At 60.9% G+C, this 56,352-nt stretch carries 49 protein-coding genes and 2 pseudogenes; 30 read left to right on the top strand and 21 right to left on the bottom strand.

Going from position 1 to position 56,352, the window contains the following annotated elements:
- Positions 1 to 513 (bottom strand): annotated as a pseudogene (locus PG881_RS20510) (IS630-like element ISAhy2 family transposase); the annotation flags it as partial.
- 138 nt (positions 514 to 651) lie between these two features.
- On the opposite strand from PG881_RS20510, the gene PG881_RS20505 reads away from it, so the two are divergent.
- The gene (locus PG881_RS20505; RefSeq protein ID WP_113994365.1) at positions 652 to 1,215 is read left to right on the top strand and encodes a hypothetical protein; all 564 of its coding nucleotides are present in this window, start codon (positions 652 to 654) and stop codon (positions 1,213 to 1,215) included.
- Positions 1,216 to 1,271: 56 nt separating this feature from the next.
- On the opposite strand, the gene PG881_RS20500 is transcribed toward PG881_RS20505, so the two are convergent.
- From PG881_RS20500 to dapB, 5 genes are all read right to left on the bottom strand, one after another.
- A complete protein-coding gene (locus PG881_RS20500) occupies positions 1,272 to 2,525 on the bottom strand; it encodes a DUF1615 domain-containing protein (protein WP_411608135.1) in 1,254 nt (417 codons plus the stop codon).
- A gap of 92 nt (positions 2,526 to 2,617) precedes the next feature.
- Positions 2,618 to 4,276 (bottom strand): 2-isopropylmalate synthase, encoded by a 1,659-nt coding sequence (gene leuA, locus PG881_RS20495; RefSeq protein ID WP_270802550.1) that lies wholly within the window; start codon positions 4,274 to 4,276, stop codon positions 2,618 to 2,620.
- 486 nt (positions 4,277 to 4,762) lie between these two features.
- Positions 4,763 to 7,999 carry a carbamoyl-phosphate synthase large subunit gene (gene carB, locus PG881_RS20490; RefSeq protein WP_270802548.1) on the bottom strand — a complete coding sequence of 1,079 codons (3,237 nt, stop codon included), beginning with the start codon at positions 7,997 to 7,999 and terminating at the stop codon, positions 4,763 to 4,765.
- 16 nt (positions 8,000 to 8,015) lie between these two features.
- Positions 8,016 to 9,152: a glutamine-hydrolyzing carbamoyl-phosphate synthase small subunit gene (carA, locus tag PG881_RS20485; RefSeq protein ID WP_158197019.1), complete on the bottom strand. Its 1,137-nt coding sequence runs from the start codon at positions 9,150 to 9,152 to the stop codon at positions 8,016 to 8,018.
- 686 nt (positions 9,153 to 9,838) lie between these two features.
- Entirely contained in the window at positions 9,839 to 10,651 is an 813-nt protein-coding gene (dapB, locus tag PG881_RS20480) for a 4-hydroxy-tetrahydrodipicolinate reductase (RefSeq protein WP_270802541.1), read from the bottom strand.
- Positions 10,652 to 10,895: 244 nt separating this feature from the next.
- On the opposite strand from dapB, the gene PG881_RS20475 reads away from it, so the two are divergent.
- The 5 genes from PG881_RS20475 (at position 10,896) to serA (ending at position 16,689) form a co-directional block, all read left to right on the top strand.
- Positions 10,896 to 11,864, top strand: a complete 969-nt coding sequence (locus tag PG881_RS20475) for an alpha/beta hydrolase (RefSeq protein WP_270802540.1) — start codon at positions 10,896 to 10,898, stop codon at positions 11,862 to 11,864.
- Positions 11,865 to 12,298: 434 nt separating this feature from the next.
- Positions 12,299 to 13,633: a Na+/H+ antiporter NhaC family protein gene (locus PG881_RS20470; RefSeq protein WP_011706538.1), complete on the top strand. Its 1,335-nt coding sequence runs from the start codon at positions 12,299 to 12,301 to the stop codon at positions 13,631 to 13,633.
- A 133-nt stretch (positions 13,634 to 13,766) separates the two neighbouring features.
- The gene (locus PG881_RS20465; protein WP_270802535.1) at positions 13,767 to 14,366 is read left to right on the top strand and encodes a 5-formyltetrahydrofolate cyclo-ligase; all 600 of its coding nucleotides are present in this window, start codon (positions 13,767 to 13,769) and stop codon (positions 14,364 to 14,366) included.
- Positions 14,367 to 14,551: 185 nt separating this feature from the next.
- On the top strand, positions 14,552 to 15,205 hold the full coding sequence (gene rpiA / locus PG881_RS20460; RefSeq protein ID WP_270802533.1) for a ribose-5-phosphate isomerase RpiA: 654 nt from the start codon (positions 14,552 to 14,554) through the stop codon (positions 15,203 to 15,205).
- 251 nt (positions 15,206 to 15,456) lie between these two features.
- Positions 15,457 to 16,689: a phosphoglycerate dehydrogenase gene (gene serA / locus PG881_RS20455; protein ID WP_024946386.1), complete on the top strand. Its 1,233-nt coding sequence runs from the start codon at positions 15,457 to 15,459 to the stop codon at positions 16,687 to 16,689.
- A 207-nt stretch (positions 16,690 to 16,896) separates the two neighbouring features.
- Here serA and PG881_RS20450 read toward each other — a convergent pair whose 3' ends face one another.
- Entirely contained in the window at positions 16,897 to 17,277 is a 381-nt protein-coding gene (locus PG881_RS20450; RefSeq protein WP_076361400.1) for a diacylglycerol kinase, read from the bottom strand.
- A 155-nt stretch (positions 17,278 to 17,432) separates the two neighbouring features.
- Here PG881_RS20450 and PG881_RS20445 point away from each other — a divergent pair, with 155 nt between their 5' ends.
- A complete protein-coding gene (locus tag PG881_RS20445; RefSeq protein ID WP_011706545.1) occupies positions 17,433 to 18,497 on the top strand; it encodes a 3-deoxy-7-phosphoheptulonate synthase in 1,065 nt (354 codons plus the stop codon).
- A gap of 6 nt (positions 18,498 to 18,503) precedes the next feature.
- A complete protein-coding gene (gene aac(6') / locus PG881_RS20440; RefSeq protein ID WP_270802529.1) occupies positions 18,504 to 18,962 on the top strand; it encodes an aminoglycoside 6'-N-acetyltransferase in 459 nt (152 codons plus the stop codon).
- Positions 18,963 to 18,983: 21 nt separating this feature from the next.
- Here the strand turns inward: aac(6') and PG881_RS20435 are convergent, their stop codons facing one another.
- The 3 genes from PG881_RS20435 to PG881_RS20425 form a co-directional block, all read right to left on the bottom strand.
- The gene (locus tag PG881_RS20435) at positions 18,984 to 19,769 is read right to left on the bottom strand and encodes an ATP-binding cassette domain-containing protein (protein ID WP_270802525.1); all 786 of its coding nucleotides are present in this window, start codon (positions 19,767 to 19,769) and stop codon (positions 18,984 to 18,986) included.
- Positions 19,756 to 20,763, bottom strand: a complete 1,008-nt coding sequence (gene btuC, locus PG881_RS20430) for a vitamin B12 ABC transporter permease BtuC (protein ID WP_257685385.1) — start codon at positions 20,761 to 20,763, stop codon at positions 19,756 to 19,758. Before btuC ends, PG881_RS20435 begins: the two co-directional genes overlap by 14 nt.
- A gap of 100 nt (positions 20,764 to 20,863) precedes the next feature.
- The gene (locus PG881_RS20425; RefSeq protein ID WP_045527346.1) at positions 20,864 to 21,595 is read right to left on the bottom strand and encodes a substrate-binding periplasmic protein; all 732 of its coding nucleotides are present in this window, start codon (positions 21,593 to 21,595) and stop codon (positions 20,864 to 20,866) included.
- Positions 21,596 to 21,708: 113 nt separating this feature from the next.
- Between PG881_RS20425 and PG881_RS20420 the strand changes: the two genes are divergently transcribed.
- From PG881_RS20420 to PG881_RS20405, 4 genes are all read left to right on the top strand, one after another.
- Entirely contained in the window at positions 21,709 to 22,065 is a 357-nt protein-coding gene (locus PG881_RS20420) for a DMT family protein (RefSeq protein WP_005302630.1), read from the top strand.
- Between the two features lie 60 nt (positions 22,066 to 22,125).
- Positions 22,126 to 23,265, top strand: coding sequence for a type IVa pilus ATPase TapW (tapW, locus tag PG881_RS20415; protein ID WP_270802520.1), 1,140 nt, complete (start codon positions 22,126 to 22,128; stop codon positions 23,263 to 23,265).
- A gap of 282 nt (positions 23,266 to 23,547) precedes the next feature.
- Complete coding sequence (glgC, locus tag PG881_RS20410) at positions 23,548 to 24,819, top strand: glucose-1-phosphate adenylyltransferase (protein WP_011706551.1); 1,272 nt, start codon at positions 23,548 to 23,550, stop codon at positions 24,817 to 24,819.
- A gap of 135 nt (positions 24,820 to 24,954) precedes the next feature.
- Entirely contained in the window at positions 24,955 to 25,434 is a 480-nt protein-coding gene (locus PG881_RS20405) for a WbuC family cupin fold metalloprotein (RefSeq protein WP_223951740.1), read from the top strand.
- Positions 25,435 to 25,545: 111 nt separating this feature from the next.
- Here the strand turns inward: PG881_RS20405 and PG881_RS20400 are convergent, their stop codons facing one another.
- The 3 genes from PG881_RS20400 to PG881_RS20390 are packed head-to-tail and all read right to left on the bottom strand — an operon-like array spanning position 25,546 to position 28,282.
- Positions 25,546 to 25,788: a FeoC-like transcriptional regulator gene (locus PG881_RS20400; protein WP_244090243.1), complete on the bottom strand. Its 243-nt coding sequence runs from the start codon at positions 25,786 to 25,788 to the stop codon at positions 25,546 to 25,548.
- Entirely contained in the window at positions 25,785 to 28,058 is a 2,274-nt protein-coding gene (gene feoB, locus PG881_RS20395; protein ID WP_270802515.1) for a Fe(2+) transporter permease subunit FeoB, read from the bottom strand. The genes PG881_RS20400 and feoB overlap by 4 nt, the downstream gene beginning before the upstream one ends.
- The gene (locus tag PG881_RS20390) at positions 28,055 to 28,282 is read right to left on the bottom strand and encodes a FeoA family protein (protein ID WP_005302641.1); all 228 of its coding nucleotides are present in this window, start codon (positions 28,280 to 28,282) and stop codon (positions 28,055 to 28,057) included. The genes feoB and PG881_RS20390 overlap by 4 nt, the downstream gene beginning before the upstream one ends.
- Before the next feature lie 119 nt (positions 28,283 to 28,401).
- On the opposite strand from PG881_RS20390, the gene PG881_RS20385 reads away from it, so the two are divergent.
- The 7 genes from PG881_RS20385 to PG881_RS20355 all read left to right on the top strand — a co-directional run bounded on the left by PG881_RS20385 (position 28,402) and on the right by PG881_RS20355 (position 33,843).
- Positions 28,402 to 28,731 (top strand): translation initiation factor, encoded by a 330-nt coding sequence (locus PG881_RS20385; protein WP_043123987.1) that lies wholly within the window; start codon positions 28,402 to 28,404, stop codon positions 28,729 to 28,731.
- Between the two features lie 256 nt (positions 28,732 to 28,987).
- A complete protein-coding gene (locus tag PG881_RS20380) occupies positions 28,988 to 29,545 on the top strand; it encodes a TMEM165/GDT1 family protein (RefSeq protein WP_010633534.1) in 558 nt (185 codons plus the stop codon).
- A 198-nt stretch (positions 29,546 to 29,743) separates the two neighbouring features.
- Positions 29,744 to 30,682 carry a DUF2157 domain-containing protein gene (locus tag PG881_RS20375; protein WP_118880898.1) on the top strand — a complete coding sequence of 313 codons (939 nt, stop codon included), beginning with the start codon at positions 29,744 to 29,746 and terminating at the stop codon, positions 30,680 to 30,682.
- Positions 30,675 to 31,682 (top strand): DUF4401 domain-containing protein, encoded by a 1,008-nt coding sequence (locus tag PG881_RS20370; RefSeq protein ID WP_118880897.1) that lies wholly within the window; start codon positions 30,675 to 30,677, stop codon positions 31,680 to 31,682. The genes PG881_RS20375 and PG881_RS20370 overlap by 8 nt, the downstream gene beginning before the upstream one ends.
- Positions 31,679 to 32,176, top strand: a complete 498-nt coding sequence (locus PG881_RS20365; RefSeq protein WP_118880896.1) for a GDYXXLXY domain-containing protein — start codon at positions 31,679 to 31,681, stop codon at positions 32,174 to 32,176. The genes PG881_RS20370 and PG881_RS20365 overlap by 4 nt, the downstream gene beginning before the upstream one ends.
- Before the next feature lie 73 nt (positions 32,177 to 32,249).
- A complete protein-coding gene (locus PG881_RS20360; protein WP_118880895.1) occupies positions 32,250 to 32,996 on the top strand; it encodes a substrate-binding periplasmic protein in 747 nt (248 codons plus the stop codon).
- Between the two features lie 100 nt (positions 32,997 to 33,096).
- Positions 33,097 to 33,843 carry a substrate-binding periplasmic protein gene (locus tag PG881_RS20355; protein WP_011706560.1) on the top strand — a complete coding sequence of 249 codons (747 nt, stop codon included), beginning with the start codon at positions 33,097 to 33,099 and terminating at the stop codon, positions 33,841 to 33,843.
- 61 nt (positions 33,844 to 33,904) lie between these two features.
- On the opposite strand, the gene PG881_RS20350 is transcribed toward PG881_RS20355, so the two are convergent.
- On the bottom strand, positions 33,905 to 34,918 hold the full coding sequence (locus PG881_RS20350) for a GGDEF domain-containing protein (RefSeq protein WP_029300013.1): 1,014 nt from the start codon (positions 34,916 to 34,918) through the stop codon (positions 33,905 to 33,907).
- 603 nt (positions 34,919 to 35,521) lie between these two features.
- Positions 35,522 to 35,704, bottom strand: a complete 183-nt coding sequence (locus tag PG881_RS20345) for a hypothetical protein (protein ID WP_240332694.1) — start codon at positions 35,702 to 35,704, stop codon at positions 35,522 to 35,524.
- Positions 35,705 to 36,740: 1,036 nt separating this feature from the next.
- Here PG881_RS20345 and PG881_RS20340 point away from each other — a divergent pair.
- From PG881_RS20340 to PG881_RS20330, 3 genes are all read left to right on the top strand, one after another.
- Entirely contained in the window at positions 36,741 to 37,271 is a 531-nt protein-coding gene (locus PG881_RS20340) for a hypothetical protein (protein ID WP_162901875.1), read from the top strand.
- Between the two features lie 463 nt (positions 37,272 to 37,734).
- Positions 37,735 to 38,610 carry an RNA-directed DNA polymerase gene (locus PG881_RS20335; protein WP_270802508.1) on the top strand — a complete coding sequence of 292 codons (876 nt, stop codon included), beginning with the start codon at positions 37,735 to 37,737 and terminating at the stop codon, positions 38,608 to 38,610.
- Positions 38,611 to 38,636: 26 nt separating this feature from the next.
- Positions 38,637 to 39,362 carry a hypothetical protein gene (locus tag PG881_RS20330; protein ID WP_270802505.1) on the top strand — a complete coding sequence of 242 codons (726 nt, stop codon included), beginning with the start codon at positions 38,637 to 38,639 and terminating at the stop codon, positions 39,360 to 39,362.
- Positions 39,363 to 40,145: 783 nt separating this feature from the next.
- Here the strand turns inward: PG881_RS20330 and cysS are convergent.
- The gene (gene cysS, locus PG881_RS20325) at positions 40,146 to 41,522 is read right to left on the bottom strand and encodes a cysteine--tRNA ligase (RefSeq protein WP_017782367.1); all 1,377 of its coding nucleotides are present in this window, start codon (positions 41,520 to 41,522) and stop codon (positions 40,146 to 40,148) included.
- A 190-nt stretch (positions 41,523 to 41,712) separates the two neighbouring features.
- Here cysS and PG881_RS20320 point away from each other — a divergent pair, with 190 nt between their 5' ends.
- From PG881_RS20320 to lpxH, 3 genes are read left to right on the top strand one after another with little or no spacing between them, the layout of a single operon-like run.
- Positions 41,713 to 42,210: a peptidylprolyl isomerase gene (locus PG881_RS20320; RefSeq protein WP_005302674.1), complete on the top strand. Its 498-nt coding sequence runs from the start codon at positions 41,713 to 41,715 to the stop codon at positions 42,208 to 42,210.
- Positions 42,200 to 42,919, top strand: coding sequence for a DUF4269 domain-containing protein (locus PG881_RS20315; RefSeq protein ID WP_118880892.1), 720 nt, complete (start codon positions 42,200 to 42,202; stop codon positions 42,917 to 42,919). The genes PG881_RS20320 and PG881_RS20315 overlap by 11 nt, the downstream gene beginning before the upstream one ends.
- Positions 42,916 to 43,641 carry a UDP-2,3-diacylglucosamine diphosphatase gene (gene lpxH / locus PG881_RS20310; protein ID WP_118880891.1) on the top strand — a complete coding sequence of 242 codons (726 nt, stop codon included), beginning with the start codon at positions 42,916 to 42,918 and terminating at the stop codon, positions 43,639 to 43,641. The genes PG881_RS20315 and lpxH overlap by 4 nt, the downstream gene beginning before the upstream one ends.
- An 87-nt stretch (positions 43,642 to 43,728) precedes the next feature.
- Here lpxH and netD read toward each other — a convergent pair whose 3' ends face one another.
- From netD to pdsA, 4 genes are all read right to left on the bottom strand, one after another.
- Positions 43,729 to 44,682 carry an Nrf-like electron transfer protein NetD gene (gene netD / locus PG881_RS20305; RefSeq protein ID WP_270802500.1) on the bottom strand — a complete coding sequence of 318 codons (954 nt, stop codon included), beginning with the start codon at positions 44,680 to 44,682 and terminating at the stop codon, positions 43,729 to 43,731.
- A gap of 48 nt (positions 44,683 to 44,730) precedes the next feature.
- Positions 44,731 to 45,399 (bottom strand): Nrf-like electron transfer protein NetC, encoded by a 669-nt coding sequence (gene netC / locus PG881_RS20300; protein WP_041216769.1) that lies wholly within the window; start codon positions 45,397 to 45,399, stop codon positions 44,731 to 44,733.
- A complete protein-coding gene (gene netB, locus PG881_RS20295) occupies positions 45,396 to 46,025 on the bottom strand; it encodes an Nrf-like electron transfer protein NetB (protein WP_043164749.1) in 630 nt (209 codons plus the stop codon). Before netB ends, netC begins: the two co-directional genes overlap by 4 nt.
- Positions 46,026 to 46,174: 149 nt before the next feature.
- Complete coding sequence (pdsA, locus tag PG881_RS20290) at positions 46,175 to 46,786, bottom strand: periplasmic diheme shuttle PdsA (RefSeq protein ID WP_021469996.1); 612 nt, start codon at positions 46,784 to 46,786, stop codon at positions 46,175 to 46,177.
- A 247-nt stretch (positions 46,787 to 47,033) separates the two neighbouring features.
- On the opposite strand from pdsA, the gene PG881_RS20285 reads away from it, so the two are divergent.
- The 3 genes from PG881_RS20285 to PG881_RS20275 are packed head-to-tail and all read left to right on the top strand — an operon-like array spanning position 47,034 to position 52,179.
- Entirely contained in the window at positions 47,034 to 49,148 is a 2,115-nt protein-coding gene (locus PG881_RS20285; protein ID WP_041216768.1) for an OmcA/MtrC family decaheme c-type cytochrome, read from the top strand.
- Positions 49,149 to 49,204: 56 nt separating this feature from the next.
- Positions 49,205 to 50,176 carry a DmsE family decaheme c-type cytochrome gene (locus PG881_RS20280; RefSeq protein ID WP_270802494.1) on the top strand — a complete coding sequence of 324 codons (972 nt, stop codon included), beginning with the start codon at positions 49,205 to 49,207 and terminating at the stop codon, positions 50,174 to 50,176.
- 11 nt (positions 50,177 to 50,187) lie between these two features.
- Complete coding sequence (locus tag PG881_RS20275; RefSeq protein WP_270802492.1) at positions 50,188 to 52,179, top strand: MtrB/PioB family decaheme-associated outer membrane protein; 1,992 nt, start codon at positions 50,188 to 50,190, stop codon at positions 52,177 to 52,179.
- A 176-nt stretch (positions 52,180 to 52,355) separates the two neighbouring features.
- Here the strand turns inward: PG881_RS20275 and PG881_RS20270 are convergent, their stop codons facing one another.
- On the bottom strand, positions 52,356 to 54,437 hold the full coding sequence (locus tag PG881_RS20270) for a methyl-accepting chemotaxis protein (RefSeq protein WP_270802490.1): 2,082 nt from the start codon (positions 54,435 to 54,437) through the stop codon (positions 52,356 to 52,358).
- A gap of 553 nt (positions 54,438 to 54,990) precedes the next feature.
- Between PG881_RS20270 and PG881_RS24055 the strand changes: the two are divergent.
- Positions 54,991 to 55,755, top strand: a pseudogene (locus PG881_RS24055) (PAS domain-containing protein); the annotation flags it as partial.
- 87 nt (positions 55,756 to 55,842) lie between these two features.
- Positions 55,843 to 56,280 (top strand): methyl-accepting chemotaxis protein, encoded by a 438-nt coding sequence (locus PG881_RS24050; RefSeq protein WP_260094749.1) that lies wholly within the window; start codon positions 55,843 to 55,845, stop codon positions 56,278 to 56,280.
- The last annotated feature ends 72 nt before the right edge of the window (positions 56,281 to 56,352 follow it).

Genomic DNA, 56,352 nt, shown 5'->3' with positions numbered 1-56,352 from the left:
ACAGCGGGCCAGCGCGGCGTCGATATTCGCCATTTTTTCCTGATAGGCTGGGTCTTTTATCCGCAAGGTCGGCACGGGCCTGCGCCAGACAATGCCCATACGAGGTAACCATCGGCGGAGCGTGGAGGCTGCCACATTGAGCCCTGTTAACCGATTGATTTTTATAGCCAATAGTTCAGTACACCAACGGCTGCGCTGATAACCAAAATCTTGCGGAGAAAACTGCATGAGCAGCACCAGTAAGGTGACAATCTTGGCGATAGGTAAGACTGGGGCACGGCCAGCCGGTAAGGCTTCTAGCGCATCTATGCCTTCATCTCGATACCACCGAAGCCAACGACCGATGGTCGAGCGCGCAGCGCCGGTAAGGTGATGAACATCGGTGATCGTGCGTCCTTCATGTAACAGCAAGATGGCCATCAAGCGACGAGCATGTCCTTTATCACGGGTGGCATGGATGATTTTGTGAATGCGGCGCCGTTGTGGTCGTGGCAGAGGTGGTAGGATAGGCATCAACTCAGTCCTTTGGGTGTGGCTTGTTTTGTTTAGCGACTAATCAGATCGCACAAACTGGACTGAGTTCCCTTCCTCCGGTGATCTACTATTCGGAACAGCTATTTAGATACATCAGCACATTTATGGAGCAATAACATGCAAGTATTTCTAGATAAATTAATGGCTCGTTTGCACAGCCGATATACAACTATTTTTTCTCACTACTACCCTGCACATGGATCTACCGGCTTCACCGAACGAAATCTCACCAACAACTTTGTTTCTGCGCTTGAAAGCCTCTATCCCGGCTCATGCTTCTCATGGTTTGAGGCCCCAATAAGCCTCACGGAAAAGAAACATATGGACGCCGTAGTTTTCACGGAAACGGAGCTATTTCTTATTGAGGCTAAGCGCTTTACGGCACCTCAATCAAAAACTAATAGTGTCAGGAATGATATTGAACGAATGCAGTCCAATGAAGCACTCCTGTTGCTTGAAAAGGGGCTGATTAACCCAATACAGCGCCAGCGTTATGCCGTAGTGCTGGCTGATGTCTGGACAGAAACTAAAGGCAAGCAGGATATCTTTGATACTTGGCCAGCCTGCCTAAATAGCGGTCCATTTCTATATAGTAAAACACTGGAGTTTTCTGATCTTCCTGTCGAAGGAGAGTGGAAAAACAATTACAAGATACTGGTTGCGGTTAAACAGTTAACTTGACGCCATGATATCTACATAAAACAAAGGCGGCCCATTGGCCGCCTTTGTTATTGCAGTCACAGCGACCCCAGCCGCTTGAGGCAGGTTTGCTGGCGCCACTGCACCCGCTTGGCAAACCAGGCGGTAGTGAGGTTGCGGGTGATCTTGGGGCTCTTGAGAGAGATGCCTGGCAGCACGGCGCGGGGCAACCGGCTGCCCGCCTTGCGATCGGCCAGCACGAAGACCCTGTGGTAGAGATCGCTTTGGGCAAACTCGCTGGTGTCGCCGAGCTTCAGGCTCTGGTGGATGGCCTGCGTGCTCATGTTGAGCTGGCCAGCGATGGTATGAACCGCGAGCTCGGTCTTGCCCGGCAGCTCGGAGTCGTAGCGAATGAGATCCCCATCCAGCGCCAGCGGCTTGCCGCTCAACCGGCTCACCGCCGCCTGGAAGGCGGCGTTGCGGCTCGCATACCAGCCGGCATTGAAGTCAGCATAGCGGTAGAGGTGATCCGGATACTGGGCCGGGTAGTTGAGCAGGTGGCGGGTGCCGAACCAGATGCCGCCACGGCGACTGAATACCTCGTGGCGAATGGACTCCTTGATCGGATAGGGATAGCCGTCGCTGTTGGCCTCGGCAAAGGCGATGCTCACCTGCATGGGGCCGCCGGTGCGCACCGGGTTCATGTTGCCGAACAGGGTCTTGCCCATGGGCACCTCCCCTATCATGTCCTCGAAGATCTCGCTCATCTCCCGCTCGGTGCGCAACTTGTCGATGCGTTCGGCGTAAGTTTTACCGGTGGGCGAGTTGATGGAGAGCGCGGTGCGCACCACGAACTCCGGGATCAGCAGCTTGCCGGCGCGGGCGTTGATCTCCTTCCAGGCGATCTTGCCAAGGCCCGGCACCACGGGGTCAGCCTGAAAGGTGGACTCCTGCTCCGCCACCGCCAGCACGGAGCAGACGTTCTCGTCGGTCACCGCCAGATCCTGTTTGGCGAGGGCGGTGACGATATCCTGGGCCCAGCCGTTGCGATCCACGGTGCGGGCCGGCAGCAGCCGCACAATGCGCGACTGCATGCTGGCGGGCGCCCGGGGGACCTGGGCCTTGGGCAGCGGGGCGGGCTTGGCGATGGCCGGCCCGGTGACGGCGGCGCTGCCAGGCTTGCTGGCATCGCCCTGACTGACGGGTTCGCTGGCACAGGCGGCCAGCAGCAAGGTGGCCAGCAGCGGGGCCAGATAATGACGACAGACGATGAGATGAGACATGAATGCTTCCCGGTGGATGAGGCGTCCCGGCACCCGCAAAGGGTATCCGGACGCAGACAGGCAGGGCATTGTAGAGGATTGGGACGGGGAGCAGAAGCCATCAATGACAAGGGCCCCCGCCTGCGTGGCGAGGGCCCCCAAGGGTCGATACGACGCCGGGATCAGGCGCTCTGGCGCAGCGCCTCTATCTGGGCGGCGCCATTGATCACCGCCTGCAGGGAGGCGCTGACCACGTCGCGGCCGATGGCCACCCCGCAGGTGCGGGTCCCGTCGACGCTCAGCAGCACGTAGGCGGCGGCGCGGGACTCGGTGCCGGCGCTTAAGGCATGCTCCGAGTAATCCAGCACGTCAATGTGCATCCCGGTCTGGCGCTGCCAGCCGTTGACCAGCGCCGTGATGGCCCCCTCCCCTTCACCACTCAATTGCAGCGAGCCGCTCGGGGTCTGCAGCTCGAGGCGCAGGCTCTCCTGGCTGTCGCGACCGAGCTGGAAGCGACCGATGCGATAGCCGTGGGCGGGTTCGAGATAGTGGCGCTCGAACAGGGTGCGGATCTGCTCCGGGCTTATCTCGCTGCTGCAAGCCTCAGCCTGCGCCTGTACCCGGCGACTGAAGTCAATTTGCAGCCAGCGCGGCAGTTGCAGACCAAGGTCGCGCTCCAGCAGGTAGGTGACCCCGCCCTTGCCGGACTGGCTGTTGATGCGGATCACCGCCTCGTAGCTGCGGCCGAGATCGGCAGGGTCGATGGGCAGGTAAGCCACGTCCCAGTAGTGATCCAGCTTCTCCGCCGCCAGAGACTTGCGGATGGCATCCTGGTGGCTGCCGGAAAACGCCGTGTAGACCAGCTCCCCGGCATAGGGGTGACGCGGGTGCAGGGCAATCTGGGTGCAGGCTCCTACAGTGGCGACGATGGCATCCATGTCCGCCAGGTTGAGCTCGGGATCGATCCCCTGGCTGTAGAGGTTCATGGCCATGGTGACGATGTCCATGTTGCCGGTGCGCTCACCGTTGCCGAGCAGGGTGCCCTCGATGCGATCCGCCCCCGCCAACACCGCCAGCTCGGCGGCGGCCACCCCACAGCCCCGATCGTTGTGAGTGTGGATGGAGATGCTCACCTCGGGGCGCGCCTTGAGGTGACGACAGAACCACTCCACCTGATCGGCAAACACGTTGGGGGTGCTTACCTCCACGGTGGCGGGCAGGTTCAGGATCATCGGGCGGGCAGCCGGGCGCCACTCATCGATGACGGCGTCACACACCTCGACGGCGAACTCCACCTCGGTGCTGCTGAAACTCTCCGGCGAGTACTGAAAACTCCACTCGGTACCCGGATTGCGGGCCGCATACTCTCCCACCCAGCGCGCCCCCTGCACGGCGATGGCCTTGACCCCTTCACGCCCTGAGTTGAACACATAGTTGCGCTGGGTCGGGTTGACCGAGTTGTAGACGTGGACGATGGCCCGCTTGGCCCCCTTGAGGGCCTCGAAGGTGCGGGCAATCAGATCTTCGCGCGCCTGCACCAGCACCTGGATGGTGACGTCGTCCGGAATCAGGTTGCGGTCGATAAGCTCGCGCACGAAGTCGAAATCGGGCTGGGAGGCGGCCGGAAAGCCCACCTCGATGTGCTTGAAGCCGATGTGCACCATCAGCGCCCACATCTGCAGCTTCTGCGCCACCGTCATCGGCTCGACCAGCGCCTGGTTGCCGTCGCGCAGATCCACGGCGCACCAGAGCGGCGCCCGCTCCAGCACCCGGCTGGGCCACTGGCGATCCGCCAGATTGATGACGGGGGCACGGCGGTATTTGCGATGATCGAAGCTCATATTCTGATTCCCTTGGCAGATGTCCTGGCGGTACGGCTGGGCTGATTGACGGGGACAAGGAGGGGAAGCGGGCTGGCGCGGTAACGCTGGCCCTGGCCGGTCGTGCGGCGGTAGCCCCACGTCCGGTTTCCTGTGGCCCCTTCCGGTAAGTGGGGGCCGGCCGCACAACCCGATAAGGCCGCGGGCCCGATCTGCTCGCCCCTGCGTTGGCAGGCGCAGACGACCTGGGTCGATAAATCCTGTGACGAGAAACCAGTATAGAGAGGCGACGCGGGCGAGAGATTGCAAAGAACGCTGTCAAATGCATCTATTACACAATCATTGTCACCTTTTCCTACTCATAAGGGGTGAATTTCACCCATAGCCTGTTGCTTGGTGATGTCCGTTGCCATCACAGCCCAATCTCTTTGCCAATAAAAAACCCCGCCATCGCTGGCGGGGTTTTATCGAGCCACGAAGGAGGCGTCCCTCCTTCATCACGCGGTCTTAGCGGCTTTTCAGCTGGCTCTCGACCTTCTGGTGCAGCTCCTGCACCGAGTTGACGTTGGCGGTGGCATCCACGCTGATGGCCATGCAGGTGGCAAAGGCGGCGTGCAGCGTGGTGGTGTAGGCCACCTTGTGCTGCAAAGCACCGCGACGCAGCTGCTTGGAATCCTGGATGGCCTGACGACCCTCGGCGGTGTTGACGATGTAGGTGTACTCGCCATTCTTGATGCGATCCAGAATGTGCGGACGGCCCTCGTGCACCTTGTTGACCAGGCGCGGGTTGATGCTCGCCTCCCCCAGGGTCACGGCGGTGCCGTGGGTGGCGTCGAGGTCATAGCCCAGCTCCAGCAGCTTGGCGGCCAGGTTCACCACCCGCTCCTTGTCGCTGTGGCGAACGGAGAGCAGGGCACGCCCTTCGCGCGGCACCTGGTGACCGGCCCCCAGCTGCGCCTTGGCATAGGCCTCGGCAAAGCTGCTGCCCACGCCCATCACTTCGCCGGTGGAGCGCATCTCCGGCCCCAGCAGCGGATCCACGCCCGGGAACTTGGCGAACGGCAGTACCACTTCCTTCACCGAGTAGTAGGGCGGGATGATTTCAGTGGTAAAGCCCTGTTCCTTCAGGCTCTGACCGGCCATCACGCGGGCGGCAATCTTGGCCAGCGGGGCACCGGTGGCCTTGGAGACGAACGGTACGGTACGGGCGGCGCGCGGGTTCACCTCGATGAGGTAAATTTCGTTGTCTTTCACCGCGAACTGCACGTTCATCAGACCGACCACGCCAAGCTCCAGCGCCAGTTTGCGCACCTGCTCGCGCATCTCGTCCTGAATGGCCTTGGACAAGGTGTAGGGCGGCAGGGAGCAGGCGGAGTCACCGGAGTGAATGCCGGCCTGTTCGATGTGCTCCATGATGCCGCCGATGACCACATCGGTGCCGTCGCAGATGGCGTCCACGTCCACCTCGGTGGCGTCGTCCAGGAAGCGGTCCAGCAGTACCGGCGACTCGTTGGAGACGCTCACCGCTTCGGCGAAGTAGCGGCGCAGGTCCTGCTCGTCATAGACGATCTCCATGGCGCGGCCACCCAGCACGTAGGAGGGGCGAACCACCAGCGGGTAGGTGATGCGCTCGGCGGTCAACACCGCCTGCTCGAGCGCGGTGACGGTGCCGTTTTCCGGCTGCTTGAGGCCGAGGCGCTCGACGGCAGACTGGAAGCGCTCGCGGTCTTCGGCGCGGTCGATGGCATCCGGGCTGGTGCCGATGACCGGCACGCCGTTCGCTTCCAGGGCGCGAGCCAGCTTGAGCGGAGTCTGACCGCCGTACTGGACGATGACGCCCTTGGGCTGCTCGACCCGCACGATTTCCAGCACGTCTTCCAGAGTCACCGGTTCGAAGTAGAGACGGTCGGAGGTGTCGTAGTCGGTGGAGACGGTTTCCGGGTTGCAGTTGACCATGATGGTCTCGTAACCGTCTTCGCGCAGGGCCAGCGCCGCGTGTACGCAGCAGTAGTCGAACTCGATACCCTGACCGATACGGTTCGGGCCTCCGCCGATGATCATGATCTTGTCGCGGTTGCTCGGGGCCGCTTCGCACTCCTCGTCATAGCTGGAGTACATGTAGGCGGTGTTGGTGGCGAACTCGGCGGCGCAGGTATCTACCCGCTTGTAGACCGGGAAGATGGCGTGGCGGGCACGCAGTTTGCGCACTTCCCCTTCAGCCACACCTAGGATCTTGGCCAGACGGGCATCGGCAAAGCCTTTGCGCTTGAGGGCGCGCAGGAAGTCGGCATCCAGACCGGCCATGCCGCGCTCTTTCACCTCTTCTTCCAGCTTCACCAGGTCTTCAATCTGCACCAGGAACCAGGGGTCGATCTTGGTCAGCTTGAAGATGCCATCCATGGAGAGACCGGCGCGGAACGCATCGGCGATGTAGAAGATACGGTCGCTACCGGCATCCTGCAGTTCGTGACGGATGCGGGTCAGGGAGTCCGGGGCGTTCAGATCCACCATGGGGTCGAAGCCGGTCTTGCCGGTCTCGAGGCTGCGCAGCGCCTTGTGCAGGGACTCCTGGAAGTTACGGCCGATAGCCATCACTTCGCCGACCGATTTCATCTGGGTGGTCAGACGGTCGTTGGCACCGGCGAACTTCTCGAAGTTGAAGCGTGGCACCTTGGTGACCACGTAGTCGATGGCCGGCTCGAAGGAGGCCGGAGTGCGACCGCCTGTGATGTCGTTCATCAGCTCGTCGAGGGTGTAACCGATGGCGAGCTTGGCAGCGATCTTGGCGATGGGGAAACCGGTCGCCTTGGAGGCCAGCGCAGAGGAGCGCGACACCCGCGGGTTCATCTCGATGATGACCATCCGGCCATCTTTCGGGTTGATGCCGAACTGGACGTTGGAGCCGCCGGTCTCGACGCCGATCTCGCGCAGCACCGCCATGGAGGCGTTGCGCATCAGCTGGTACTCCTTGTCGGTCAGCGTCTGGGCTGGCGCGACCGTGATGGAGTCACCGGTGTGGATACCCATGGGGTCGAAGTTTTCGATGGCGCAGACGATGATGCAGTTGTCGTTGCGATCCCGTACTACCTCCATCTCGTACTCTTTCCAGCCGATGAGCGACTCGTCGATGAGCAGCTCTTTGGTCGGCGACAAGTCCAGACCACGCTCGCAAATTTCGACGAACTCTTCCGGGTTGTAGGCGATGCCGCCACCGGAGCCGCCCATGGTAAAGGAGGGACGGATGATGCAGGGGAAGCCGACCATCTGCTGCACGCCCCACGCCTCTTCCATATTGTGGGCGATGCCGGCACGCGGGCACTCCAGGCCAATGCTGCGCATCGCCTTGTCAAAGCGGGAGCGGTCTTCAGCCTTGTCGATCGCATCGGCGGTGGCGCCGATCATCTCCACGCCGAACTCGGCCAGCACGCCATGCTTTTCCAGATCCAGCGCGCAGTTGAGCGCGGTCTGGCCACCCATGGTGGGCAGGATGGCGTCCGGGCGCTCTTTCTTGATGATCTCGCGCACCACTTCCCAGGTGATGGGCTCGATGTAGGTGGCGTCCGCCATCTCCGGGTCGGTCATGATGGTGGCCGGGTTGGAGTTGACCAGAATGACGCGGTAGCCCTCCTCGCGCAGGGCCTTGCAGGCCTGGGCGCCGGAGTAGTCGAATTCGCAGGCCTGGCCGATGACGATGGGGCCGGCACCGAGGATCAGGATGCTCTGTAGGTCGTTACGTTTTGGCATGGCTTCTCTTTTCCTCTTAAGCGCGATACTGCTTGATCAATTCAATAAAGTGGTCGAACAGACCGGCACAGTCGTGCGGGCCCGGGCTCGCTTCGGGGTGACCCTGGAAGCTGAAGGCCGGCCGGTCGGTGCGATGGATGCCCTGCAGTGACCCGTCGAACAGGGAGACATGGGTCGCGCGCAGGCAAGCCGGCAGGGTCTGCTCGTCCACCGCAAAGCCGTGGTTCTGGGCGGTGATCATGACGGTGTTGTCATCCAAACTCTTCACCGGGTGGTTGGCACCGTGGTGGCCGAACTTCATCTTGATGGTCTTGGCGCCGGAGGCCAGACCCAGCAGCTGGTGACCCAGGCAGATGCCGAACACCGGGATATTGGTCTTGAGGAAGGCCTCGATGGCCTCGATGGCGTAGTTACACGGCTCGGGGTCGCCAGGGCCGTTGGAGAGGAAGATGCCATCGGGGTTCAGCGCCAGTACCTCGGCAGCCGGGGTCTTGGCCGGCACCACGGTCAGGCGGCAGCCGCGGTCCACCAGCATGCGCAGGATGTTGCGCTTGACGCCAAAGTCGTAGGCCACCACGTGGTATTTGAGCTGGTCGGCAGCCGGGGTGACGTGCCCCTTGCCAAGCTGCCAGCTGCCCTCGGTCCAGTTGTACGCCTCACCAACCGTGACCTCTTTGGCCAGGTCCATCCCCTTCAGACCGGGGAAGGCACGGGCCTGTTCGAGGGCAAACCCTTCATCTATCTGTTTACCCGCCAGGATGCAGCCGGCCTGGGCGCCTTTCTCGCGCAGAATGCGGGTCAGTTTGCGGGTGTCGATGTCGGCGATGCCAACGATGTTGTGAGACTTGAGGTATTCGGAGAGGGATTGCTGATTGCGGAAATTGGAGGCAAGTATCGGAAGGTCCCGGATGATCAATCCCTGCGCGTGGATTTGACTGGACTCTTCATCTTCGCTGTTGGTGCCGGTGTTGCCTATATGGGGGTAAGTGAGGGTGACTATCTGACGGGAATAAGAGGGATCGGTGAGAATTTCCTGATAGCCCGTCATCGACGTATTGAAAACCACTTCACCAACGGAACATCCCTCGGCGCCTATCGACACGCCTTTGAACACAGTTCCATCTTCCAGCACTAGCAATGCAGTGTGATTCAAGACAACCTCCAGTTATTTAGCTTTAAATTCAGCAATTTACCTGGGTGTTGCGGGCTCGGTTCCGGCCTTGGACAGGACTCGAACCCGGCAGATTTCTGGCAAATTGGGCGCATTCTACTTAAAAACGATCGCATTTCAACGTCTTTTCTCATCTGAAATGCATCTAAATTCAATAAACAAGCAACATTACCCATTATCTATGCACTCAATTGCTTTGCAACCCCCACCCTGAAAAGAAAAGGTAAAAGTTGCTATCAATCCAGACCAAGAGGCCAGCATTGATACAAAAAACAATTTTTAATCCTTAAAAAACAATGAAATGAAGTTTCATATAAAAAATATCAACGCCTTCAAAAAGCTTTTTTAGGGAGGATAAGTGGCCTTGGAAAATGGAAAACGTTTTTCTGTGTTTGAATTTTTAGTCTATTTTAATGGATGTAAAAAAATGCCCTAGCAGGGGCTATTGAGGCCCAATTTCGTTACCAGCCGATGACATTTGTGCAATGGCAGATCCGGCGCAGCAGCAGAGAGGAAGGGTTTATGCCACTTCGCATGAAAATCGCTGCGTAAGCGCCATTTATACAAAATCACCAATAAAAAACCCCGCATGAGCGGGGTTTTAGCAGACGAACGGCCGGGCAGCCCCTTCGTGCGCACCACGGGGCCCCTGGTGCCAGCTGATGTGATTACTTGAGGCCGAGCACGTCCTGCATGTCATAGAGGCCGGCGCCCTGCCCCTTGAGCCACTTGCCGGCGCGCACCGCACCGTTAGCGAAGGTGAGGCGGCTGGAGGCCTTGTGGCTGATCTCCACCCGCTCGCCGATGTCGGCGAACATGACGGTGTGCTCCCCCACCAGATCGCCGGCGCGAATGGTGGCAAAACCGATGGTGTTGCGATCCCGCTCGCCGGTGATCCCCTCGCGGCCGTAGACGGCGCACTCTTTCAAATCACGTCCGAGCGTCTTGGCCACCACCTCGCCCATGGAGAGCGCGGTGCCGGACGGTGCATCCACCTTGTGTCTGTGGTGCCCCTCGATGATCTCGATGTCGGTGTAATCCCCCATCACCTTGGCGGCCTGCTCCAGCAGCTTGAACACCAGGTTGACGCCGACCGAGTAGTTGGAGGCGAAGACGATGCCGATCTCGCCGGCGGCAGCCTTGAGCGCCGCTTTGCCCGCGTCGTCAAAGCCGGTGGTGCCGATCACCATCTGCTTGTGGTGGGTCCGGGCGAAGGCCAGGTTGGCCAGGGTCACCTCGGGGCGGGTGAAATCGATGATGAGATCAAACTCGTCCCGCACCTTGTCCAGGTTGTCGTTGATGATGACGCCGAGCCGACCCAGCCCGTTGAGTTCGCCGGCATCCAGCCCGATCACGGCGGAGCCCGGTCGCTCCAGCGCCGCCCCGACCACCACGCCCTCGGCATGGCTGATCGCCTCCAGCAGCACCTTGCCCATACGACCATTACAGCCCATCACGGCCACACGGATCGGATTGTCCATCTCCACCCTCTCATCTCTATTAAGGAAAGAGACCGTTTTACCAGCCTGCGCCGGCTTTGAAAAGCCGCGAGACACGCTCTTTGGTTCGGGCTAGAGAGTGAACCTCTCAACATAGCTGATGCACAGGCTTGCCACTCCCCCCGCAGACTGGCGGTTTGAGGTTTGCTAGATATGGCACCATATGATAGGTTTCCGCCGATGAATTAAAGAGCCAAAAGACACCACCTCACTAGGAGATAAACATATGAATGCGGGATTGCTGCTTGTACTGTGCCTGATGTCGCTCGGTCTTATCACGCTTATTGCTGCGCTGCGCTTTGGCGGACCAGGTCCGGCGCCGGAGATGGCCAGTATCAGCGACCCCTTCAAACATATTGATTGGCGTAACATCCCCTCATCTTCCAGATACAAGGCCCGTGACGGCACCGAGCTCGCCTACCGACACTATGCCTCCGCAGGCAACCATATCAGGGGTAGTGTGGTGCTTGTTCATGGCTCCTCGGCCAATAGCCAGAGCATGCACATCCTGGCAAACGCCTTCTCGCAAGCGGGATACGACGCATACACCCTCGATATCCGCGGCCATGGAGCATCAGGCCAAAGAGGCATGATAGACTACATAGGCCAACTGGAAGACGATCTGGAGGATTTCTCAACAGCTGTGGCCCCGAGTAAACCCGCCACCCTTGCAGGTTTCTCGTCCGGCGGTGGCTTCGTGCTGCGCTTTGCTGGCAGCTCGCGACAAACCCTGTTCGACAACTATCTGCTCCTCTCCCCTTATCTCGGCCCCACGGCCGCCAACTACCGACCAAACAGCGGCGGCTGGGTGCGTGTCGGCATTCCTCGCCTCATTGCCCTGAGCATCCTCAACGGTTTTCATATTTCCGCACTCAACCATCTGACCGTGCTGAACTTTGCCCTCAATGATGAGGCGAAATCCTTGCTGACCCCTTCCTACTCCTTCAACCTTGCCTCGAACTTTCAGCCAGAGCGCGACTATCAGCAGAACATACGCAATGTGCAACGCCCCTGCACCGTGATCGCGGGTGCAAATGACGAGGCCTTCCAAACAGATCAACTTGAACCTGAGTTAAGACGTCTCGGCATCTCCTGGCCTGTCACGATACTGCCCGGTATTGGCCACATTCCGCTGACGCTGGAACAGGATGCCATCGCAACAGCCGTTCACGCTGTGGGGAAAATGGCGCAGTAACAGCGCCACCCTGACCGAATATCAGCGCCGCCTTGTGGTCTGTAGATGCCAGAGCAATGCTCGCTATGCTCTGCAGGCGGCGTTGAGGCCCAATCCTAAACGCACAGAGCATCCGGATATCCAGTACCACCACATGCCCCGCCAGCCACATCCCATGTCAGTGAAAAATGCGCAGATAACCCTCCCCATGAAACCGAATAATTAACAGGATTAATTAATCCCTCCGAACATACTTTTGATATTTTAATGAATGCAGAACTGAACAATAAAAACACCTATCCATCTGGACGTCTATCTTGACCGGGCGGGGTTGACTCACTACTGTAGGCCCCCCGATGCGGCAGGATGCCCGCGCTGTTTTCCCCCTATCCCGACCCGATAAAGGCACAAAGCAGTTCACGACAGGAGGTCATTGTTCAATTTCAGAGGAACACATGATCCAGACCCAACCCAGTGCCAGGGCCTTGCTGCCACTACTGGTCTTTCTTGCTCTCTTTATCGGTACCGGCACCTGGCTGACCCTGCAGGGGGTCGAGTTCGCCTTCTATCAGCTGCCCGCCCCCGTCGCCGCCCTCCCCGCCGTCATGCTGGCGCTGGTGCTGGGCAAGGAGGGGTTCAACAAGAACCTAGAGACCTTCTTCAAAGGGGTCGGTGACAGCAACATCATGGCGATGTGCCTCATCTATCTGCTGGCGGGTGCCTTCGCCACCGTGGCCAAGGCCACAGGCGGGGTGGATGCCACGGTCGCGCTCGGCCTCTCCCTCATCCCCGGCTGGTTCCTGCTGCCGGGGCTGTTCCTCATCTCCGCCTTCATCGCCACCGCCATGGGTACCTCCATGGGGACCATTGGCGCCGTGGCACCGGTGGCGCTCGGCGTGGCTCAGGCTGCCGGCATCGATCCGGTGCTGATGGCGGGTACCATCCTCTCTGGCGCCATGTTTGGTGACAACCTCTCCATCATCTCCGACACCACCATTGCGGCCACCCGCAGCCAGGGCTGCGAGATGAAGGACAAGTTTCGCGAGAACTTCAAGATTGCCGCCCCGGCCGCCATCGGGGTGATCCTGCTCTATCTGACCCTGGGGTCGGTCGGGGATGCCCCTGCCACCGAGGCCCATGTCGAGCTGCTCAAGGTGATGCCCTACCTGCTGATCCTGGTGCTGGCCCTCTCTGGCATGAACGTCTTCATGGTGCTGGGGCTCGGCATTCTGGCGGCCGGTGGAGTCGGCCTGCTGGGGGATTACCCCCTCGGCCAGTTCAGCAAGGATATCTATCAGGGCTTCACCGGCATGCAGGAGATCTTCCTGCTCTCCATGCTGATCGGCGGCCTCGGCGCCCTGATGGAGCGCCAGGGGGGGCTGGCCTGGATAAGCTGCCGCATCAGCGCCCTCATCGCCCGATTCACCCGTCAGCATGACGGCGAGCAGAACGAGAAGGCGGCCGAGCTCGGCATCGCCGGGGTGGTGAGCCTCACCAACCTCTGCACCGCCAACAACACGGTGGCCATCATAGTCGCCAGCAAGGTGGCCAAGGAGCTGGCGGATCACCACGGGGTCACCCCGCGCCGCGCCGCTTCCATGCTCGACATCTTCTCCTGCGTGGTACAGGGGCTCATCCCCTGGGGTGCCCAGGCACTGCTGCTGGGCTCCATCTTCGCCCTCTCGCCGCTGGCGGTGGTGAGCATGAGCTTCTACCCCATGGCGCTGGCGCTGGCCGCCCTGGTGGCGGTGTTCGTCAAGCACCAGATGCGCAAAGCCGCCCACGCCTGATAGTGCGGCCGCCGGGTCCCCGAGGATCCGGCGGCCGAGCCGCGCTGTTCAACCCGGCGCGGCCTTGTTAAGGTGATCGCCTGTCAGCGCGATCCGCTCGTCGCCCCCCCGCCCGTACATCAGAGGAGCCCCCATGCCGGATACCCAGCCTGAAAGACAATCCCTGCGCCAGCTCATCCGCCAGCGCAGAAAGAGCCTGACCCAGGCCGAGCAGCAGCAGGCGGCCCAGCAGCTGGTTGCCCAGTTCAAGCAGCATCCCGAGATCCTGGCGGCCAGACGCATCGCTCTCTATCTGGCCAACGACGGCGAGCTCAATCCCCTGCCCGCCATCCACTGGCTGTGGGCCCAGCACAAAGAGGTCTACCTGCCGGTGCTGCACCCCTTCACCCCGGGCCACCTGCTCTTCTTGCACTACACCGCCACCAGCCCCATGACCCGCAACCGTTACGGCATCGCCGAGCCGGAGCTCGACATGCAGCAGGTGGTGCCCCACAGCACCCTCGATCTGATTTGCACCCCGCTGGTGGCGTTCGATGCGGCAGGCAACCGGCTCGGCATGGGCGGTGGCTACTACGATCGCACCCTCGCCTGCTGGCATGAACATCGGCTCGGCCCCAAGCCACTGGGGCTCGCCCACGACTGCCAGCAGGTGGACGCGGTGCCGCAGGAGGAGTGGGACGTGCCGCTGCCCCAGATCATCACCCCCAGCCGCTGCTGGCACTTTCCCGGCTAGGACCGTCTGCCCCCTCTGCCGCGATCGTCACGCCCTGCTGCCACAGCCATGGTGCAATGACATGGCGCAATAAACAGGCAAACGATTTACATCTTGCGAGTTTTTGGCCCGGAACGTGAGCTGGGTGGTCGCTCTGGGGGGGCGGCTTGGATATAATGCGGCCGCTTTTTTCCAAAGGATCGATCATGACTCAAGATGAAATGAAGAAGGCGGCCGGTTGGGCTGCGCTCAAGTATGTGGTTCCCGGCACCATCGTCGGGGTAGGCACCGGCTCTACCGTCAACCACTTCATCGATGCACTGGCGACCATGAAGGACGAGATCAAGGGGGCGGTATCCAGCTCCGTGGCCTCCACCGAACGCCTCAAGGGCTTCGGCATCACAGTGTATGACCTCAACGAGATCGACGCCCTCTCCGTCTACGTGGACGGTGCCGACGAGATCAACGGCACCCGCGACATGATCAAGGGCGGCGGCGCAGCCCTCACCCGCGAGAAGATCGTCGCCGCCGTGGCCGACAAGTTCATCTGCATCATCGACAACACCAAGACGGTCGACGTGCTCGGTACCTTCCCGCTGCCGGTGGAAGTGATCCCCATGGCCCGCGAATACGTGGCCCGCGAGATCAGAAAGCTCGGCGGCAACCCGGTCTGGCGTGAAGGGGTGGTCACCGACAACGGCAACCACATCCTGGACGTGAAAGGCATGTCCATCACCGATGCCAAGGGGCTGGAAGTGCAGCTCAATGCCATCGTCGGCACCGTCACCAACGGCCTGTTCGCCCACCGTGGTGCAGACGTGGTGCTGATTGGTACTCCCGACGGGGTCGTCACCCAATAAGGTTGTCTGCCAAGAGGCAGCTCAACGGACGTGGTCCCCGACCATCGCCCCCCAATGAAAGACGGCGCCCCATGGCGCCGTTTTTATTGGTTGCTCAATGAGTTGCAAACCCTCGTTTACAACTATCGTTGAAAACTTCAAAGAATTTGACTTTCGTCACAAATATTCCCTCTCCCAAACGTTTTTGCTACTTTACGGTTTTCTTCACACACCATATCTGCACTCACTTTTGCAAACATAGAGGGATCGTCATGACTGCCAAGTTTTCACTGGACAAGGATAAAATCAAGGTACTGCTGCTGGAGGGGGTTCACCCCAACACGGTGGAAACCTTTCGTGCCGCAGGTTACACCAGTGTGGAGTATCTGAAGACCTCTCTCTCCGAAGAAGATCTGATCGAGCGCATTCGTGACGTGCATTTCGTGGGGCTGCGCTCGCGCACCCAGATCACCGAGAAGGTGCTGGATGCCGCCAACAAGCTGGTGGCCATCGGCTGCTTCTGCATCGGCACCAATCAGGTCGAGCTCGACGCTGCCCATCTGCGCGGCATCCCGGTGTTCAACGCCCCCTTCTCCAATACCCGCTCGGTGGCCGAACTGGTGCTGGGCGAGATCCTGCTGCTGCTGCGCGGCATCCCGGAGAAGAACGCCAAGTGCCATCGCGGTGTGTGGGAAAAGCTGGCCAACCGTTCGGTGGAAGCCCGTGGCAAGAAGCTCGGCATCATCGGCTACGGCCACATCGGCACCCAGCTCGGCATCATCGCCGAGAGCATCGGCATGAAGGTCTACTACTACGACATCGAGAACAAGCTCTCGCTCGGCAACGCCATCCAGGTGCCGAGCATGGTCGAGCTGCTCAACATGTCCGACGTCATCAGCCTGCACGTGCCTGAGACCGCCTCCACCAAGGATCTGATCGGTGCCGAACAGCTGCGCATGATGAAACCGGGCGCCATCTTCATCAACGCCTCCCGCGGTACCGTGGTGGACATCGATGCCCTGGCAGACGTCATCAAGAGCGGCCACATCTCCGGCGCCGCCATCGACGTCTTCCCAAGCGAGCCCAAGTCCAATGACGAGGAGTTCCTCACCCCGCTGCGCGGGCTGGACAACGTGATCCTGACCCCCCACATCGGCGGCTCCACCCAGGAAGCCCAGGAGAACATCGGGCTGGAAGTGGCCAACAAGCTGGTCAAATACTCGGACAACGGCTCCACCCTCTCCGCCGTCAACTTCCCCGAGGTCTCCCTGCCCGGCCACAAGGGCTCCAGCCGCCTGCTGCACATTCACCGCAACCAGCCCGGCGTGATGAACCAGATCAACCAGATCTTCGCCGACGAGGGGATCAACATCGCCGGTCAATACCTGCAGACCAGCAGCCACATCGGCTACGTGGTGATCGACGTGGAGACAGAGCACAGCGAGAAGGCGCTGGCCAAGCTCAAGGAGATCGGCGGTACCATCCGTGCCCGTATCCTGCACTGATAAGCCCGCTTATCCGCCCAGCAAAAAGCCCGTCATCTGACGGGCTTTTTTATGCTGCGATCCTCAACGCACATCCGCGTCCTTGCTCCTTTGTCCCCTTCTCCCCTCGCGGGAGAAGGGGTGGGGATGAGGGGGAGAAGAGATCTCCCTCACCCAGTCATCTCCCAAAGGGAGAGTGCAATGACACGATAGAAAGTGCGGCCTGACTTACCACCAACCCAGCAGGTTGCGGCCAACCAAAGCGCCCCACACCAGGGCATTGAGGGCCAGCGCGATAAAGACGGCGGCGGAGCCCAGATCCTTGGCGCGACCGGAGAGCTCGTGATGTTCGGAGCCAATGCGATCCACCACCGCCTCGACCGCGGAGTTGAGCACCTCGACGATCACCACCAGCCAGCTGATGCAGACCAGCAGCAGGATTTGATCGAGGGTATCGCCGATCCAGAACGCCAGCGGCATCAGCAGCAGGATCAGCATCAGCTCCTGCCGGAAGGCCGCCTCGTTGATCCAGGCTGACTTGAGCCCCTTCATGCTGTAACCGGTTGCATTGATGATGCGGGTGACCCCGGTTGCCCCTGGCTTTGCCACGCTATCTACCTCATTTGGAATCGTTTTGGGGCTCACATCCTATCAGAGCCCCTCGAGGTTTCCATCAGGGGTTTTTTGCTTTATTTTATCCCTTTGCCTCTTCGGCACTCAGTCATTGCTACTGCCCACGCCACCCATTTCGAGAATCGAGTCGTATGTCCATTCACACCGATGAATTGCGCACCCGTCGCCTGGAGTCCCTGATCACTCCCAGCGAACTGGCGCACGCCTTCCCGTTAAGCGACACCGTTGCCCAGAATCTGCTGGACGCCCGCCGCGAAGTGGAAGCGATCCTGGCCGGTGAGGATCAGCGCCTGCTGGTCATCGTCGGTCCCTGCTCCATTCACGATCCGGCCGCCGCCCACGAGTACGCCCTGCGCCTCAATGCCCTGCGCGAGCAGTATAAAGAGAGCCTGTGCATCGTGATGCGCACCTATTTCGAGAAGCCGCGCACCATCGTCGGCTGGAAAGGCCTCATCAATGATCCGCGCCTCGATGGCAGCTTCGACGTCAACGAAGGGCTGAAACTGGCCCGCAAGCTGCTGGTGGACATCAACGCCCTCGGCATGCCCACCGCCACCGAGTTCCTCGACATGGTGACCGGCCAGTACATCAGCGATCTCATCACCTGGGGTGCCATCGGCGCGCGCACCACCGAATCCCAGGTACACCGCGAGATGGCCTCCGCCCTCTCCTGCCCGGTCGGCTTCAAGAACGGCACCGACGGCAACACCCGCATCGCCATCGATGCGGTGCGCGCCGCCCGTCACAGCCACATCTTCTATTCCCCGGACAAGGACGGCAAGATGACCATCTACCGTACCGCCGGCAACCCCTATGGTCACGTGATCCTGCGCGGCGGCCACCGCCCCAACTACGACACCGCCAGCATCGATGAAGCGTGCGAAGCGCTGGCCGATGTCGGCCTGCCCGAGCGGCTGGTGGTGGATTTCAGCCACGGCAACAGCATGAAGGATCACCGTCGCCAGCTGCTGGTGGCGCAGGACATCTGCGATCAGCTGCGCCGCGGCCGCACCGGCATCGCCGGCATCATGGCCGAGAGCTTCCTGGTGGAAGGGAGGCAGGATGTGGAGAACGGCTGCGCCGTCACCTTCGGCCAGAGCATCACCGATGCCTGCCTCTCCTGGAGCGACACCGAAACCCTGCTGGCCATGCTGGCCGAGGCCGCCCAGGTGCGCCTTGCCAAGCAGCAGGGTTGAGTGCGGATGACGAACGCCGACTGGCGGATAGTGCCCCTCGACGAGACGCGGCTGGCGCAGTGGGCAACCCTGCGCCAGCAGTTGTGGCCGCACCACGCACTCTCGGCACATCTGCAGGAAGGGGCCGAACTGCTGACCGCTGCCCATCTCAATGCCTTTCTGGTGCTGGATGCGCAGAGCCAGGCAGTGGCCTTTGCCGATGCCGCCCTGCGCCACGATTACGTGAACGGCTGCGAGAGCAGCCCGGTGGTCTATCTGGAAGGGGTCTATGTGCAGCCGGCTTCACGCCGGCGCGGGTTGGCCCAGGCCTTGATTGCCCGGGTGGCCCAGTGGGGCCGCGAGCTCGGTTGTCGCGAGCTGGCCTCCGATGCCGCCATCGACAACCTCGCCTCCCAGCAACTGCACCAGCGACTCGGCTTTGCCGAAACGGAGCGGGTCGTCTTCTTCAAAAAGGCCCTCGGCTGACGCCAGGGCCTTGCTTGTCTCTCACAGGCTCGGCATAAACCAGACCCGGCCGCCCGCCTCGATGCGATCGGTCTTTATCTGGAACACCTGCGCCAGCAGCGCCTCGTCCACCAGCTCGACGCCCCCCTCCCGCACCACCCGCCCCTGTTGCAGACAGAGCAGGCGATCGGCCCAGTCGATGGCTAGGTTGATGTCGTGGATGGCGAGCACCACCAGCAACCCCTGCCCGGCCAGCTGCTTGAGCAGCCGCAGCAGCGCCAGCTGATGGTGCAGATCCAGCCCCGCCAGCGGTTCGTCCAGCAGCAATACTCGCCCGTCCGGATTGAGACTCGGCCACACCTGCAGCAGGGTGCGGGCAATCAGCACCCGCTGCTGCTCCCCGCCAGACAGCCGGCTGAAGTCCCGCGCCAGCAGGGCCTCCAGCTCCAGCGCCTGGCACAGCGCCTGAATGGCCTCGTTCTGCCTGCCCGCAGGTTGAGCCTCATCGAGCCCCAGACTCAGCACCTGAAACACCGGGATATGGAACAGCTGGGGCTGGCGCTGGGGCAGCATTGCGCGCCGCTGTGCCAGCGCCGGCCAGCTCAAGTCCGCCAGCGACGCCCCGCCGATGCGCACCTCCCCTTGCCCCGGCAAGAGGCCGGCCAGGGCGCCGAGCAGGGTCGACTTGCCGCTGCCGTTGGGGCCGAGCAGAGCCACCAGCTGGCCCCCCTGCCAGGCAAGGTCGAGAGGGGCGAGCCGGTTGGCGACGGCCAGGGCGCGGGCCGCCAGCAAGGGGGGCTGACCCCCGGGGTGATCAGGTGCTGGCATGGGCATCTTGCCTCAACAACAGATAGATGAAGAGCGGGGCGCCTACCGAGGCAGTGATGACCCCGATGGGCAGCTCCCCCGCCCGCAAGGCGGAGCGGGCGATGAGATCGGCCGCCAGCAGCAGGGCGCCGCCTCCCAGCGCCGAGGCGGGCAGCAGGAAGCGTTGATCGCTGCCGCCACAGAGCCGCAGCAGATGGGGCACCACCAGCCCGACGAAGCCGATGACCCCGCACAGCGCCACCGCCATGCCGGTGAGCAGGCACACCGCCAGCACCAGTCGCACCCGCATCTTGTCCACATCGAGCCCCATCAGGCGGGCCTGGGTCTCTCCCAGCAGCAGTTGCTGCAGCGCCTTGCCCTGCCAGCCGAGCCAGCCGAGGGCGAGCGGGAACAGCAGCCACCACCAGGCCAGTTGCTGGCTGCCGTAGGCCAGGCTGCCCATCATCCAGAACATGAATTCACGCAAGGAGCCATCATCGGCAAAGTACATCAGCCAGGTCATGGCGGCGTTGGTGAGGATGCCGATGGCGACCCCGAACAGCAGTAGCCGGGCGTGACCGAGCCGGGCCCGGCGCGCCAGCCGAATGAGCAGCATGGTCACCAGCAGGGCGCCGCCGAAGGCCGCCAGTGACAACCCCCAGCCCGGCAGATAGATACCCAGGGCCTTGGCCACTGCCATCGCCACCATGGCGGCCAATCCCGCCCCGCTCGAGACGCCGAGCAGGCCGGGTTCGGCCACCGGGTTGTGCAGCATCACCTGCAACACGGCACCACCGCAGGCGAGCGCCGCCCCCGCCAACAGGGCCAGCAGGGCGCGCGGCAGGCGCAGCTCCAGCAGGATGCGCTGCTCGAGATCCCCCAGCGGCTGCCAGGGCAGCAAGACGAATTCGCCCCAGGCGAGGGAGCAGAGGAACAGCGCCAGGGTCAGCAGCAGCAGGCCGAGCAACCAGCGCCGCTGCCAGCGCTGCTGGCGGGCGAGCAAAGAGAGATACACAGAGGCTCTCCGAAGGTGAGAACGAGTCGCCGCCAGAGCTTGTCGAGCAGCTGGCGCGAGTCATGAAAAACGCATGATAACAGCGTGTTACTACCCGAGGTCAAGGCTGGTAAGGCTTGGCGAGGGCGGCAATTTCGCCGCTTGCCACCAGCTCCTGCAGCGCCAGTGCCAGCGGTTGCTGCAGCGCCTGATGGGGGGAGTGCTTGCTCATGCCCAGATAGAGCACCACAGGTTGCGGCGGCTGGTAGGCCGCCTTGAGCAGGCCAGCCTCGTTGTCCTGGCTCAAGGCGTAGTCCACCTGGCAGTCGGTGCCGATCATCAGCGGCAGGTGACCGCGCTGCACCATGCGCAGCAGCTGATCCTCGGTGGGCACCCCGTGCTTGTCGAGCCGGTTGTCCCCATCAAAGGGGGCAAAATAGGCCGAATTGAGCACATAGCCCACCTTCTTGCCCTGCAGGTCGGCGTAGGTGCGCAGGGTCGATACCGCCGCAGCCTTGCCATAGAAGGCCGGCCGACACTGATAGTAGGCCGGCTGCAGATAATCGATGAAGGCCGCCCGCTCCGCCGTCATCGCCAGCCCGATCATCAGGTCCACCTGGCCGGTCTGCATCTGCTTGAGCGCCCGCCCCCAGGGCACCCGTTTCACCTCGAAGCGGATGCCGCTGCGGCGCTGCAACTGCTGCAAGATGTCCATGTCCAGTCCGCCGAAGCGGCCGTCCGGCTGCACTATCCGAAACGGCGGCCAGACATCGGTGGCCACCGTCAGGGTCGGCGCCCCATGCACCAGGCAGGCAAACAGCAGACCAAGCACACCCCAGCTTGTCTTGCCCATCCCGTACAACCCTCTGTGACTTCATCCTTGATGGATTAAAAATACCCTGCCGTCCCACTTATGAAAACCCGTGGTTCGGAGATAAAATGCGATTGATTTTAAAGGAGAACCTAATGAACCCTATCTTTACCAGCATCGGCCTGCTGCTGTGCAGCAACGTCTTCATGACCTTCGCCTGGTATGCCCACCTCAAGAGCATGAATCACAAACCCTGGATCATCGCCGCCCTGGTGAGCTGGGGCATAGCGCTGTTCGAATACCTGCTGCAGGTGCCTGCCAACCGCATCGGCCACACCGTGCTCTCCGTCGGCCAGCTCAAGATCCTGCAGGAGGTGATCACCCTCACCGTGTTCGTCCCCTTCTCCATCTTCTATCTGAAAGAGGATCTGAAATGGGATTACCTGTGGGCCGGCCTGTGCATCCTGGGCGCGGTGTTTTTTGTCTTTCGCGAGAAACTCACCGGCGCCTGACGCTGTACACTCAATGACATTCGATGTAATTGCATCTGCTTGATAGACGAGGCAAAACCAATGGAATTGCGAGACATGCTACAGATCCTGGCCAAGCAGGATGGCTCCGACCTCTATCTGTCGACCGGCGCCCCCCCTTGCGCCAAGTTCAACGGCGGCCTGCGTCCGCTCAGTGAGGCGCCGCTCGAACCCGGCGAGGTGGCCAGAATAGCCGACGCCATCATGGACGGCGAGCAAAAGCAGCAGTTCGAGCGGGAGCTGGAGATGAACCTCGCCATCTCGCTGCCCCAGATCGGCCGCTTTCGGATCAACATCTTCAAGCAGCGCAACGAAGTGTCGCTGGTGGCGCGCAACATCAAGACCGAGATCCCCCGCTTCGAGGATCTGAAACTGCCCCCCGTGCTGCTCGACACCATCATGGAGAAGCGCGGCCTGGTGCTGTTCGTCGGCGGTACCGGCTCGGGCAAGTCCACCTCGCTCGCGGCCCTCATCGACCATCGCAACCGCAACAGCGGCGGCCACATCATCACCATCGAGGATCCGGTGGAGTTCGTGCATCGCCACCGCAAGAGCATCATCAACCAGCGCGAGGTGGGGGTGGACACCCGCAGCTTCCACGCCGCCCTCAAGAACACCCTGCGCCAGGCGCCGGACGTGATCCTCATCGGTGAAATTCGCGATCGCGAGACCATGGAGCATGCGCTGGCCTTCTCCGAAACCGGCCACCTGGCGATTTCCACCCTGCACGCCAACAACGCCAACCAGGCGCTGGATCGCATCATCAACTTCTTCCCGGAAGAGCGCCGACCCCAGCTGCTCAACGACCTTGGCAACAACCTCAAGGCCTTTGTCTCCCAGCGGCTGGTCAAAACCAGCGACGGTGGACGCCGGGCGGCAGTGGAGATCATGCTGGGTACCCACACCATTCGCGACATGATCAAACGCGGCGAATTTGGCGGCCTCAAGGAGGTGATGGAGAAATCCAAGGCCCTCGGCATGGTCACCTTCGACAGCGCCCTGTTCGATCTGGTGGTAGAGGGGGTGATCGACGAGGAGGAGGCAGTGAAGAACGCCGACTCGGCCAACAACCTGCGCCTCAAGATCAAGCTGTGGAAGGAGAAGGGCCAGATCGCCAGCAGCAGCGATGCCACCGGCTGGAGCCTCGAGCCCACCAAGGACGAAAAAGACGATCTGTTCTGACCTCGCCCGCCTCTGACAGCACTTGCAAACACCCGCTTCGGCGGGTGTTTGCACAAGAAACGCCCGCATCTGGCCGCCCTTCAAGGCCACCGCCCTCCCCGCCAGCCCAGCGCCGCCGTGACATCTGGTGAACTATCGCGCCATCTGCGACAGATTTTGTCATCATAAATGACAAAACCATCACTTCACCGAAAAGCCGTGTGAGAAGTGTGAGTGAAAGCACTTTCATACTGGCTTCAAAGGAGGCAGTATCAAGGGATTCTATCAATAAAGGGGTATTCAATGTTGTTACAACCTGCCAATACAGCACAGTCCAGACAGTTGCTGAACGAGACCATGGCCTTGGTTCTCGCAGGAGGGCGGGGCAGTCGCCTCAAACAGTTGACGGACAACAGGGCGAAACCGGCAGTGCATTTCGGCGGCAAGTTCCGCATCATCGACTTCGTACTCTCCAACTGCATCAACTCCGGCATTCGCCGGGTCGGGGTGGTGACCCAGTACAAATCCCACAGCCTGCTGCGCCACCTGCAGTCCGGCTGGTCCTTTCTGCGCTACCAGATGAACGAGTTCATCGACCTGCTGCCCGCCCAACAACGGGTGGACGAGGTCAACTGGTATCGCGGCACCGCCGATGCGGTCTACCAGAATCTGGACATCATTCGCGATCACGGCCCCAAATATGTGGTGGTGCTGGCGGGGGATCACATCTACAAGATGGATTACGCCGCCATGCTGCTCGATCACGTCAACATGGGGGCCAGGGTGACTGTGGCCTGCATCGAGGTGCCGCGGGATGAGGCGAGCGCCTTCGGGGTGATGGCGGTGGATGGGGATCGCAAGATCAACGCCTTCGTCGAGAAACCCGCCAATCCGCCCGCCATGCCGGGCAAACCGGATACCGCGCTGGCCTCCATGGGGGTCTACATCTTCGAGGCCGACTATCTCTACCAGTTGCTGGAAGAGGATCTCGCCAACCCGGCCTCCCACCACGATTTCGGCATGGACGTGATCCCGCGGGTGGTGCAAGAGGGCACCGCCTACGCCCACCCGTTCAGCATGTCCTGCGTCGGCTGCTGCCCGCAAAAGCGCCCCTACTGGCGCGACGTGGGCACGGTGGATTCGTTCTGGGAGGCCAACATGGATCTCGCCTCCGTCACCCCGGAGCTCGACATCTACGATCAGGACTGGCCCATCTGGACCAGCCAGAACATGACCCCGCCCGCCAAGTTCGTGCAGGACAGAAACGGCCAGCACGGCATGACCATCAACTCCATGTTTGCCGGCGGCACCATCGTCAGCGGCTCCTTCATCGTGAGCTCGGTGCTGTTTACCAATGTGCGGGTCGACTCCTTCTGCACTCTGGATCAGGCGGTGATCTTCCCCGGGGTCGAGATAGGCCCGGGCTGCCGGCTGCGCCGGGTGGTGATCGACAAAGGCTGCAAGCTGCCGGAAGGGCTGGTGGTGGGGGAAAACGCCTGCGAGGATGCCCGCCGCTTCTACCGCTCCGAACAGGGCATAGTGCTGGTCACCAAGGAGATGCTGGCCAGATTGTGATGCCGAACAGTCATAGCAGAGGGAGTCATAGAGGCTCCCTTTTTACATTTGCTTACCGCTCGCCCCTTGCCTGACAGGACGCCGGGCATGCTACTCTGCGCTCGGCCCTGCCTTCGTCTCACCATGGAATCGCATATGAAAAAACTGGATGTTGCCCGCCTTGCCAGCCTCGCCGACGAGGCCGCCCACTCCCCGCGCCTGCGCATGAACCACAACCTGCACCAGGAGCTGGCCGACCCCATCCAGCGCCTGGCCATCGCCATGGAGCCGGGCACCTATATCCGCCCCCATCGCCACCTGCAGACCTGGGAGCTACTCACCTCACTGCAAGGCCGCTTCGTGGTGCTCAACTTCGATGACGAGGGCACCGTCACTGCCCGCGCCGTGCTGGGGGAAGAGACCTCGGTGCTGGAGACCCCGGTCGCCAGCTGGCATGCGGTGCTCTCTCTGGATCCCGGCGCCGTCATCTTCGAGGTGAAACACGGCCCCTACGCCCCCTTTCGGGAAGAGGACTTCGCCCCCTGGTCACCGGCGGTGGACGACGTCGCCGGCCAGCAGGCGCTGATGGCCTGGTATCGCCACGCCGAGGTGGGCCAGCGCTGGCCGGGGCGCTGATCTGCCCCCCTTCTACGCCAACACAGCGAACACAGCAAACACGCGCCAATAAAAAAGACCCGCCAGTGGCGGGTCTTTTTTATATCTGAACGCGGGGGTTCGGGCGTGAGCTCAGCCCTTTTGCACCAGACCAATCTGGCCCGGCTCGCACCACTCGAACATCACCTCCTGGCTCTTGCCGCAGCAGGAGCCACCGCACACCAGGGTCTCCCGCTTGGCGACCCGCCCCTTACGCATCCAGACGCCGAGCATGGCCTCCACCGCATCTTCCGAGGTGTGGAAGTGGCGGGCCAGCTCGCGCCGGCTCACCTTCTGCTGCGCGGCGAGATACTCCCCCAGCTCGCGCAGGATCATAGGGTCACCACCTTGCGGGCGACGATGTCGCCGTGGCGACGACCGGCCCACCAGAGCAGCAGCAGGGAGCCGCCGTAGCTCACCACCCAAAACAGGCTCTGCTCGGGGTGCGCGGCAAAGGTGGCCAGCTGATAGAAGACGGTGGCGCACATGAAGGCCATGTAGTTGCACCAGGCGGCTGTCAGCAGGGCCCACTGACGGCCGGTTTCCCGCACCAGGGCGCCCATGGCGGCGGCGCAGGGCATGTAGAGCAGCACGAACAACAGGTAGGCAAAGGCACCGGCCGCCCCGTCGAAGTGGCTCTGCATGTTGCCATAGGTGGAGACGTCCACCTCCTGCGCCTCGGCGGCAGCTTTCTGGTCATCCAGGTTGCCCACTGCCAGCCCCATGGGGTCGGTCGGGTCGATGTCGGCCAGATTGGTGGCGACCGCGGCGATCGCCTCCTGGAAACTGTTCACCAGGGAGAACTCGTTCGCCTCCTCTTCCCCGTCGCCGCTGCCGGCGTAGAGGCTGTTGAGAGTACCGACCACCGCCTCTTTGGCGAAGATGCCGGTGACGATGCCGACCGTGGCCTGCCAGTTGTCGTCGCGCACGCCGATGGGGTGCAGCACCGGGGTCACCGCCTGGCTGATTTTGCTCAGCACCGAGCTCTCCTGATCCTGGTGGCCGAAGCTGCCGTCGGTGCCGAGCGAGTTGAGCACGCTCAGCACGGCAACCACCAGCACGATGGTTTTACCGGCGCCGAACACGAAGGATTTGAGCTTCTGCCAGGTCTTGATGCCGACGTTGACCGGGCGCGGCCACTCGTAGTCCGGCATCTCCATCAGCATGGAGTCGCTCTTGCCCGGCAACAGGGTGCTGCGCAGCAACAGGCCGGTGAGCACCGCCACCAGGATGCCGATGAGATAGAGACCGAACACCAGGTTCTGGCCAGATTCGGGGAAGAAAGCCACCGCGAACAGGGCGTAGACCGGCAGACGGGCACCGCATGACATGAAGGGGGCCATGGCCGAGGTCATCAGCCGTTCACGCTCGGAGTTGAGGGTGCGGGTCGCCATCACCGAGGGCACGGTGCAGCCAAAGCCCATCAGCATGGGGACGAACGCCTTGCCCGGCAGGCCGAGGCGGCGCATCAGGGCATCCACCACGAAGGCGGCGCGGGCCAGGTAGCCGGAGCTCTCCAGCACCGCCAGGAACAGGTAGAGGCAGCCGATCACCGGGATGAAGGTGGCGACGGTCTGCAAGCCGACGCCAAAGCCGTCTGCCAGGATGGCCCCCAGCCAGTCCGGCGCATGGACCAGCCCCAGCAGGTGGTGGACGCCATCGACAAACAGGGCGCCGCCCATGATGTCGAAGAAGTCGATGAAGGCGCTGCCCACCTTGATGGCGAACATGAACATCAGGTACATCACCAGCAGGAAGAAGGGGATGCCGAACCAGCGGTTGAGCAGCACCCGATCGAGCCGCTCGCTCTGGGCCGCGGTGAGCTTGCCCTTCTGCTGGCACGCCTGGGCGGCCCACTGGTGGATGTGGCCGTAACGGATGTCAGCAAGCTGCAGGTCCACATCCTGCCCGTGGTGGGCGCGGGCCACCACGTTGGCGGCGGCGGCCTGCTGGCCAGGCAGCAGGGTCTCCTGCATCACCGCATCCTCTTCCAGCAGGCGCAAGGCGCGGCCACGGGTGGTGAGGTGGTGCGGGGCGAGCAGGGTCTCAAGCTCCGCCAGATCTTTTTCAAGCTCGCTACCGTAGTCCAGCAACAGCGCCGGCTGCGGCTGGCCGATGAACTGCTGGATCTGGTGCTTGAAGGCGGCGACCTGCTGGCGGTTGTGAGCCGAGAGGGCCACCACCGGGCAGCCGAGGGTATTGGCGAGCTTGCTCTCGTCGATGGTGATGCGCCGCTTTTGCAGGATGTCCATCTTGTTGAGCACCACCACCATGGGCAGCCCCAGCTCGCGCAGTTGCAGCGTGAGGTAGAGGGAGCGCTCCAGGTTGGCGGCGTCGATGACGTTGAGCAGCAGATCTGGCTGCTGGCCTTCCACGAAGCGGCTGGCGATCTGCTCGTCCAGGCTCCCCTCCTGATTGGCCAGGCTATAGATGCCGGGCAGGTCCATCAGCTTGTAGTCGTGCCCCTGGGCGGAGAACTCGCCCATCTTCTTGTCGACCGTGACGCCGCTCCAGTTGCCCACCTGCTGGCGGGCCCCGGTCAGGGCGTTGAACAGGGAAGTCTTGCCGCTATTGGGGTTGCCGACGGTTACCAGGGAGTAGTTCATACCGGCTCGACCTCGATTTGCTGGGCCAGACTTTTTTGCATGGAGAGGCAGATCCCCTGACACTGGATCTGCAGCGGATCCCCGAGCGGGGCCGCGCGCAAATAGATGACTTCAGTCTGGGGCAACAAGCCCATCACCATCAGCTTGCGCCGCAGGGGACGGGTCAATTGATTCATGTTCTTGATGCGAGCACTCTGTCCCGGTGACAACTGCGCGAGTACCATGACTGACTCCTGAAGTTAAACAATAATAATTCTCTTTTACTTGGGGCATTATAATCCGTGTTTTCAACGCTTATTTGAGTAAAATCAAACTCCGCTTAGCTAACCCACAAATAACTGCCATGAGTCATGACAACAACAGCCGCCTGGTTTACAGCACGGACGGCGGCATCATCAAAGAACAGAGCCAGCCGCAATCCGCCTCCCCCTTCCCCACCGACGGGGTGGTGCGCATCCGCCGCGAAACCAAGGGGCGCAAGGGCGCCGGGGTCATCACCATCCACGGCGTCCCGGCCGAACAGCAAAAGAGCCTCGCCACCCTGCTCAAGAAAAAGTGCGGCACCGGCGGCGGCCTGAAAGAGGGGGTGATCGAGATCCAGGGGGACAAACGGGATCTGATCAAGGCCGAGCTCGAGAAGGCCGGTTTCAGCGTCAAGCTGGTGGGCGGCTGATCCCCGCGCTGCCCGGCTTGCGTCACTTTCGCTTTTTCCCTAGAATGCCCGCTCCCATCGAGGGGGAGTAGTCTCGCCAGCCGGCCCCAAACCGGTTCGCGACCCTGATCAACATGCTTGGTGCCAACTCACCATGGTCAGGGTGATCCACGCCAGCCGCGGATTTGACAAGACCTTTGACGGGCCAGTGCCAATACCGGGGACGGATGGCGCAGGCTTGTCTCAGGTATAACAATTCCGTCCCCCGGTCATTTTTATGGAAGCCTTGTTAACCTCAACCCTCAGCGTGGCCATCGCCGAAATCGGCGACAAGACCCAGCTGCTGGCGCTGTTGCTCATCTGTCGTTTTCGCAAGCCCTGGCCCATCATCGCCGGCATGCTGGCAGCCACCCTGCTCAACCACGCCGGCGCCGCCTGGCTTGGCGAGTTCATCAGCCGCTGGCTCGATCCCAAGGTGATGACCTATCTGGTGGCCGGTGCCTTCATCGCCATGGCCGCCTGGATCCTGGTGCCGGACAAGATGGACGACGAGGAGAGCCCGCTCGACAAATACGGCCCCTTCATGGCCACCTTCGTGCTGTTCTTCATCGCCGAGATCGGTGACAAGACCCAGATCGCCACCGTGCTGCTGGCGGCCAAGTATGACTCGCTGACCCAGGTCATCACCGGCACCACCCTCGGCATGATGCTGGCCAACGTGCCGGTGGTGCTGCTTGGCAAGCTGGGGGCCGATCGCCTGCCGCTCAAGGGGATCCGCATCGCCTGCGCCATCCTGTTCGTGGGCCTCGGGGTGAGCACCCTGCTGTTCGCCTAACCCGGTCGGATCAGAAGGTGGCGAGGCAAGGGTGAGCACTTGCCGACGCCGCTCCCGCGCCCATGTCGTGTCCTTGCAAGCCCCGCCCTTTGGCGGGGCTTTTTGCATCTGCTTGCCGGGCTGGTAGCGCCCGCAGACGGGGGCTGCCAATCGGCGCCATGGCCGTGGCATAATGCGGCAAACCTGATGGAGCATCCCATGCACTTCACTTCAAGACAGACGCTGTTCGACTGGGTCAGGCGTGGACGCCTCGAGCGGGCCAGCCTGCCCGCCGCCCTCGCCCTGTGCGAGCTGCCCCCCGGCCCTGCCCGCTGGCAGTGGCTGTTCGATCGGCTGCTGCTCTGGCTTGGCAGCCTGTGCCTCGGCGCCGGCCTGGTGTTCTTCGTCGCCTTCAACTGGCAGGAGCTGGGCCGCCTCTCGCGCCTCGCGCTGCTGGAGCTGCCGCTGCTCGCCATGCTGCTGTTGCTGTGGCGCAAGCCCCTTGCCGACAGCCAGCGCCAGGCGCTGCTGCTCGCCATCGCCCTCAACATCGGCGCCCTGCTGGCGCTGGTGGGACAGACCTACCAGACCGGCGCCGATCCCTGGCAGCTGTTCGCCACCTGGGCGCTGATGCTGCTGCCGCTGGCGGCACTCGGCCAGAGCCCGCTGCTGTGGACCTTGAGCTGGCTGCTCGGCCAGCTGGCGCTGGTACTCTACTGGCGGCTCGGCCTGTTCAACTTCTTCTTCGCCTTCAACGAGGAGGCCCTCGGCTGGTGCCTGACCCTGTTCAACGCCGCCCTCTGGGGCATACTGCTGCTGGTGCCTGCTCACTACCGGTTGATGCCCTCCTGGCTGGCGGGGCTGGCCGCCGGGTTCGGCGTTACCCTGCTGACCCTGCTGGCGCTGTTCGATGTCGCCTCCCCCTGGGTCTGGCCGGCCTGGCTCGGCTGGCTGGCGGCCGCCTACCTACGCTGGCACCACAGATTCATCGCCGGGCTCGCCATGGGCTGCCTGAGCCTCATCGTGGTGCTGCTGACGGCGCTCGGCAAATGGATGGAGCCGGACGTCGACGGCTTCCTGCTGCTCTGCCTCATCGCCATCGGCCTGTCGGTGGCGGCCAGCCGCTGGCTGCAACAACAACGGAGGCCCCATGAGTGATCTGACCCCCTGGCAGCGACTGCAACAGGCCCAGCTGGTGGAAGGGGATGCCCCCCGTGACGACCAGCCCCACTGGTCGAGCCGCTTTCTGCTCGGCATGGTGGGCTGGATTGCCGCCCTGTTCCTGCTGTTCTTCCTGTTCATGTCGTTCTCCCAGCTCACCCGGGATGCCGACAGCGCCCTGCTGATGGGCATCGTGCTGATGGTCATCGCCTTTTGCCTCAACCGCTTCGCCACCCGCAGCGATCTGTGGGATCAGTTCGTGCTGGCGCTGGCGCTGGCCGGCGACGCCTGGCTGCTCTACGGCCTGCTCGATCGGCTGGATCTGCACTCGGCCCCGCTCTGGTTCGGCCTCGCCCTGCTGTCGCTGGCCATCGCCGCCCTGTTCGAGCACTGGCTGATCCGGCTGTTTCACAGCTTCGCCGCCGCCATCCTGCTCACCCTTGGCCTCGCCTGCCTCGGCCTGCAACTGCTGGCCCTGCCGCTGGTGATGACGGCGGTGGCCCTCTGCTGGCTGCAGGCAGAGCGCGATCCACTGCGCCATCAGCTCTATGAATCCCTCACCCTGGGGCTGGCGCTCTCCCTGCTGGTGCTGGGGCGCCTGCACCACCCGCTGTGGGACGGCGGCGCCAGCATGCTCGACGAACTGGGCCACTCCCGCCTGCCGCTCTGGCTCAACCCGCTGCTCTGCGCCGCCCTGTTGCTGGGGCTGATGGTCCGGCTGAAACTGCCGCTGCTGTACGGGCTACCGCTGGTGCTGATCAGCGCCCTCATCCCCGGCATGGGGGCCGGCGCCCTGGTGCTGGTACTCGGCTTCTATGCCGGCAGCGTCGGTCTGATGACCCTGGCCGGCCTGCTGCTGGTCGGCTTTGGCTCCCTCTATTACTACGATCTGGGGCTGACCCTGATGACCAAATCCTGGCTGCTGCTGGGCTCGGGCGCGCTGCTGCTCGGCGCCCGCCAGCTGCTCAAACGGCTGAGCCTGCGGAGCCCCTCATGAGACGACTCGCCCTGCTGCTGACCGGCCTCGCCATCCTGGCGGCCATCAACGTCACCGTCTGGCGCTACGAGCGCGCCATGAGCAGCGGCGAGGTGGTGCTGCTGCGCCTCGCCCCGGTCGACCCCCGCTCCCTGATGCAGGGGGATTACATGCGCCTCAACTACGAGCTGGCCCGCCAGCTTGGCAACCGGCAACAAGATGAGGCCCCCGCCGACACCCTGGTGATCCGCCTCGACGAGCAGCAGGTCGCCAGCTGGGTGGAAGGGGGCAAGCCGGATCAGCTGGCCCGCGATCAGCGGCGGCTGCAGGTGCGCCGCAGCGACGGCCAGTGGCTCATCGGCCCCGACGCCTACTTCTTCGAAGAGGGCACCGGCGAGCAGTACGAGGCGGCGCGCTACGGCGAATTTCGCCTGCAGGAGAGCGGCAAGGCGCTCTTGGTGGGGCTTCGCGATGAGCAGTTGAAACCGGTGGGAAATACCAGAGCGCGCTGGTAACTACTGGCAATATCAGGCTTTTTTGCCCACACTAGGGCAAGATGGATCGCCCGCGCTACGCCAAGGAATGCCCATGAGGATAAGGTTTTGCGGTTGCCTGCTGCTGTTGTCATGCCTTGGCACGGCGCAGGCCGAGCTCGGCAAGCTGGAGTACCTGACCGAGGAGTATCCCCCCTACAACTTCACCGACCAGAGCGGTCAGCCCGGCGGGCTGGCGGTGGAGCTGCTGCAACTGATCTGGCAGCGCACCCAGACTCCCGCCCAGCCCATTCGCATCCTGCCCTGGGCGCGAGGCTACTACCTGCTGACCCAGAAACCCAACGTGGTGCTCTTCTCCACCGCCCGCACCGACACCCGCGACCCCCTGTTCAAGTGGGTGTGCCCCATCGGCTACTCCGAGTACGTGCTGCTGGCCCACAAGCGCCGCCCCCTCACCCTCAGCGCCGTCGAGCAGATCAACGACTACCGCATCAGCGCCGTGCGCGCCGATGCCTCCGAACAATTGCTGCTCAATCGCGGCATGGACGAGAGCCGCATCATCTCCGCCAACCGGCTGAGCCAGGCGCTGAAGATGCTGGTGTCGGGCCGCGCCGATCTGCTGGCCACCGGCAAGCTGGCGGCTTATGACGCCATCAAGGCGCTGCAGCTCGATGTCAATGATTTCACGGTGGCCTTCGTGCTGGATGCCGAGGAGCTCTGCTACGCCTTCAGTCGCCAGGTGGATGACGGCGTCATCAAGCAGTTCCAGCGCGCCCTCACCCAGGCGCTCGCCTCTTCGGAATATCAGGGGCTGCGGCTCAAATACCTGCCCGCCCCCTGAGAAGGCCCGGTACCTCTCGCCACCAGTGCACGGCGAGTGGCGATTTGGCGGGCTTTGATAACACTTGAGAATGACGCTACACCCCACCAGGATGGCCAACATGAAAAAATGGATTGGATTCGCCGCACTCGCGTTTGTCACCCTCGCCCAGGCCAGCCCGGAGCTTGGCAAGCTGCACTACCTCACCGAAGAGTACAAACCCTACAACTTCTCCAACGAATCCGGCGCCCCCACCGGGCTTGCCGTCGAGCTGCTGCAGCAGGTATGGCAGAAGACCAACACCCCGCAGCAGCCCATCACCATCATGCCCTGGGCGCGGGGTTACTACTTGCTGACCCAGAAACCCAACGTGGTACTCTTCTCCACTGCCCGCACCGAGGCGCGGGATCCGCTGTTCAAGTGGGCCTGCCCCATCGGCTATGCCGAGATCGTGCTGATGGGGCTGGCCAAGAGCCCGGTCAACATCGCCAAGCTGGAGGATGCCGAAAAGTACAACATAGGGGCGGTGCGGGCCGACGTGGGGGAACAGCTGCTGCTCAACAACGGCTTTGACGAGCAGAAGATCATGACCGCCAACCGCCTGCCCCAGGCGCTCAAGATGCTCACCTCAGGCCGGGTCGATCTCATCTCCACCAACAAAACCACCATGCTGGATCTGATCGCCTCCCAGCAGCTGGATCCCGCCCAGTTCAAGGTGTTCTGGATGCTGAGCTCGGAGCAGTTCTGCTTCGCCTTCAGCCACCCGGTGAGCGACGAGCTGGTCAAGGAGTTCCAGAGCGGCCTGACCCAGGTGCTGGCCAGCAGCGAGTTCCAGCAGATCCAGGCCAAGTACTTCCCCGCCCGCTGAGGGGTGGCATGAAAAAGGGGCCCGCCGGGGCCCCTTTTGCTTGCTTGTCTCGCCTGCGCAGTCAGCTCGGCCGCCGACGCTGGCGCTTGACCTCGTACATGCAGGCATCGGCCAGCCTGAGCGCCTCGTCCACCGTGCTGCTGGCCGGATCGATGGCCACCACCCCCACGCTGGCGCCGGGATAGTGCAGCAGGCCGGCGGGCACCTCGAGCTGCACCAGGCTCGCCTCGAACAGCCGGCGCTGAAAGCCCTGCACCGCCGCCTCCCGCGTCTCTTCGCCGCACTGCGGCCCCATCCCCACCGCCACGAACTCGTCGCCCCCCACCCGCGCCAGCAGATCGCTGCCGCGCAGCACGGTTGACAGCGCCCCGGCCACCCGCTGCAACAGCAGGTCGCCGGTGTCGTGGCCGTGGGTATCGTTGATCGCCTTGAAGCCGTCGAGATCGATAAAGCCGAGCAGCAGCGGATGCTCGACCCGCTCCGCCAGTGAAAACAGCCGGTTGAGCTCATGCATCAGCGCCCGCCGGTTGGGCAGCCCGGTCAGCGGGTCGCTCAGCGCCTGGCGCGACAGCTCGTGGTTGGCCTGCTGCAACTGCTGCAGCAGCTGTTCGCGCTCCACCTGCTCGGCGATCAACCGGGCAAAGAAGGCGATCAGGTGATCCGATCCCGCCGTCAGCGGCTTGTGTTTGGCACTGGCGGCGCACAGGGTGCCATAGAGGGAGCCCGAAGGGGTGCGTACCGGGCAGCTCAGGTAGGTGCGAATGCCGAGCGCCTGCGCCGCCTGGGAATCTCCCCAGCAGCTCGCCACATCGTCGGTGTAGAAACGCCCCTCGTCGAGGGCCCGTCGGCAGAGGGTATCGCCCCAGGCCACCGAGGCCCCTTCGGGGATCTGCAAGTCGGCGGCGTTGCGGGCAAAGCGGATATGTTGGGTGTCGTGACCAAGGTCGATTTCGGTCAGATAGGTGGACTCGAGCCCGGTGACCGTCTCGAGCATCTCCAGCAGCGGGCGGGTCAGGCTCTCCAGATCCCGCGCCCCGGTCACTTGCAGCGACAACGCCTGCAATATTCTGTCCATGCACACCTCCCTGCTTGCATGTCTATTGCTGAAACGATAGCCAACCCCGGGGGCCCTTCACAAGCCGCGCGCCCCCGCCGTGGCACAATTTTTGCGGTTTTGGCGGCCTTTGTCGTCGAACGACCCTCGATTGTCCGGTAACGCGCTCCGTTTGCAGCCAACGCAAAGTCGGCCAAATCTGAGCCGTGGTGACCGCCCCTATTGAGGGCAGCGGGCACCTGTCGGCAGCGTCATTGGCTGTGGCGCGAATGCTGTCGAAGGTTGGGCCCATGATGGCACCTGGCGCTCATCAGCCGGGCGCGGCGCTCATCTTCCATCACACCCCGGCCGCGGGTCAACCACCGGTTGCCACTTTGCAGCAAAGGAGAAAAACCATTTAATTCTGATAGTTGCATCACTAATTTCATGGATTTGGATGGCCCCGCCGAGGCGGGTTCCGTAAGATGACCATCGGCCCCTGTTGGCCCCGAGTATTCATGGATGGTCAAGGGCGCAAGGTGGCGGCGACAGTCAGGGGCGGCAGCGTCTTTGACAGATAGGTGCGGTCTGTGAGCCCACCCCCCTGTTTGGCCCAACGCCAAATACGGCTCGGCGCGATCCGGGTTATTTGACCCGCATCAGGCGATGGCGGACGTCACCCAGCTCAACCTGGATCACCTGGGAGCGCTGCATGGCATCGACCCGCTGCAGCATGTCGGCGTTGTACTGCTTGCGCCGCATCCACTGCATGGGCTCCTCGAAGCTGCCTTCGTTGACGATAAAGGTATCCGTGTAGGTGTCGTTCACTATGCTAACCACCCAGATGCGCTGCTGAAACTCCGAGAGTTCGGCAAAGAGCGCGGCGCCACGGGTTGCGAGCCAGCGCCCTGCCCGAGTGATCCTGTTTTTACTGCCAACGAGCCGGTTTGCCATAACTGATAAGGGTTGGATAAAGGACGGTTGGGCATCCTAGCATTCCAGAAGATGGGGCACCAAGCAGCGGGAGAGTTGCCTCTCCCACCACGGGACGAGGCGCAGGGTGCAATAAGCCTGTAGGGTCGATTAGCGCAGCGTAATCGTCCGCGGTAACCATCCCCTCCCCCTTGCGGGAGAGAGGTAGGGTGCCAATAAGCGAAGCGCATTGCACCGGGGAACGATCCCCTCTCCCCTTGTGGGAGACAGGTAGGGTGCAATAAGCGGAGCGCATTGCACTGGGGAACAATCCCCTCTCCCCCTGCGGGAGAGGGCTAGGGTGAGGGGTCACTAGCCACCCTGATTGGCACGGCTTCGCCGTGCAGGACACGAGGACTCCGTCCTCGATGGGGTTTCGCCGCCGCTGCGCGGCTGGGCGAGTGACTTTTCTTTGCGTGGCCAAAGAAAAGTCACCAAAAGAAAGGCCACCCCCACTTGTTCGCCCTCCTGCGTCGGGTTCCCTCGGTTCACCCGTTTGTCACACGGCACGCGCCGATGGGCTTTGACCTCCACCATCCCTGGCGTCGGTCAAAGTCCGCTGCGGACATCCTTGTCCTTGCGCCAAACCGGGGCGAGCGTTGCTCGTCCAATTCCGATTTGGCCCCTGGCCCAGCGCCGCTCGCTCGGCGTCCTGCCTCGCGGCCTGGACAAACGGGCTCACCTCGGCGAACAACAGGGGGAAAACCTACCCCATCAGCCCCAAGGTCAAATGGTCGCACTTATGCAACAAGTGAAATCTACATGATTAAGTGGGTGAAAAATAAATTTGAATACAACAAACGACGCATAACCTTATTTCCACAATGCCCAATTACGCTTCACTAATTTAACCATGCCTCTAAAGACAATATTAACAGGATGACAATAAACAATGGTTAACGTAACAGACAAAACGAGAGAACTGATACTGGGAATCTGGGATGATGATTATTACATTGTTGCGGCAGGAGATCAGGCTCCGACAAAAAATGAGGTAATAACACTTGGAGAGAAATATGGAATTAAATTTCCAGATGACTATATCTCTCATGCAATGGGAGCGCTAGGTGGATTTTTTATAGAGGTTAAAGAAGAGTTGTGGCCATATGCAGAAGTATTGGCTGTAGCACCATTTTGGGAGTTTTTACGAGGTGTTTATTCTTACGCTTATAGCGAAGACGCTCCTGAATGGATGAATATACATATAGCAGCAGAACAATTCAAAGAGTTGGGGCACAATGTAATTCCAGTTCTCAAAGTTTGGGCTGATGCCAATGTCTATTGTTATAATGAAGAGGGCCGACTGGTAAAATATTTGCATGAAGAGAATACTTTCGAGCGCGTAGATAAAACCTGGTTTCAGTTAATCGAACACGAACTTAATGAACTAGCTGAAAGGAAAAACAGAAAACTTAATAAATAGTCTATCAGACTGCACGTATTCATAATCATTAATTCAATGCTATTTATGATAGCTAAGGCTTGTTGCTGCTAGCATTGAAAAAGCAATGGCCTTCGTCCTGACTTTGTGCTCTCATCTCGGCGAACAACAGGGGCAGCCCGAACCTTCAGCCCCGAAAGCAGTTAACAGCCACTGTCTATTCTGGACAATGATCAGGAGAACTGTTATCTCTGATTCAGCCTCTCGCCCACCGTATGGCTAAACCAAATTGTCGCACCTAGATAACAAGTACAATTGACATAATTTTATCGGCTAAAAACTTAAAACAAGTACAGTAGCAAGCGACTGTACCTTCCTATCGGGGATTGGGCGTTATATTAAATTCCGGACAGTGAGTATCAGCCACGTTCACAAATACTTCTCGAACTCACGATTACGCTTCGCTAATCTAACCTACGTCCCCTATTTATACAGGAAACTCAATATGTTTATTGAAGGTGGCCAAGAAGAAAAAAGATTACTTATTGAGGCTCTTTCTAGATACAATTATTTCCCCAATCAACGATTAGGGTTAAGTGAACTACCTCCATCATTTGACTCTAGACAGTTTACTCCAGAAGTCCTGACTTCTCTCGTTAAATTACCAGCAGCAAAAGTAAGAAAAACTTTAGGGTATAGTCTTACAGAGTATCGCTCAACAAGATTCAATAACATTCCTAGATTACTTGGAATTATTAATCCAAAAGCTTACTCACATCTTGCAAACTGTATTCACGAGAATTGGGATGAAATAAGAAAAATAACCAAAAACCATTGCAGCCAAATAAAGCCAACTTTTCATCACAATGAAAAGCGCCTACTCGTCATGAATTACGACGATCCATCAGAAAAAATTAGACGAGCCCTATGTGCTGAGTTTACAAAGCGTTTTAGAGTACATGCTGATATTAGCAATTGTTTTCACAGTATATACACACATGCAATTCCATGGGCCATTGTTGGTGTTGAAGAATCTAAAAGACGACTTAAAGACAACGAGAAAAAATCTTGGCCTGAAGATCTAGATTTTCATCAAAGAAGAACCAAAAGAAATGAAACTCAAGGTATACCAATTGGCCCTGCTACATCAAGTATCTTGGTAGAGGTTATTTTACAATCTGTAGATGAAGCGCTAAATCGAAAAGGATATCACTTCATAAGGTATATCGATGACTACACATGCTATTGTGATACAAATGAACATGCTAATGACTTCATATTGGATCTAGAAAATTACTTATCTATCTACAAACTCACCCTAAACTTAAAAAAACATGGATTGAGACATTACCAGCGCCAACAGAAGATGAATGGATATTAACATTAATTTCATTCCTCCCTAGCAGATTGGCCAATGAACACGACGGTGAAAATAAATTAACAACATCAGAAACGTTGACATTCATAAATCAAGCGATTCGTTTAAATAAAACGACGCCTGATGGTAGCGTGTTGAAATATGCCATAAGCATCATTCTTAATCACATTGATGATTATGCTGCAATCAACTTACTAGATTCTGTTATAAATTTATCTTGGCACTACCCCGTTTTAGTTCCCTTAATTGATAGAATCCTTGACCTAACAAACTATCCTGCTGAACAGATACTAGAGCAACTGAATAGGATAATCGATGTTAATGCACTTTCAAGACGGTCAGATGGTATGTGCTGGCCATTACACATAATGTTGAAACATAATTTAATATGCGATGAAGAAACTGCAGATAAAATTATAAAAAGCCAAGATTGTGCCGCATTATCTCTATTGTTAGAGCAAAATGAATACAACGATAAAATTATTAATTTTACAAACAAATTAATATCATCAGATCTATATACTAAAGATAACTATTGGCTACTGCTATATCAATTGTATTTCAAGGGAATAATTAATGCACCGTACCAAGAAATAGAGGAAAATGCTGTCTTTAAGACTTTAAAACAACATAACGTAAACTTCATACCTAGAAACTCTAAAACTAAACATGAAGAGAAATGTGATGAAATTCTCAGAGCGATACAAGCTGAGCAGCTTAAAGATATTTTTTCAAACACACCTGTTGAGTTTTAATCCCCCCCTCAATCATAGATTTCACATTTATCTATTCGGTACCTACAGTGTGATAGGCACTAAAGATTAGAACGGAAACCAACAAAATATTTTCCGTTGGCTAATTCTGTTTGGTCTCCAAAAGTCACTTGCCAAACAGCGCTGCAGCAGTAAAACACCATCGAGAATGGTATTTTCACTCAAACAAAAAAACCGCAGCCTTGAGCTGCGGTTTGTATTTTTATTTCCCCTCTTGCACTGCTCTCCCCTTTCAGCGGAAAAGGCGGTCAGCATGAACACTAAAGCCACGGGCGGGCACGGTATTGGTTCCCCCTGCAAACCGCCGAGCCGAGTTCAACGGGTCAGGAGCGCCATCAGGGATGATGGCGCAGCCGCAGCCGGCACAGGGATGTGCCGTCTGCGGCGCTCCGTCCGACCCGTTGGACGAGACGAGGGAACCCGCGAAGCGGGCGGTTTGCCGGGGGAGAAGACTTTTGGTGACTTTTGGTCTTTCAAAAGTCACTCGCCCCAGCCCGAAGGGCAGGCGAAACCCCTTCGAGGGCAAGGCCCTCGTCTCTTTGACGCTGAGCCACATCAGCCAGACTGGCGAGTCAAAGAGGTTAGCCCCCTCACCCTGGCCCTCTCCCACAAGGGGAGAGGGGATCAGAGCGCAGACCACCGGGGCTTAAGCAGAGCGCAGAGGCTTAAAAAGTGTCGAGGGAAGAGGCACAAACAAAAACCGCAGCCCTAAGGCTGCGGTTTTTTTATTGGCTCAACCGATTGGCGCGAGCAGCGCCACCGGCCTTAGGCACGGCGCCAGCTGGTTTTGCCGGCGCTGTCTTCCAGCACTATGCCCATCTCGGTGAGACGGTTGCGGGCGGCATCCGCCGCGGCCCAGTTTTTGTCGGCACGGGCCTGATTGCGCTGGGCGATCAGTTGCTCGATTTCGGCGACCTCTTCGTCCGCTTCATCACCCTTGAGGAAAGCATCCGGATCCTGCTGCAGGATGCCGAGCACGGCGCCCAGCTCACGCAGACGGGCGCCCAGCGCAGCGGCAACGGCCATGTCTTCACCCTTCTGGCGGTTGATCTCGCGCACCAGATCGAACAGGGCGGAGTAGGCTTCCGGGGTGTTGAAGTCGTCGTCCATCGCTTCCTTGAAGCGAGCCACCTGCTCGTCACCACCGGCAGCAGCGGCCGCCGGCAGATCGCGCAGGGCGGTGTACATGCGCTCCAGTGCGGCGCGGGCCTGCTTCAGGTTGTCTTCCGAGTAGTTGAGCTGGCTGCGGTAGTGGCCAGACATCAGGAAGTAACGGACGGTTTCGGCGTCGTAGTGCGCCAGCACGTCGCGAATGGTGAAGAAGTTGCCAAGGGATTTGGACATCTTCTCTTTGTCCACCATCACCATGCCGCTGTGCATCCAGGTGTTGACGTAGTCGCCACCGTGGGCGCAGCAGGACTGGGCAATCTCGTTCTCGTGGTGCGGGAACTGCAGATCGGAGCCGCCGCCGTGGATGTCGAAGTGGTTGCCAAGGTGCTTGGAGTTCATGGCGGAGCACTCGATGTGCCAGCCAGGACGGCCCGGGCCCCAGGGGCTGTCCCAGGTCGGCTCGCCGGGCTTGGACATCTTCCACAGCACGAAGTCGAGCGGATTGCGTTTGGCATCCACCACGTCGACCCGGGCACCGGCCTGCAGTTGTTCCAGATCCTGACCGGAGAGCTTGCCGTAGTCGGCGTAGGAGTCGACGATGAACATCACATCGCCGTTGTCGGCCACGTAGGCGTGCTCTTTATCCAGCAGGGATTGCACCAGCTCGATGATCTCGCCGATGTGCTGGGTGGCGCGCGGCTCGACGTCCGGGCGCACCATGCCGAGGGCATCGAAGTCGGCGTGCATGTCGCCGATCAGGCGCTCGGTCAGGTCGTCACAGGTGACGCCGGTTTCGGCGGCGCGCTTGATGATCTTGTCGTCCACGTCGGTGACGTTGCGCACGTAGTTGAGCTGATAGCCGCTGTAGCGCAGGTAACGGGCCACCACGTCGAAGGCGACGAAGGTGCGGCCGTGGCCGATATGACAGTGATCGTAGATAGTGACGCCACACACATACATGCCCACCTTGCCCGGGTGGATAGGTTTGAATTCTTCTTTTTGACGAGTGAGTGTGTTGTATATCTTCAGCATCTTATGACCACTGCCTGTGAGTAAAATGGCCTGCCATTCTACCCGCATCCCGCGTAGAAAACGAGGCAGAAAACGTGCCGGATCAGGCGCACCATCTATGCCGCAGGGCCTTGATGGGCTAGAATTGCCACCACTTTATGCCATACACCTGCGGGCACCTGGTCGCCCGCATCAAATGAAAGGACATATCATGGTCACTCTGCACACCAATCACGGCGACATCACCCTCACCCTGAACGCTGAAAAAGCCCCGGAAACCGTGGCCAACTTCCTGCAATACTGCCGTGATGGTCACTACGACAACACTATCTTCCACCGCGTCATCGACGGCTTCATGATCCAGGGCGGCGGCTATGCCCCTGGCTTTGAAGAGAAAGACACCCGCGCCCCCATCAAGAACGAAGCGGCCAACGGCCTGTCCAACAAGGTCGGCACCATCGCCATGGCCCGCACCATGGAGCCGCACTCTGCCAGCGCCCAGTTCTTCATCAACGTGAACAACAACGACTTCCTCGACTTCAAATCCGCCACCACCCAGGGCTTCGGCTACTGCGTGTTCGGTGAAGTGACCGCCGGCATGGACGTGGTCAACAAGATCAAGGGCGTCAAGACCGGCAACTACGGCCGCATCCACCAGGACGTGCCGACCGAAGACGTCGTGATCACCAAGGTGACCCTTGCCGAGTGATCTCTGCCTTCTGCGAGATGAACTGACTGCGGCCCCGGCCGCAGTTTTTCCATCTGCGAAGGCCGGCCCCATCGACTGGCGCCGTCTCGACTACCTGGCCCACGGCAACCCACGCCAACGCTCGGCCTATGCCCTGCTCACGGCCGGGGTGTGGGATGCGCTGACAGCGCAGTGCAGCGACCTGGCGCTGGTGAGCACGGTCGCCATCGGGCTCGACCGACCCGGCAGCGATCTCGATATCGTCTGCCAGCATCCGGAGCCGGCCACGTTTGCCGCGGCGCTGGCAACCCAGGGCTGGCGGGTTGCGCAAAAGGGCGCTGACATCTGGCTCGCCGAGCAGACCGTCACCGGCACCGATGGCCACCCTTGGCCCCTTGAGCTCTACCTCACTCCGGATCCCCTCGAGCGCCTCAACGGCTGGCGCCACCTCAGCCTGATGGCCGCCCTGCTTGAACAGTTCGGCGCGGCGTTTTATCACCAAGTGCTGCGCCTGCGTCTTGATGAAGGGCTCAAAGGGGAAGCGGCCATGTGCCACTTGCTGGGCCTTGCCGGCGACCCGTATGCCGCGCTGCTCACCCTGGAGGGCGGCGAGCTTGCCCCACTGGCGTGGCAGCCGAGGACGACGGCCCCCCACTTCACTTCCAGCTCCAATACCAATACCAGTTCCACTTCCAGCCACCTCAACAGGGCCCAGCGCACTTTCTCATGAGCACCCTCTTTATCAGCGACATTCACCTGTGTGCCCAGCGGCCCGACATGACCGCCGCCCTGGTGCGCTTTCTGGCGCACGACGCCCCCGGCGCCGATGCCCTCTACGTGTTGGGCGATCTGTTTGAATTCTGGATTGGCGACGATGATCCCAATCCCCTCCACGGCGAGGTGGCCGACGCCTTTGCGGCCCTGAGCCAGCAGGGGGTGCCCCTCTACTTCATTCATGGCAACCGCGACTTCTTGCTGGGTCAGGCCTTTGCCAAGCGCGCCGGCATGACCCTGCTGGGGGATCCGTGCGTCATCGAACTCTACGGCGAGCGGGTGGTGCTGAGCCACGGCGATCTGCTCTGCACCCTGGATGAGGGCTACCAGAAGTTTCGCCGCATCACCCAGCTCAAGTGGCTGCGTTGGCTGTTCCTGCGCCTGCCGCTTGCGCGCCGCCAGGCCATCGCCCACAAGATGCGTGGCCAGAGCCAGATGGAAAATGCCCACAAGAGCCAGACCATCATGGACGTGACCCCGGCGGCGGTGGACGAGATGCTGCGCCAGCACGACTGCCGGATGATGATCCACGGCCACACCCACAGACCCGCCATCCACGACTTCCGCCTCGACGGTCATCCGGCGCGGCGCATCGTGCTGGGGGACTGGTTCGAGCAGGGCTCGGTGCTGATCTGCCGCCCCGGCGAGCAGCGCCTCGAGCAGCGCGCGCTGATCTGACCAAGCCGGCTGGCAACAATAAAAAAGGCGGGAAGATCCCGCCTTTTGTTTGCCTGCGATTTACTCTGTTCTTTGCCGGGACAACGGCTACATCACCGTCATCTGCCCCGCGTAGAGGATGAAGTAGCGCAGCAGCAATATCCCCACCAGGCTCAGGCTGCAGATAAGCGCCAACCGGGCCGGTTGATGAGCCTTGGCCGGACTACCCACCAGCCCCAGCAGCTGGGGCAGCAGGATCCCCAGCCCGATGACCCCGAACCAGAACACCTGGGACCAGAAGCCGCCGCCGATGGCCGCCCACATGGCCGCTTCCCGCTGGCCGCCACCAAAGTAGAGGCCGGTGAAGAAGCAGAGCAGCAGGAACAGCTCGATGGCGACGATGGGCCGCTCGAAGCGGTGCACGAAGCTCACCCCCTGGCTGTGGCCATCCTCCCGAAACAGGGTGACCGCCAGCAGTATGGTGGAAGCCACCCCCGAGCTGATGCCGGAGACCAGAAACAGCGCCGGCAGGATCGGGTTGTTGAGCATGGGGTAGGTCTTGAGGGCGGAGAGCAGAAAGCCGGTGTAGGCTCCGAGCAGCACGGCAAGCAGCAACAACAGCGGCGCCAGCAGCCGCTCGATACGGGCGAGCCAGCCGATCACCCCATCCACAAAGGCGAGCTTGTCCACCAGCAGTTGCCGGCGCAGGGCCTCGATCTCGGCTCGAAACACCACCGCCAGCCAGGCGAACAGCACTGCCATGTAGATCTGAAACAGCATGACCCCCATCGACATCACGGAGTCGAACTGGTAATGGAACATCAGCTTCCAGAAGGTCCAGGGACGGGCCAGGTGGAAGATGAGGATAAGCAGCCCCAACACGACACTCATCGGCGCCAGAATGGCGGTCGCCTTGATGATGCCGCTCTCGCTGCCGGCTCCCTGCCGGCGCAGCAGCACCGAGAGGGTGGCCGAGCCTGCCGAAATACCGAGCAGAAACAGATAGATGGCGATGGGGCCATCCCACACCAGCGAGTCGAAGTGAAACGCATCATGCCACATGGTGCTTCCCTCCCGTCAGCCGGTCTGCGTCATACAGATGAGATGGGATCATGACTTCACCTCCCCTTTCGGCACCCGGTACATCTTGGGCGAAGTACCGAGGAACTGCTTGTAGCGATAGGTGGTCTCCTGCACCAGCCGCTGGCTGATAAGGCTGTTGGGATCGTCCAGATTGCCGAACACCAGCGCCTTGGTCGGGCAGGCTTCGACGCAGGCGGGCTGCTTGCCCGCCGCCAGATTGGTCTTGCGGCAGAAGTCGCACTTGTCGGCAACCCGGGTGACCGGGTTGATGAAGCGCACCTGATAGGGGCAGGCAGCCAGGCAATAGCGACAACCGACGCAGAGGTCGGGGTTGATGTCGACGATGCCATCCTCCGCCCGGATGTGGGAGGCGCCGGTCGGACAGACGTGCACGCAGGGGGCGTTGTCGCAGTGCTGGCAGGATTTGCGAAAGAAGCGGTACTCCTGCGCCGGATACTCCCCCACCGGGCCGCTGCGCAGGATCTGCAGGCGGGCCACCCCTGCCGGCACCTGGTTCACCTCGCGGCAGGCGTCCATGCAGGCGGTGCAGCCGATGCAGGCCGTCTCGTCGTGGATCATGCCGTAGCGCACGCCCTTGATGGTCATGCTGTTGGCCAGGGCACGCGGGGCCCCCGTCAGCAGGATCAGGGCGCCGGCGCTCATGCCCACCATGAAGTCGCGGCGGGTCGTGCTCATGAACCCTCCTTGACGGCGCCGCCCAGATCGGCCTCGTGCTGCTTGCGGTGACAGTCGACGCACAGCTTGATGCGCGACTTCTCGGGGATCCCCACCATGGGCTCCTTGGCCGGGTGCAGCTGGTGACAGCTGGTGCAGCTGATCCGGGTGGCGTGCACGTCGTGGGCCCAGAGAGCCTTGCGCAAATCGTCCGGTTCATGGCAACTCATGCAGACGCCGTTTTGCTGGCTCAGCGGGAAGGCGTCATTACCAAAGCGCATCACATCGACCATGCCACCGCGCTGTTTACGGTGATCGGCCGACGCATTGCCGTGGCAGTTGGTGCAGGTGACCTGCTCCCCCGTGTTGGGATTGGTGACCTGACCATGCTTGCCATGCATCCCCTCCTCCCCGTCGTGGCACTTCTCGCACTTGGCGAAACGGGCTGCGGCCTTCTTGGCGGCGGCTTTCTTCTTTTCCGCCTTGGCCTGCCGTTCGGCCAGGGTGGGTTGCGCTGCCTGATCGGCACTGGATGTGGCACTCGGCGCCGCTGGCGTGGCATCCGCTGCCTGCGCGCTGGCCAGAGCCAGCTGACCCGCTCCCAGAGCGAGGGAGGCGAGCAGCAGCCACTTGATGATCTTTTTCATAGGAAACTCCGAAACGGTGGCACCCGCCGGGTGCCGTCTGCCCGCCTGGCAACAAAAAGGAGCTGGTGACAGCTCCTTTGACGGTCATGAACACGAGACCACACCCCGCCAGAAGCGGGGTGGCTGCGTCAACGGGAGGGGCAGCGACGTTACTGCTGGCTTGCGTAGTACTCGGCCAGCGCCTTGAGGTCGGCATCGCTCATGGCGATGATGGCCTTGTTCATCTTCTCGTCGTTGCTGCGCTTGCCGGCCTTGAACTCCTGCAGGGAGGTCAGCAGGTAGCCCTTGGGCTGGCCGGCGAGGATGGAAGCCTCGTCTTCGGCCACCGAGCCGCCTTCGGAGTGGCACTTCTTGCAGCCGGAGTCGTCGTGCAGTTTTTGCCCCGCCTTGGCCAGCGCCGCATCGAACGGCTGCTTCATCGGCTTGTAGGGCAGCTCGGCATAGTGCGCCGCCAACTCGTCGATCTGCTCGTCGCTAAGGCCCTTAACAATGTCGGTCATGTTCCCCTTCTTGCTGGTATCACCGGTGACATGATTAACGGTCTTGGCCGGCCGGCCGTCCAGGTAGGTGCGCATCTGCTCGGCAAGATTTGATTCTGCCAGCCCTGCAATAGTCGGAATATCGTTCTGGGTGCTGATCCCCTGATTTCCATGACATGAGTTACATGTATCCACCAATGAGTCCAGGCTGGCATGTGCGGTGCCAATAGAGCCCAAAAGCAACGACAGTCCCAGTATTTCCAGCTTCACACTGCGTTTCATTTCTTATCCCTCTTCCAGAAAAGGTCTATAAACCCCAGTAAAAACAGACATTTTTATACTCAAGGTTGATTTTCGATCCGTTTTTGAGACTTAGATCAACGCCGTCTAATATATAAACCTTACAATTAAGATGGAAATGATTTATACCGTATTTAGTCCTCTTTTGACCCTTAAGTGGTATCTTTTTGGGAATTTTTTGAGCTGGCTCATATATGGAACAATAAGTCCGATAAAAAAGGATAAAACAATGAAATACTGGAAAGTATTGGTGGCTGCAGCAATGGTGTTCACCCTCTCCTCCTGTGGGGGCGGCGGTGATGGCAACGACAAGACGGATCCACCTCCCCCTCCTCCGGGAACCCCAGATTCGCTGGTGATCTCGGCCTCCACCCCACAACTTGGCGAGAGCGGTCAGCTCTCGGTGCAATTCAAGGTAACCGACAAGCAAGGCAAGGGTTATGAGCTGGGAACCACCCTTCCCTCCTTCACCCTGGCCAAGGTGATCCCCGGCCGCGACGCCAAACGGGAAGACCCTGTCATCTGGAAGAGCTTCATCTACAGCACCAAGAACAACCGGCCCACCGGCGAGAACGGCGGCAAACTGGAAGCCCTTGGCAATGGCCAGTACCGCTACACCTTCTCCTTCAATGCCACCACGGTGCGCGACCCTTATCCGAGCGATTCGCAGGACAACAACGGCTTGATCCGCTGGGATGAGGCAGCGACCCACCGCCTCGGCATCTACTTTGGCGGCAGCAACGGCATTCCGGTCACCGACTACGTGCTGGACTGGGTACCGGCCGGCACGCCGCCGCTGCTGACCCGCGACATCCTGGAGCAGCAGAGCTGCGACAGCTGCCACATGAAGCAGCCAATTCACCACAGCAACCGGGCCGATCCCAAGCTCTGCGTCACCTGCCACAACGAGAGCGTGCCCGGCAGCGGACGGGGCGATCTGACCACCCTGGTGCACAAGCTGCACGGCAACCTGGATGCGACCGCCACCAAGCTGGTGAGCCACTTCCCGCAGGATCCGCGCAACTGCGACACCTGCCACAAGGGCGTCACCCCGACCACCCCGGATGCCAACAACTGGCAGCACGCCCAGGAGAAGCCCTGCGGCGCCTGCCACGCGGACTCCACCACGGCGACCGGCTACGTCAGCCACATCAACGGCAAGATCACCAGCGGTACCCTCTGTACCCAGTGCCACGCCGAGACCCCCGGCAACACCAAGTCCCCCAGCAGCGTGCACATGGGCTACCTCGCCAACGAGGCTGCCGGTCGCGACAAGCTGGTGTTCAAGTTTGACGACGTGCGCTACGCCGCGCCCAACATCGAGGTCGAGCTGACCGTGACCGCCAACGGCACACCGGTCGAGACCATGGACGGGGTGCTCAAGTACATCAAGTACGGCGATCTGGCCAAGGCTCCCTACGTGCTGGTCAACTGGGATCAGGGCAGCGGCTTCGAGCTGGGCTACACCAACCCGCAGACCTTCGTCGCCGGCAACAAGATTGACTTCACCAAGTGCGAAAGCCAGGGCGGCGGCAGCTTCCTGTGCCGCAAAGAGGTGGGTAACGAGGTGACCGGCACCCTGGCGGCCACGGTTGCCGAACTGCAGGTATGCGTGGCCCGCAAGGCGGATCGCAACGGTGCCTTCGCCGCCGGGGATCTGCTCCCCTGCAGCAGCACCGCCAGCGCCCTCTCCTACGTGGCCATCAACCCGGTCAAGGCCTACTTCCGGGTCGAAGGCGGGGTCGACGGCAGCTATGTGCTCAAGGCAGGCGCGGATCTGGCCTCCTGCAACGGCTGTCACAAGGACTTGGCAGTCCATACCGAGGGCAACGCGGGCTCGGCCCACGCCTCCAAGGACTTCGCCCAGTGCACCAGCTGTCACAACGCCACCCGCACCTCCTTCTATGCGGGTGTGCCGGGGGATCTGAAGTACCACGTGCACTCCTTCCACGCCTTCGGCTCCCATCGCAGCGGTGATGCCACCTTCCCGGGCAAGCTGAACAACTGCGAGTCCTGCCACACCAAGGGTCAGTACAACCTGCCCAACCAGCAGAACGAACGACCCTCGCTGGTGGCAACCACGGCGGACAACAAGCAGCCCAAGTTCTTCAGTCCGACCCTGGTGGTTTGCGCCAGTTGCCACCTCAAGTCGCCGCTGGGGCTGGTCAAGCCGGACAGCCCGGTCGCCGGGGATGAGTGGGCCACCCACATGAAGAACAACGGCGCCATCTTTGGTGCAGAGACGATAGAGGCCGCCACCGGAGTTGAACAGTGCGCGTCCTGCCATGCCGTCGGGCAGGAGCAGGGCGTCGACAAGGTTCACAAGGTGTATGACTTCCGTTGAGACCACCAGGCCGGGGGGATGCCTCCCCCCGGCCCTTTGCCGTTGAAGGACACGATATGAAAAGAATCACCCCGCAGTGGCTCCTGGCGGGTTTGCTGGCACTCGGTTGCCTGCCGGTCTGGGCCAAGAGCGATGCCCAGCCGGCGGCCGATGCCGATCCGCGCCTGCAGGTCGAGGCCACCCTCGACCAGAAATTCGACCAGGGCAAATACTCCCCCAAGGGGGCCGATACCTGCCTCAAGTGCCACGATGCCGACTCGCGCAAGCCCGCCACCGGGATCTTCCACAATGTGCATGGCAACCTCGGCAACCAGAACGGGCCGATGGCCGACAAGCAGTGTGAAGCCTGTCACGGCCCCGCCGGCAACCACCCGCGCAATCCCCGCAAGGGGCAGAAGCGGGAACCCATGATCACCTTCGGCCCCGACTCGCCGGTCCCGGTGGAGAAGCAGAACAGCGTCTGCCTCTCCTGCCACACCGATACCCAGCGGATGGGATGGCATGCCAGTGCTCACGCGGTGGAGGATGTCTCCTGCACCAGCTGCCACAGTCTGCACCAGGCCAAGGATCCGGTGATGGACAGCAAGCTGCAGGTGGAAACCTGTACCAGCTGCCACGCCCAGCAAAAGGCCGATCTGCACAAGCGCACCAGCCACCCCATTCTCAATGGCGAGCTGCCCTGCTCCAGTTGCCACAACCCGCACCAGTCGCAGAACGAGGCCAGCCTCAAGCAGCCCAGCCTCAACGAGAGCTGCTACGAGTGCCACGCCGAGAAACGGGGCCCCTTCCTGTGGGAACACGAGCCGGTGACCGAGGATTGCTCCCTCTGCCACAGCCCGCACGGCTCCATCAACCAGGCGCTGCTCAACAAGCGGGTGCCCCAGCTGTGCCAGGAGTGCCACAGCGTGTCCCATGCCAACGTCTCCATCCCCGAGGGGGATCTCAAGGTGCGTGGCGGCAGTTGCCTGAACTGTCATAACCAGATCCACGGGACCAACCATCCCAACGGTCAATCACTGCGGCGCTGAGGAGAGAAGTCATGAAATACTCAACACTTTGGCTCTCCCTGCTGGCGGTCTGCTCGGCCCAGGCGGCCGAGGAGCCGCTGGCAGTCGGGGATTACGCCCTGCAGCAGAGCAAACCGGCCAAGACCGAACGCTGGAGCTGCAAGTCTTGCGAGCGCGATGAGGGCTGGTTTGGCGAGGTAGGGCTGGGTGCCGGCTATGCCAACGACGATGGCGCCACCCGCTTTCGCAACTGGGTTCCCAGCCAGCAGGACAGCGGCATGCTCGGCATCTTCAACGCCGACCTGCAATACCGGGGAGAAGGCTCCCGCTACGGCAGCCTGGCGGTGAAAAACCTCGGCATGGAGCGCTTCAGCCTGGCGACCGAACAGGGCCACTACGACGGTATGCGTGCCCGGCTGGGCTACTCGGAATCCCCCTTCTACTGGAACAGCCACGGCCGCAGCGTCTATCAGCCGGGCGAGAGCCCGCTGACCCTGGGGTCGCTGGCCGAGTTCGACAAGGAGGTGGTGCGCAAGAAGCTAACCGCCGGGCTCGCCTATACTCCGAAGAGCCCGTGGCGCCCCTACGCCGATTTTTCTCATGAGAAAAAAGAGGCCACCCTCGCCTACTACCAGTCGAGCGTGCCCGGCATCGGCAGCGGGCCAGGCCTTTTGCCCAAGCCCGTCGACGGCAGCTCGACCACCCTAGTCAAGAGCGGCGTCAGTTACCTGGGAGAAGGCTGGCTGGTCGATCTCGCCTACAACGGCTCCCTCTACCGTACCGATGACACGGCGCTCTACTATGGCAGCGTCGCCGACCCTTACGCCAACGAGCGCGCCTACGAGCCGGACAACAACTTCCACCAGCTGAGCCTATCCGGCCAGTACAACTGGGACCGGCAGAGCCTGACCGGTCGCGTGATCACCAGCCAGGCCACCTCCAACGGCAGCCTGACCGCGTTTCGCAACGCCCCCATCACCCAGGATGACTTCCACGGCGAGGTCAGCACCCTGCAGGCCGACGCCAAGTGGGTGGGTCGCTTTGGCCGGGATCTCACCCTGCGCGCCGGCGGCGAGTATCGGGACCGCAAGGACAAGTCCGATGAATACGCTGTGGTCGGCAAGCCGCGCGGCAAGAGCGATCGCACCCGCAGCAAGGCGGATCTCGCGGCCGACTACCGGCTCAGCCGCTCGGTCAAGCTCACCACCGGCTATCAGTACAAGGCCGATCAGCGCGAGCAGGCCGACCGGCAGGATACCGACGAACACACCCTGTTCCTCAAGGGGCGCTACCGCCCGGCCGGGGCGCTGCAACTGGGCGGCAAGCTCGCCTGGAGCACCCGCGACGGCTCGGACTGGCGCCACGACAGCGCCGGTGGCAACGGCAGCCCGACCCTGCGCCAGTTCTATCTGGCGGACAGGGACAGGGTCGAACTCAGGGGAGACCTTGGCTATCAGTTCAGCGAGGGGATGGATGCCCGCCTCGAAGGGTGGTGGGCCAAGAATGATTACAAGGAGCCGGACATAGGGCGCAGCGAGGGCAAGGATTATGGTATCGACCTGACCCTCAACCAGCAGTTCGACGACAACCTGAGCGGCCACCTGTTCAGCAACCTGCAGTGGATCACCTCCAGCCAGAACCACGCCTACACAGGCGCGCCAGACTGGGATCCCTACAGCACGGCGGTGCGCGACGAGATCACCACCCTCGGGCTCGGGCTCACCCAGAAGAAGGCGTTTGACCGGGATCTCGAGCTCGGGCTCGATTACAGCTTCGCCTATGGCCGTGGCAAGACCGACGCCAGCAAGGGCTATGACTACCCGGATCTCACCAGCAAGCAGCACCGGCTGGAAGGCTACGCCCTCTATCAGCTGACCAAGCAGCATTCGCTGCGCTGGGATGTGCGCTACGAATACTTCCAGGACGTGGATTACCTCTACACCGGCGAAGAGCGCAACCTCGGCAACCTGAACCAGGACTACAACGGCTACTTCACTGCCGTCTCCTGGCTCTACAAGTTCTAAAGGCACGATTGCGTGCCGGATAAGGGCAGACACTCTGTGTTGCCAGCCCAATAAAGAGGGGAGCCCAGACTCCCCTCTTTCATCATCTCGTCTTGGTTCTCTTGATTGCCTCTTCACTCTGTCGGCCAAGCAGGCTGGCGCATGGCGGCCATCCACCTGTCAGGCTCGGCACGGCATCAGCCGGTATAGGTCGGTTCCAGCGCATAATGCTTGAAGCAGGCCTCCAGCTGGCTGCGCGCCTGCGGTGCCACTTCGATGAACTCCAGCCCGTATACCTCGCCCTCTTCCGCCTGACGGGACCACATCACCCTGGCCTTGATCGCCAGCGGCGTCTGGCTGCGATACAGATCGATGGAGGGCTTGGGGGTGTAGATCTTGAGCTCCACCTCGGCGCGTTTGTCCAGAGCCAGGGGCTGTACCGTGCGCAGCCTTAGGCCGGTGACGCTGAAATCCTCGGTGATCGACTCGTGGAACCCGCCCCCGGCCAGCACCTTCACCATCATGTGCTGGTACATGCGCGGCGCCCGGCGCAGCTCGTGCTCACTGCGATCTGCCCCGCTCTCGGCCTCGAAGCGGAACTGCTCCATGATGTCGCGCAGCTGGCTCGACTCCTGATAGAGGGTGCGGCTGATGATCCCGGTGGTCTGCACCTTCTCGGTGTTCTCCGCGAGCGCATGCAGCAGGTCGTGCAGGTGGGCATTGAGCGAGGAGAGCTTGCCCATCTGCTCGTCGCTGGTGCCGCGGATCTGATCCGCCGCACCGACGCTGCGCTCAATCTCCGTCATCAGGCCGTTGATGGACTGGCTCGCCTCGTGTGCCTTGTCCATGGTCAGGTGAGTGCGAGCGATGACGCTCTTCACCGAGGACTCGTTCTCGCCGATGAGCCGGCTCAGGGTCGTGACGATCTCGTTGATCTCCTTGGTGGCCTGACCGGCATTGTTGGCCAGCTTGCGCACCTCGTCGGCCACCACCGCAAAGCCGCGGCCATACTCCCCGGCCCGGGCCGCCTCGATGGCGGCGTTGAGAGCCAGCAGGTTGGTCTGTTCGGTGATGGCGGTGATGGACTGGGTTATCACCTGAATACGCTGGCTCGCCTCGCTCAGCTGTCGGGTCTTCTGTTCCGCCTGCTGCGCCTCGGTCACGGCGTGGCGCATCTCTTCGATGTTTTCACTCATCACCCGGGTGCTGCGATGGGCGCTCTGATAGGCAAGCTCGGCCTGCTGCCCCACCTGGCTTGCCAGGCCGGAGACCGCCTCGGCCGCGCAGGAGAGATCATTGCTGGCGCGGGTCACTTCCGTCGAGTGGTGCTGCTCCAGCTGGGAAGCGTCGGTGATGGTTCTCGAGATATCGGAGATCTGATAAGAGGACTGGGCCAGCTGCCGGGTCCGCAGGTCTATCTGGCGCATGTGGCGACTGAGCTGCGCCGCCATCAGCCGCATGGCCCCGAGCACGCTGTGATTGTCTGCCGAATGGGTCTGGATGGTAACGGTGAGGTTGCCCGCCGCAATCTCGGCGGCCACCCGCGCGGCATAATCCGGCTCGCCGCCCAGGGTGCGCATCAGGTGACGGTACTGGATGAAATAGGCCAGCACCACGAACAGCAGGGAGACCAGCCCGGCGACCAGCCCCATCAGCAGGGCCAGCTCCTTGGCCTCGTCGCGGCTGGCGACGGCACGGGTGATCCGGCTGTCCAGCTGATGATTGATGCGCTCAAGCCGCTCGTTGATGCTTATCACCATGTGATCAAAGCCACCCTGGCTGCTCATCATCAGGTTGCCCGCCGCCTGACCCTGGCGACTGTAGGTATCCACCATAGCCGCCCCTTTCTCATACAGCCCCTTGACCGTCTCCTGCATCGGCAGCAGTTCGTCGCTCAAGTCCGGCAGGCTGCGCATCAGGGTATCGAGATTCTGCAAGGCGGTATCGCGGAACGTGGCGGCCTCGGCAAGGCCCTCTTCCGTGTTGCCGGTCACCGCCGCATCTGTGATGAACTGCTGGATCTGCACCAGGTCATAGCGCGTCTCCTTGAAGATGAGGTGAGCCTGATTGAAGCGCTCGACCTTCTCCTGTGCGCGCAGCTGGGCCTGGCTGCTCCACAAGGAGACGATGGATGCCACGATCAGCGGTACCGCCACCAGGATCCCCCCCAGGATCATCATCCGTTTGACCGAATGCCTTCCTCGGGGCGCATGCGACACCGCATGTGCCTCGGTATGGTCGAAGGCGGTGTCCTGCAAGAGTCCTTGTGCAGTAGCCATGGCATCACCTCATCCTGGTAGCAGAGCGTCATTGGGCCATCGCAGCAAGGCATTCAGCTGCAAAGAGCCGATCCGTTTTGTCGACTCAAGCAAAACCCAAGCCAGAAAAAATGGCCTGACTTGCCCCCTCTTCCGCCCCCAATGCGGGCAACTTGCCACAAAGCCCGCCCAAGGCGAGCAAAACGCGATGCAAACTGCAATAAAAGCGGTATTTTCTGCCCGAGCCACCCCCTCGGACCATTACGCCTTGCCCTGATCGACCCAACTCCCTTTACCATGCCCGGCTCATGGATGCGGCTTTCCGGCCTGGGGTGAGCCGCCGCCAACGCCCGGCCATATTGATGATCAACACACTATTGGCAGGTACCCAGCTCAGGGGTCAACACCATCAGCCAGCACGTCATGGCGTATTAGGCCTGGTTTTTGTATGGAGGGAATCTGAGTTAAGTAGTCGGCATGCATTACACTCATAAGCAGAGTCTAAACCACACAAAAAGAGTGGATAAAGTTAAATAGGCTCATTGCACAATTTCGACCTGGTTGGGGAGTGCTTATGTTTAACACGAAACTGAAACAAGAGCTGGTTGCAGAGAGAGCAAGAGCCTTGCAGAGCGAGGCGCTGAACCACGCCATGCATGCCCATCTCCCCATGATAGAATTCACTCCCGAGGGCCATATCCTCGATGCCAGCCCGCTGTTTCTGAGCACCGTCGGCTACAGCCTCAAGGAGATCGTGGGGCAGCACCATGCCATCTTCTGTCGAAAAGAGGACTCAGACTCCCCCTCCTACCGGGAATTCTGGAGAAATCTGGCCAATGGCCACAACCAGCACGGCACGTTTCAAAGGGTCGGCAAGCACGGCCAGGAAATCTGGCTGGAAGCAACCTACTTCCCGGTCAGCCAGGATGGCAAGGTCAACAAAGTCGTTAAAATCGCCTCCGATGTAACCTTGCAACATGACTTGCTCATGACGCAGAAAGCGATATTCGAAGCGCTGGATCGCTCCCTTGCGGTCATCGAGTTTGAGCCAAGCGGCGTCATCATCAACGCCAACCGCAATTTTCTCGACACCATGGGCTATCGGCTCGATGAAATAAAAGGTCGTCAGCATCGCATGTTCTGTGATGAGTCGTTTTATCGGGAACACCCCGATTTCTGGCAGGAACTGGCTCAGGGAACCTTCAAATCGGGGCGCTTTCAGCGCTTTGACAAGCAAGGTCATGAAATCTGGCTGGAAGCGACCTACAACGCAGTGCGGGGCAGCCATGGCAAGGTGATCAAGGTCATCAAGTTTGCCTCCAACATCACCTCGCAAATCAAAAAAGATCAGGCCGTGCAAAATGTGGCCAAAGTGGCCAACGAAACCTCCGTCACCACCAAAGCTTCCGCCATCAAGGGTGAGGACATGCTGACCACCGTCGTCTCCACCTCGGACAACATCGTCACCCAGATGGAAAATGCCAGTACGCTGATGAGCAAGCTGCATGCCCAATCTCAAAATATCACCGCCATCGTTTCAACCATCAGCAGCATTGCAGATCAGACCAACCTGCTGGCACTCAACGCCGCTATCGAAGCCGCACGAGCCGGTGAACAAGGCAGAGGCTTTGCCGTCGTGGCTGATGAAGTTCGTCAACTAGCGGCAAGAACCTCTCAATCCACCAACGAGATAGCAAGCGTGGTCAGCCAGAACCAGCAGCTCACCCATCAGGTCAGCGAACAGATCCAGTCCGCAGCTGATGGCGCCATCCATGGACAAAGACAGATCGATGATGTCGCGAAAGTGATGCAAGAGATAAGAAATGGCGCCGAAGAAGTGTCGACCATCATCTCGGAACTCTAGGGAAGGTGCGAATAAGCGGGGAAATTCTTCTCGGCTGACTCAGTCATTTCATTTCTTCATGTTTGAGCCGAT

The organism is Aeromonas sp. QDB54, from assembly GCF_027707385.1.
Classification (GTDB): domain Bacteria; phylum Pseudomonadota; class Gammaproteobacteria; order Enterobacterales; family Aeromonadaceae; genus Aeromonas; species Aeromonas hydrophila.
This window is presented reverse-complemented; position numbering and strand designations above follow the sequence as displayed.

Coding starts and splice junctions, on each gene's coding strand:
- PG881_RS20385 (WP_043123987.1), top strand. CDS start 28,402: ATGAGTCATGACAACAACAGCCGCCTGGTTTACAGCACGGACGGCGGC.
- PG881_RS20370 (WP_118880897.1), top strand. CDS start 30,675: ATGAGTGATCTGACCCCCTGGCAGCGACTGCAACAGGCCCAGCTGGTG.
- PG881_RS20340 (WP_162901875.1), top strand. CDS start 36,741: ATGGTTAACGTAACAGACAAAACGAGAGAACTGATACTGGGAATCTGG.
- PG881_RS20505 (WP_113994365.1), top strand. CDS start 652: ATGCAAGTATTTCTAGATAAATTAATGGCTCGTTTGCACAGCCGATAT.
- dapB (WP_270802541.1), bottom strand. CDS start 10,651: ATGGACAATCCGATCCGTGTGGCCGTGATGGGCTGTAATGGTCGTATG.
- leuA (WP_270802550.1), bottom strand. CDS start 4,276: ATGAGCTTCGATCATCGCAAATACCGCCGTGCCCCCGTCATCAATCTG.
- PG881_RS20400 (WP_244090243.1), bottom strand. CDS start 25,788: ATGATCCTGCGCGAGCTGGGGGAGTATCTCGCCGCGCAGCAGAAGGTG.
- lpxH (WP_118880891.1), top strand. CDS start 42,916: ATGAGCACCCTCTTTATCAGCGACATTCACCTGTGTGCCCAGCGGCCC.
- PG881_RS20270 (WP_270802490.1), bottom strand. CDS start 54,437: ATGGCTACTGCACAAGGACTCTTGCAGGACACCGCCTTCGACCATACC.
- PG881_RS24050 (WP_260094749.1), top strand. CDS start 55,843: ATGCTGACCACCGTCGTCTCCACCTCGGACAACATCGTCACCCAGATG.
- rpiA (WP_270802533.1), top strand. CDS start 14,552: ATGACTCAAGATGAAATGAAGAAGGCGGCCGGTTGGGCTGCGCTCAAG.
- PG881_RS20285 (WP_041216768.1), top strand. CDS start 47,034: ATGAAATACTGGAAAGTATTGGTGGCTGCAGCAATGGTGTTCACCCTC.
- PG881_RS20335 (WP_270802508.1), top strand. CDS start 37,735: ATGTTTATTGAAGGTGGCCAAGAAGAAAAAAGATTACTTATTGAGGCT.
- pdsA (WP_021469996.1), bottom strand. CDS start 46,786: ATGAAACGCAGTGTGAAGCTGGAAATACTGGGACTGTCGTTGCTTTTG.
- PG881_RS20425 (WP_045527346.1), bottom strand. CDS start 21,595: ATGGGCAAGACAAGCTGGGGTGTGCTTGGTCTGCTGTTTGCCTGCCTG.
- PG881_RS20350 (WP_029300013.1), bottom strand. CDS start 34,918: ATGGACAGAATATTGCAGGCGTTGTCGCTGCAAGTGACCGGGGCGCGG.
- PG881_RS20470 (WP_011706538.1), top strand. CDS start 12,299: ATGATCCAGACCCAACCCAGTGCCAGGGCCTTGCTGCCACTACTGGTC.
- PG881_RS20375 (WP_118880898.1), top strand. CDS start 29,744: ATGCACTTCACTTCAAGACAGACGCTGTTCGACTGGGTCAGGCGTGGA.
- netB (WP_043164749.1), bottom strand. CDS start 46,025: ATGAAAAAGATCATCAAGTGGCTGCTGCTCGCCTCCCTCGCTCTGGGA.
- PG881_RS20320 (WP_005302674.1), top strand. CDS start 41,713: ATGGTCACTCTGCACACCAATCACGGCGACATCACCCTCACCCTGAAC.
- serA (WP_024946386.1), top strand. CDS start 15,457: ATGACTGCCAAGTTTTCACTGGACAAGGATAAAATCAAGGTACTGCTG.
- netD (WP_270802500.1), bottom strand. CDS start 44,682: ATGTGGCATGATGCGTTTCACTTCGACTCGCTGGTGTGGGATGGCCCC.
- PG881_RS20475 (WP_270802540.1), top strand. CDS start 10,896: ATGAATGCGGGATTGCTGCTTGTACTGTGCCTGATGTCGCTCGGTCTT.
- PG881_RS20355 (WP_011706560.1), top strand. CDS start 33,097: ATGAAAAAATGGATTGGATTCGCCGCACTCGCGTTTGTCACCCTCGCC.
- PG881_RS20275 (WP_270802492.1), top strand. CDS start 50,188: ATGAAATACTCAACACTTTGGCTCTCCCTGCTGGCGGTCTGCTCGGCC.
- tapW (WP_270802520.1), top strand. CDS start 22,126: ATGGAATTGCGAGACATGCTACAGATCCTGGCCAAGCAGGATGGCTCC.
- PG881_RS20435 (WP_270802525.1), bottom strand. CDS start 19,769: ATGCCAGCACCTGATCACCCCGGGGGTCAGCCCCCCTTGCTGGCGGCC.
- PG881_RS20280 (WP_270802494.1), top strand. CDS start 49,205: ATGAAAAGAATCACCCCGCAGTGGCTCCTGGCGGGTTTGCTGGCACTC.
- PG881_RS20360 (WP_118880895.1), top strand. CDS start 32,250: ATGAGGATAAGGTTTTGCGGTTGCCTGCTGCTGTTGTCATGCCTTGGC.
- PG881_RS20380 (WP_010633534.1), top strand. CDS start 28,988: ATGGAAGCCTTGTTAACCTCAACCCTCAGCGTGGCCATCGCCGAAATC.
- netC (WP_041216769.1), bottom strand. CDS start 45,399: ATGAGCACGACCCGCCGCGACTTCATGGTGGGCATGAGCGCCGGCGCC.
- PG881_RS20365 (WP_118880896.1), top strand. CDS start 31,679: ATGAGACGACTCGCCCTGCTGCTGACCGGCCTCGCCATCCTGGCGGCC.
- PG881_RS20390 (WP_005302641.1), bottom strand. CDS start 28,282: ATGGTACTCGCGCAGTTGTCACCGGGACAGAGTGCTCGCATCAAGAAC.
- PG881_RS20500 (WP_411608135.1), bottom strand. CDS start 2,525: ATGCCCTGCCTGTCTGCGTCCGGATACCCTTTGCGGGTGCCGGGACGC.
- carB (WP_270802548.1), bottom strand. CDS start 7,999: ATGCCAAAACGTAACGACCTACAGAGCATCCTGATCCTCGGTGCCGGC.
- PG881_RS20420 (WP_005302630.1), top strand. CDS start 21,709: ATGAACCCTATCTTTACCAGCATCGGCCTGCTGCTGTGCAGCAACGTC.
- PG881_RS20445 (WP_011706545.1), top strand. CDS start 17,433: ATGTCCATTCACACCGATGAATTGCGCACCCGTCGCCTGGAGTCCCTG.
- cysS (WP_017782367.1), bottom strand. CDS start 41,522: ATGCTGAAGATATACAACACACTCACTCGTCAAAAAGAAGAATTCAAA.
- feoB (WP_270802515.1), bottom strand. CDS start 28,058: ATGAACTACTCCCTGGTAACCGTCGGCAACCCCAATAGCGGCAAGACT.
- PG881_RS20405 (WP_223951740.1), top strand. CDS start 24,955: ATGAAAAAACTGGATGTTGCCCGCCTTGCCAGCCTCGCCGACGAGGCC.
- glgC (WP_011706551.1), top strand. CDS start 23,548: ATGTTGTTACAACCTGCCAATACAGCACAGTCCAGACAGTTGCTGAAC.
- PG881_RS20465 (WP_270802535.1), top strand. CDS start 13,767: ATGCCGGATACCCAGCCTGAAAGACAATCCCTGCGCCAGCTCATCCGC.